Source organism: Amycolatopsis sp., assembly GCF_036008905.1.
GTDB lineage: Bacteria > Actinomycetota > Actinomycetes > Mycobacteriales > Pseudonocardiaceae > Amycolatopsis.
Map to the genome: position 1 here is coordinate 1 of NZ_DASYMU010000219.1, position 56360 is coordinate 56360.

Genomic DNA, 56360 nt, shown 5'->3' on the forward strand with positions numbered 1-56360 from the left:
AACAGTGTTAGAACACTGTTACGCACTCACGACCATGCCCCCACACCCAGCCACGCGGTCTCTAGTCCGTAAAGCCGTCACCACGACTCACGTCCGCCCAACGGGCGGGAGTCTTCACCGCGCGCGCTCGCCGAAGGCCGAGTTGCGGGAGCAGGGCGCCCCCGAACAGATCGCAAGCGACCTACCCATGCCACGCCCTGGTCACGCAAACTCGATGGCGCGCCTGCCAATAAACACAGGCTTCTAACCGTGCCTCACGACCCAACCACTGCTAATCCACAGCTACGTGCGCGACCAAGCAGTCCGCATCCACTGCACGGCGAGAAAAACAGTCGCGATCCACGCGATAATCAGCCCAATCCCAGGCCCGCCACCCACAGCGCCGTTCGCATGCGAGGACTGCTGCGACCAAATGGCCAGCACCCCGTCAACACTCGCGAACCACCCCCCAATGGCACACGCCCAAGCAAAAAACCACCGCCGCGTAGCCAGCGTCAACGCCGACCCAAGCACCCCGATGACAGTCGAAGTCACCGCGAACAACTGCGGAATCGCCCCGCCCTGCCCAACCAGCACCTGCCAGCCGACATGCTCACCGACCCAAGGCAGCAGCTGCCCGACGATCAGCGCGAAAGTACACAACGCGATCGTGAACCCACGACGCCCGAGTTCGACGACCCTGGCGGCCTTCTGCCCGACCTCGTCGATCTCCGCGGCCAGCTCGTCCAGCTGCCTGGAGTCGTTGTTGACGGCTTCGGCATCACTCATAGCGCACACCCACTCGTGGTCACGGGCTGGACGGCCGGCGCGCCGAACGACGGCAGCCCGAGGCCGACACCGTTCGTCTTGGGCCGCAACCCCGCTTCGACGTTGTCACCGGCTCGGGTCCGCCGGTGGGAGATCAGTTCGCCGTCGGCCACCAGGTGGTGCGGCGCGCCGTAGGTGACCACGGTTTCGACGATGTCGCCGGGGCGCACCGAGCGGTCGACGACGGCGCCTTCCGGGGCGAAGTGCACGAGCCTGCCGTCGCGCGCGCGGCCGCTCATCCGGTGCGTCGCGGCGTCTTTACGGCCTTCGTTGGAAGCGACCAGCAGTTCGACCTTGTGACCGACCAGGTTCTTGTTCTCCAGCCACGCCATTTCGTCCTGCAGCGCGATGAGCCGTTCGAACCGCTCCTGCACGACTTCCTTGGGCAGCTGCCCGTCCATCTCCGCGGCGGGCGTGCCCGGGCGCTTGGAGTACTGGAAGGTGTAGGCGTTGGAGAACCGCGCCTGCCGGACGATGTCCAGCGTGGCTTGGAAGTCTTCTTCGGTCTCGCCGGGGAAGCCCACGATGATGTCGGTGGTGATCGCCGCGTCGGGCATCGCTTCACGGACGCGGTCGAGGATTCCCAGGTACTTCGCGGACCGGTAGGAGCGTTTCATCTCCTTGAGCAGTCTGTCCGAACCGGACTGCAGCGGCATGTGCAGCTGGTGGCAGACGTTCGGCGTCTCGGCCATCGCGTCGATGACGTCCTCGGTGAACGCGGCCGGATGCGGCGAAGTGAAGCGGACCCGCTCCAGTCCCTCGACCGTGCCGCAGGCACGCAGCAGTTTGCCGAACGCCAGCCGGTCACCGAATTCGACGCCATAAGAATTGACGTTCTGCCCCAGCAAGGTCACTTCGAGCACGCCCTCGGCGACGAGCGCTTCGACTTCGGCGAGCACGTCTCCCGGGCGCCGGTCGCGTTCCTTGCCGCGCAACGCCGGCACGATGCAGAACGTGCAGGTGTTGTTGCAGCCCACCGAAATCGACACCCAGCCGGCGTACGCGGACTCGCGGCGCGCGGGCAGCGTGGACGGGAACGTCTCGAGCGACTCGAGGATTTCCACCTGCGCCTCGGCGTTGTGCCGCGAACGCTCCAGCAGCGTCGGCAGGGAACCGATGTTGTGCGTGCCGAACACGACGTCGACCCAGGGCGCGCGCTTCACGATCTCGCCGCGGTCCTTCTGCGCCAGGCAGCCGCCGACGGCTATCTGCAGATCGGGGTTGGCCTTCTTCAGCGGCCGGATCGAGCCGAGGGTGCCGTACAGCTTGTTGTCGGCGTTCTCCCGGACCGCGCAGGTGTTGAACACGATCAGGTCGGGCTTGCCGTCGGCTTCGGACCGGACGTAGCCGGCGCCTTCCAGCTGACCGGCGAGCCGTTCGGAGTCGTGCACATTCATCTGGCAGCCGAAGGTGCGGATCTCGTAAGTACGCGCGTTCATCAGCATCCGAGCCTACGCGTCTCATCAGGCCTCCATCCGGCCGGGCACGACCATCCGGCGGCGATGTCTGGCACCATCTGCCCATGGTCAGACTGCGCGGGATCAAAAGCAGGGGCGCGGCGCTTTCGATGGTGGTGCTCGTCCTGTGCGGCCTGCTCAGCTCCTGCGGCCCCGACTTCAACGGCCTGCGCGTGCGTATCGCGGCGGGCACCGAGGGCGGCGTCTACTACCAGCTCGCCACCCCGCTCGCCTCGGCGTGGGCGACCCAGATGGGCATCCAGCCGCCGGAAGTGCAGATGACCGCCGGGTCGCCGGACAACGTCCAGCGCCTCAAGACCGGCCAGGCGGACGTCGGGTTCAGCGCCGCCGACGTCGCCGCGAACGCGAACCAGCCCGGTACCGGACCGAAGTTCGTCGCGCTCGCCCGGATCTACGACGACTACCTGCACGTGGTCGTGCGCGACGACTCCCCGATCACCTCCATCGCGATGCTGCGCGGCCGCCGGGTCGCGGTCGGCTCGCCGGACTCCGGGGTCGAGGTGATCGCGAGGAAGCTCGTCACGACCGGGCTCGGCTCGTACGACGACGTCGACCACGTCAATCTCGGGCTGACCGACGCGCTCAACCAGCTGGAGCTCAACCAGGTCGACGCCGTCTTCTGGTCCGGCGGCCTGCCGACGAAGGCGATCGTCGACAAGAACGCGACGACCAAACTGCGGCTGGTCGACATCGGCGACGTCCTCCCGCAGCTGCTGCGGGAGAACGAGGTCTACCGCACCGCGACCATCCCGGCGTCGACCTACCAGCTCGAAAACAGCAAGCCGGTCACGACGCTGATCGTGTCCAACTTCCTGCTGGTCTCCTCGGCGATGTCCGACGACGAGGCGGAGGCACTGGTGCGCGGGCTGTTCGACGCCCGCCCCAGGCTGGTCGCGGCGAACCGGGCCGCGCTGTCGATCGACGTGCGCCCGGCCATCGAAACCGCGCCGCTGGAGCTGCATCCGGGCGCGCTGCGGTACTACCGGAGTATCAAGCCTTGAGGGGCAGCTCGACGGTCACCCGCAGGCCGCCACCGTCGGGCAGGTCCAGCCGCGCTTCGCCACCGGCCCTTGCCGCGACCTGGGTGACGATCGCCAGTCCGAGGCCGGAGCCGGTCACGTTCTGATGCGCGGAGCTGCGCCAGAACCGGTCCGCGGCCCGCTCCAGTTCGTCGGGACGCAGGCCGGGGCCGTGGTCCCGGACGGCGAGGGTGACCCGGGAATCATCGGTCTTGAGCGAAACCTCGACGACACTGCCCGGCCCGCTGAACTTGAGCGCGTTGTCGAGCAAGGCGTCCAGGACGACCTCTACTCCCCGCGGCGGGGCGAGCGCCTGGATGCCCTCGCCGAGCCCGCTGGTTTCGAGGCCGACGTCGCGGGCACTGGCTACCACCCGCCAGTCGGCGACCCGGTCGGCCACCGAGGTGTCGACGTCCACCGTCACGAGTTCCCCCTCGGAGGCCTCCGCCCTGGCCATCGACAGCAAGCCGTCGAGGATCTGGTTGAGCCGGTCGGCCTCCGCCACCGCCGCCTCGCGGTGTTCGTCGGCCTCGGCGTCGACATGCCCGTCGAGGATGCCGAGCCGCAGCTTCAACGCCGTCAACGGATTGCGCAGCTGATGTGAGGCGTCCGCGACGAAAGCCCGTTGCGCGGCAAGCGCTTCGCCGACGCTGGCCGCCATCCGGTCGAAGGAAAGGCCCAGCTGTCTCAGCTCGGGTGGTCCGCTGCCGTCGCCGACCCGCTCGGCTTCCCGCCCCGCGACCACCGCGGCGACGAGGGAGTCCGTCGCCTCGTCGAGCCGGTGGACCGGCCGCAGGATCCACCGCACCACCGGAAGCGCGACCAGCAGCGCCAGCCCGAAGGCGAGCGCACCGCCCGCCGTGAGCAGCAGCCACCACAACAGCAGCTCCGTCCGCGCGCCGGTGGTGGGCGAGACCGTGACGACCGCGCCGCGGACCTCACCGTCGATCAGGACCGGTTCGGCCAGCACCATCGACTGGGAGTCCCACGGCGTCAGCAACGCGCCGGGTTCGGAGCGGCGTCCGGCGAGCGCGGCACGGACCGACGAGGCGATCTTCGGGTCGGCCAGATCGAACGGCGGCCGGGCACCCTCCTCCGCCGACGTCGACGACGGCTCGCCGTCCTGGTTGAGCACCATGGCGGAAGCGCCGTACACCTCGGCATAGCGCCGCAATTCGCTGTCGAGCTGCGACTGCTGGTTGTTCACGAGCTGCCGCTGCGCGAGCGAGGCGAACCTGGAGGTGTCGGTCAGCCTGTCGAGGAAGAGCGTCTGGTTCAGCCCGGCCGCGACGGTGAGCGCGAGCGGCACGCCGAGGCCGAACACGAGCAGCGCGACCAGCGACAGGACGATTCCCTGCAGTCGGACCCGCATCGGCTAGAGCTCGTCCGGCGCGGCGGCGAGCCGGTAACCGACGCCGCGCACGGTCTCCACGAGTGCCGGCCGGGCGATCTTGGTCCGCAGCGTGGCGACATGGACATCGAGCGAACGGCTCTCCGCCGGACCCGACCGCCCCCACACCTCGTTGAGCACGTGGTCGCGGGTGCAGACCGACCCGCGCGCCATGACGATGAGCGCGAGCACCTGGAACTCCTTGCGGGACAGCGCCACGACTCGATCACTCACCGTGACCTCGTGCCGGTCCAAGTCAACCCGTACGTCCCCGAGATTCACCACTCCCGCCGACGCCGGCGTGGCCGCCGCGATGCGTTCGACCCGCCTTCGGCGCACTGCCTCGACCCTGGCGACCAATTCGTCGACGTCATAGGGCTTGACCAGGTAATCGTCCGCTCCGGCCCGCAATCCCATGATGCGATCGTCCACCTCGCCCCGCGCGGACACGACGATCACCGCGACGTCGCTGACGGCCCGGATCTGACGGCACAGCACCATCCCGTCGATATCGGGAAGGCCCAGGTCAAGCAGTACGACGTCGACCTCGTGCACTCGATCGAGCACACCGGCCCCCGACGCCAATCGCTTGATCGCCAGGCCGCGGCGCGCCAATGCCGGTGTGAGCGCACCTGCGACCCGGTCGTCGTCCTCCACGAGCAGTACCCGCACGTTTGCCCCTCCGCCCCGTGCACGCGTGTCCGATCGTGCACCAGGTGATCGTGTGACACAGTTGAAACCCTAAGTATTGCTCAAGCGGGCTGTACAACGTGTTCGGCGGGAGTAGGTTTCCGCCAACGTGCTCGCTACTTTGACACAAAACCGGTTAGAAAACGCTCGTGGAGGCTAGATGACCGCCGCGCCGACGGCCCCGCCGATGATCAAGGCGGCCGCCGTGAACAAGTACTTCGGCGATCTGCATGTGCTCAAGGAGATCAACCTCGAGGTGCCTCGAGGCCAGGTGGTCGTCGTACTCGGGCCTTCTGGTTCCGGCAAGTCGACGTTGTGCCGGGCGATCAACCGGCTCGAACCCATCAATTCGGGTGAGATCCACGTGGACGGCCAGACGCTGCCTTCGGAAGGCAAGGCCCTCGCGGCCCTGCGCGCCGACGTCGGCATGGTCTTCCAGTCGTTCAACCTGTTCGCACACAAGACCATCGTCGAAAACGTGATGCTCGCGCCGCAGAAGGTCCGCAAGGTCAGCGGGGCCGAAGCCCGCAAGACGGCGATGGAGCTGCTCGAAAGGGTCGGCATCGCCAGCCAGGCCGACAAGTACCCCGCCCAGCTTTCGGGCGGGCAGCAGCAACGTGTCGCGATCGCCAGGGCATTGGCCATGCGCCCCAAGGTGATGCTGTTCGACGAGCCGACGTCCGCATTGGACCCCGAAATGGTCCAGGAAGTGCTGGACGTGATGACCGGCCTGGCCAAGGACGGCATGACCATGCTCGTCGTCACCCACGAAATGGGCTTCGCCCGCCGCGCCGCGCACCGAGTGGTGTTCATGGCGGACGGGGAAATCGTCGAGGACACCACTCCGGACGAGTTCTTCACGAAGCCGAAGTCCGATCGCGCCAAGGACTTCCTCGGCAAGATCCTGACCCACTGACATTATTTTTACCCGGTGGAAACATACCCACAACGGGTGAGGACAAATTGGAAGGAACCAGAAGTTATGCGGTTTAGCCGAGTTCTGCGCGTCAGCGCGGTCGTCGCGGCGGCGGGCCTGGCCCTGGCCGCTTGTGGCGGGGGCAGCAATTCCTCGAGCAGCGGCAGTAGCGCGACGAACCTCGTCGCGAAGGCGAAGGACAGCAAGAAGCTGACCATCGGCATCAAGTTCGACCAGCCTGGCCTCGGACTGAAGACCCCTGACGGCAAGTACGCCGGTTTCGACGTCGACGTGGCGACGTACATCGCCAAGGAGCTCGGCGTCGACGCGGCGGGCATCACCTGGAAGGAAGCGCAGTCGGCGCAGCGTGAGGACCTGATCAAGAAGGGCGAGGTCGACCTCATCGTCGCCACCTACTCGATCACCGACAAGCGCAAGAACGACGTCTCCTTCGCGGGCCCGTACTTCGTGGCGAAGCAGGACCTGCTCGTCCGCGCGGACAACACCGACATCACCGGCCCCGAGTCGCTGACCGGCAACAAGAAGCTCTGCTCGGTCAAGGGTTCCACCCCGGCGCAGAACATCAAGGACAAGTACGCCAAGGATGTCCAGCTCCAGGAACGCGGCAAGTACACCGACTGCGTGACCTCGCTGCTCAACGGTGAAGTGGACGCGATGACGACGGACGACGTGATCCTCGCCGGTTACGCCGCCCAGCAGCCCGGCAAGCTGAAGCTCGTCGGCAAGGGTTTCACCACCGAGAACTACGGCGTCGGCCTGAAGAAGGACGACAACGAGAGCCGCACCGCGATCAACGCGGCCATCACGAAGATGCAGCAGGACGGCAGCTGGAAGGCGGCCCTCGAGAAGAACGTCGGCCCGTCGGGCTACAAGATCCCCGAGGTTCCGGCCCTGCAGCCGTAACAACCAGTCAGACGTAAACCAGAGAACGGTGTGCCGTGCGCTGCGCGGCGCACCGTTCCCATACCGAGGCTAGGGTTGAACAAAGTGTTCGATTTCCTCAACAACCCGGACTACAACTTAGTCGAATCGTTCTGGATGACGATCAAGCTCACGTTCTTTTCCGCGATCGGCGCCATGATCTGGGGCACCATCCTGGCCGGGATGCGGGTCAGCCCGGTCCCGATCATGCGCGGGTTCGGCACGGTCTACGTGAACGTCTTCCGGAACACGCCGTTGACGGTGATCATCCTGTTCACCTCGCTGGGCCTGTCCTCGACGCTGGGTATCCAGCTCGCCTCGTCGGAGTCCTCGACTTCGTTGGCGGACAACTCGTTCCGGCTGGCCATCCTCGGCTTCATCGCCTACACGGCGACGTTCGTCTGCGAGTCGATCCGTTCGGGTATCAACACGGTGCCGGTGGGCCAAGCCGAAGCGGCTCGCGCGCTCGGCCTGACCTTCTTCCAGGTGCTGCGCATCATCGTTCTACCGCAGGCGTTCCGCTCGGTGATAGCCCCGCTGGCCAACGTGCTCATCGCGTTGCTCAAGAACACCACGGTGGCCGCCATCATCGGTGTCGCGGAGGCGTCGCTGCTGATGTCCACCATGGTCGAAAACGAGTCGGACTCCCTGTTCCTGGTGTTCCTCGTGTTCGCGGCCGTCTTTGTCGCCCTGGTCCTCCCGCTGGGCCTGCTCATGGGCTGGATCGCCAAGAAGGTCGAGGTCAAGCGATGAGTGCCCAGAACGTTCTCTATGACGCTCCCGGGCCGAAGGCCAGGGTGCGGAACATGCTCCTGAGCGTGCTCTTCGCGCTGGTGCTGCTCCTGGTGGCATGGTTCATCTACACCGGTTTCGACGGCAAGGGCCAGTGGGCGGGCGCGCTCTGGAAGCCCTTCATCGAGGGTTCCACCTGGACCCAGTTCCTGCTTCCTGGTCTGGTCAACACGCTCAAGGCCGCGGCACTGTCCATTGTGATCGCCTTGCCGATCGGGGCTCTGCTGGGTATCGGCCGGATGTCCGAGCATCGGTGGATCCGGATTCCGGCCGGCGCCATCGTCGAGTTCTTCCGGGCGATCCCGGTACTGCTGCTGATGGTGTTTGCGGCTTCGCTCTACGCCTACTACACCGACATCGCGGCGGACATCCGGCCGCTGTTCGCGGCGGTCACCGGCTTGGTGCTGTACAACGGTTCCGTACTGGCCGAGGTGTTCCGCGCGGGTATCTCGTCGCTCCCGCGTGGCCAGGCCGAGGCGTCGTCGGCGCTGGGTCTGCGCAAGACCCAGACCATGGTGAACGTCCTGCTCCCGCAGGCCATCACCCTGATGCTGCCGGCACTGGTCAGCCAGCTCGTGGTCATCCTCAAGGACACCGCGCTGGCAGGGCAGCTGACCATCGGCTACGACGAGTTGATCCGCGGCTCCGGCCCGATCACGGCCAACTTCGGGAACACGATCCCGACGCTGATCGTGGTCGCGATCATCTACATCGTGCTGAACCTGATTCTCACGACGTTCGCCTCGTACCTGGAACGCAAGCTCTCGCGGCGCAAGAAGGCCCCGCGAGGTGCCAAGCCCCTGGGCGACGCGCCCGATCCGATCGCCGTGGCGGCCGGTGCGGACTCGGTCACCGGCCGGGCCGTTTAGCTGTTTCGAACCGGCTAGGCAGAGGGGCGTCACCGCGATAGACCGCGATGACGCCCCTCTTTTCGTTTCACCCCAAGGTGATTGTCAGAATCCGACGCAGTTGGGTTCGCCGTGGCGGACCCAACCACCCCCGCTCGGCATCCAGAAATCCACGCACCACAGGTGATTTCCGCCGGTCACCTGATTCACGTCGTACCGGTATTGCTCGCCCGAACTCCAGAACTTATCCGGGCTGGTGGCGATGGGGCCGAACGGGCCGAAGAACTGGAAATGCCCCTGCGCCTCGCTACCCAGGTTCAGCTTCGCGATGAGCCGCAGAACGGTACACGTGGAACTGTTGGTGGACACCAGGATCAGCTGTGTTTCCTGACCGGCGCTTGGTCCCGGTGGCGTACAGGGAACGGGCACACTCGCCGAACCTGTTGCCGGGAGCGCGATCGAAAGAACGGCGGCGAGCACCGCGGAAACCGTCAAGCGTGCTATCCGCATCGTTACCACCTGATCGCCATCTTGACGGCTTCGTTGTCACGCTTCCGCACGTTCAACTGCAACGTGCCCGCATTCACCCGCTCACACCACCAGGTCCAGTTAGGCGCTCCGGCTTTGAACTGCGCCCTGCAGAGACCGATTTGACCGGGTGCGGTGAGATCGAAATGGTTCTCGAAATCCTCTCCCCCTGGCGAAGGAATGACGTCGACGTCGACCATCACGGTGCCGCCGGGAAAGCCCGGCGCTTCGATGTAACAGTTGTCGGACACCGGCAGAACGCCGCACTCCCCGTAATTCCCGCCCGCGACACCGGCCGGTGAAGCTTGTGCCACTCCGGTCGTCGCGACCATGGCGGCCACGGCCAATCCCGCACCGACTTTTTTGATTCCTCACGTCACAAATTGCCCCTCATTCCTGTCCCTCGTACATCCCCCACAGGATGTGGATAAATTTCCAACAGTTTCGACGTTAAGTCGATCATGATCCGATGTCAAGCAGGTCACACTTATTGATGAGAAGGGCAAATGTGGCGTGTCACTCAGCGACTCCCGGTCGGACTCGCCGAGCAGGCCACGCTCTTCCGGAACGCCGGCGCGCGACGGGTCGCCGGTGTCGACTCGTCGTCGGAGATGGTCGCGTACGCGCAACGGGTTGAAGAGCGGGATCCGCTGGGGATCTCCTACGAGCTCTACGACGCCGTGCGGCTGCCGAGGATGGGCTCGTTCGACGTCGTCACCGCTGTCTGGCTGCTGGGCTACGCGGCCGGGGAAACCGCGCTGGACGAGATGCTGGCCGGTCTCGCCGCGAACCTGACCGCGGCACACTCGTCGTGCTCGTCCCCAACCCGGATGTCGACAGGGAAGTCCTGGCGCGCTATGCGCCCTACGGCATGACACTCGCGCGGACCGGCGAGTCCGAGGGGCGCGAGAGCTGGCAGGTCCACGCCCTGGCCGACCCGCCGTTGGCACGCGGCGGGTTCACCGACCTCCGGCGGCACCCGGTTGAGGTTCCTGGTGCGGCGCTTGAGGAACGCGGCGAAGAGTTCTGGTGACCTGCTGACCTCGCCCACTTTCGCCGTCTACAGCACGAAACTGGGGGCACTTTAGCGAGAAAGTGCCCCCGTCACATCAGCCTCGCCGGAAGAGTTTGTTGCCCAGCCAGACGATCGGGTCGTACCGCCGGTCGGCGACGCGCTCCTTCATCGGGATCAGCGCGTTGTCGGTGATGTGGATGCCTTCCGGGCACACGTCGGTGCAGCACTTGGTGATGTTGCACAGCCCGAGTCCGTGCTCGTCCTGCGCCACGTCACGCCGGTCCGCCTGGTCCAGCGGGTGCATCTCCAGTTCGGCGATCCGCATCAGATAGCGCGGCCCGGAGAAGGACTCCTTGTTCTCCTCGTGGTCGCGCACCACGTGACAGGTGTTCTGGCACAGGAAGCATTCGATGCACTTGCGGAACTCCTGCGAGCGCTCGACGTCGACCTGCTGCATCCGGTACTCGCCGGGCTTGAGCTCCGCGGGCGGCGTGAACGACTGGACCTCGCGCGCCTTGGTGTAGTTGAAGGACACGTCGGTGACCAGGTCGCGGATCACCGGGAAGGTCCGCATCGGCGTCACCGTGACGACCTCGTCCTCGGCGAAGGTCGACATGCGGGTCATGCACAGCAGCCGCGGCTTGCCGTTGATCTCGGCCGAGCACGAACCGCATTTGCCAGCCTTGCAGTTCCAGCGCACCGCGAGATCGGACGCCTGGGTGGCCTGCAGGCGGTGGATGATGTCGAGGACGACCTCGCCCTCGTTCACCTCGACCTTGTAGTCCCGCAGATCGCCGCCGTCGACGTCGCCGCGCCAGACTCGGAAGCTCGCCTTGTACGTCATGACTTCCTCCCGGGGTGGCCGGCCAGTTCGGTCTCGGTGTAGTACTTCTCCACCTCGGGAAGGTCGAACAGCGCCATCAGGTCGCCCCGCATGGGCTCCTGGGGCTTCACTTCGATCGTCACCTCGGGCACCACCGGGTTGTCCCCGCCGCCGACACTGCAGACGAGCAACCTGTTGCGCCACTGGGCATCCATGCCCGGATGGTCGTCACGCGTGTGCCCGCCGCGGCTTTCGGTGCGTTTCAGCGCGGCCTGGGCGACACACTCGCTGACCAGCAGCATGTTCCGGAGGTCGACAGCGAGATGCCAGCCGGGGTTGAACTGCCGGTGACCCTCGACGGTGACCTGCAGGATCCGCTTCTTGATCTCCTCGAGCTTCGCCAGCGCCTTTTCGATCTCCTCGGCCTTGCGGATGATGCCGACGAGGTCGTTCATCGACTGCTGCAGCTCGGTGTGCAGAGTGTACGGGTTTTCCTCGACGCCGGAAGCGGGCGGGTCGAACGGCGCGAGCGCCATCTTGCCGGCGGCGTCCACATCGGACTGTGAGACCACGGGCCGATCGGTCAGGTCGCCCACGTACTTCGCCGCGCCGAGACCCGCGCGGCGGCCGAACACCAGCAGGTCCGACAGCGAGTTCCCGCCGAGGCGGTTGGAACCGTGCATCCCGCCGGAGCACTCACCGGCGGCGAACAGTCCCGGCACGCTCGCGGCGGCGGTGTCCGGGTCGACCTCGATGCCGCCCATCACGTAATGACACGTCGGGCCGACTTCCATCGGCTCGGCGGTGATGTCGACGTCGGCCAGTTCCTTGAACTGGTGGTACATCGACGGCAGCCGCTTCTTGATCTCCTCGACCGGCAGCCGGCTCGCGATGTCCAGGAACACCCCGCCGTGCGGGGAACCACGGCCTGCCTTGACTTCGGAGTTGATCGCGCGGGCGACCTCGTCGCGCGGCAGGAGGTCCGGGGTGCGCCGGTTGTTCTCCTGGTCCTCGTACCAGCGGTCGGCTTCTTCCTCGCTTTCCGCGTACTGGCCCTTGAAGACGTCAGGCACGTACTCGAACATGAAGCGCTTGCCCTCGTTGTTCTTGAGCACGCCACCGTCACCGCGAACGCCTTCGGTGACCAGGATGCCCTTCACACTCGGCGGCCAGACCATGCCCGTCGGGTGGAACTGCACGAACTCCATGTTGATCAGGTTCGCCCCGGCCCGCAGCGCGAGCGCGTGGCCGTCGCCGGTGTACTCCCACGAGTTCGAGGTGACCTTGAACGACTTGCCGATCCCGCCGGTCGCCAGCACCACAGCCGGCGACTCGAACAGGATGAACCGGCCGGTCTCGCGCCAGTAGCCGAAGGCACCGGAGATCCGGCCGTCGGTGGTGAGCAGCTCGGTGACCGTGCACTCGGCGAAGACCTTGATCCGGGCTTCGTAGTCGCCGGTGGCGGCGAAATCTTCTTGCTGCAGCGAAACGATCTTCTGCTGCATGGTGCGGATCAGTTCGAGACCGGTGCGGTCACCGACATGCGCGAGCCGCGGGTAGGTGTGGCCACCGAAGTTGCGCTGGCTGATCCGGCCGTCCTTGGTGCGGTCGAACAACGCGCCGTAGGTCTCCAGTTCCCAGACGCGGTCCGGCGCCTCCTTGGCGTGCAGTTCCGCCATGCGCCAGTTGTTCAGGAACTTGCCACCGCGCATGGTGTCCTTGAAATGGACCATCCAGTTGTCGTTCTCGTTGGCATTGCCCATCGACGCCGCACAGCCGCCTTCGGCCATGACCGTATGCGCCTTGCCGAACAACGATTTGCACACCACTGCGACGCTGAAGCCCTGTTCCCTGGCTTCGATGACCGCACGCAGGCCGGCACCACCGGCACCGATCACCACCACGTCGTAGTTGTGCCGTTCGACCTCGGTCATGAAATAGCCACCTCTGTTGACGCCCTTGTCAAGATATTCGATCCTTAATTAATAAAACGGAGGTCCGTGATCGCCCCACTGGCCACGAGCATCACGTAAAGATCCGTGAGTGTCAGGGTGGCGAGCGTGGTCCACGCGAGTCCCATGTGCCGGGTGTTGAGTTTCGTCACCTGCGTCCAGATCCAATAGCGGACAGGATGCTTCGAGAAATGTTTCAGCCGGCCACCCGTGACATGACGGCACGAATGACAGGAAAGGGTGTACGCCCAGAGCAGCACCACGTTGACGAGCAACACGACGTTGCCAAGCCCGAACCCGAACCCGCCACCGGAACCATGGAACGCCATGATCGCGTCGTAGGTGTTGATGAGCGAAACCACCAGCGCCACATAGAAGAAGTACCGGTGCACGTTCTGGATGATCAGCGGGAGCCGCGTCTCACCGGTGTACTTCGCGTGCGGCTCGGCCACCGCGCAGGCCGGTGGCGACATCCACACCGAGCGGTAATACGCCTTGCGGTAGTAGTAACAGGTCAGCCGGAAACCGAGTAGGAAAGGCAATACGACGAAGCCGAGCGGAATGATTCCGGGCAGTTCACCGAACGGCGTCCCGAAATGCGACGAGCCGGCAACACAGGAATCACTGAGACACGGGGAATAGAACGGCGTCAGATAGTGGTATTCCGGCACCCAGTACGCCGTGCGCACAAAGGAGCGGATCGTCGCGTAAACGACGAAAGTGGCCAATCCCAACGTGGTCAGGAGTGGCGACAACCACCAGCGATCGGTGCGCAGCGTGCGCTGCGAGATGCTGGCCCTCGACGGTGCGTGTACTCCGGTGCTCGCCTGGCCGGCTTCGTTGCCGGCAGGCGCGCTCACCGTTGGTCGCGCTTGTAGCCGCCGACACCCTCATCGTCGGCCCCGTGCCAGAGCGCGGGGTCGTACGGGGTGTCCGGGACGACGACTCTGTCCGCGGCTTTCGCCTGGGCGGGCACGGGAGGGACGGCCGCGTCGAGCTCGGCGGCGTCGATGTCGAGTCGCTCGACGTCGTTCGCGAGCCTGCGGACCGCGGACGCGTCGCCGTACCGGGCGCGCAACGCGCCCACGCATTGCCTGAGCTGCCCGATAGTTCGACGAAGCTCCGTGATTTCGGTGGTGGACATCGCTAACCTCCGAGTCGTTCGTCGGCAGAGCCGGATGGTGGGTTCCGGGTGCACTACCGACTCTGCCGTGCCGTGTGCACTGTGACAAGTAGCACACCCAGCGTTTCGGGCGTGATCGGGGTCACGTTCGAAGATCTTCTGAATCGATTTTGATACTGGTCGGTTCTCCGGGTACCGTGTCGAGTGTCACGACCCAGCGACGCCAGTGTTGCCGTCCGCCGGACCACCACTCACCAGTGATCCGAGCCGGAGACACCAAATGAGCTCTACCCGTACTGACCACCACGCCAAGATCCACCCCGCGGTCGCCGCGGTGACCGCCCGTATCGCCGAGCGCAGTGCCGCCACCCGGGCCGCGTATCTCGACCGGACCGCCGCCGCGCACGCCGAGGGCCCGGTCCGCCGCGGCCTCGCCTGCAGCAACCTCGCCCACGGTTTCGCCGCTTTCGAAGGCACCGACAGGGAAGCCCTGCGTGCCATGCGGATGCCGGGCGTCGCGATCGTCTCGTCGTACAACGACATGCTTTCCGCGCACCAGCCGCTGAAGGAGTACCCGGACTGGCTCAAGGTCTCGGTCCGCGGCGCGGGCGGGGTCGCGCAGTTCGCCGGCGGCGTGCCCGCCATGTGCGACGGCGTCACGCAGGGCCGCCCCGGCATGGAGCTGTCCCTCTTCAGCCGCGAGGTGATCGCGATGGCCACCGCCGTCGCGCTCTCGCACGACATGTTCGACGGCACGCTGCTGCTCGGCGTCTGCGACAAGATCGTCCCGGGCATGCTGATCGGCGCGTTGTCGTTCGGCCACCTCCCGGCGATCCTCGTGCCCGCCGGGCCGATGAACTCCGGGCTGCCGAACAAGGAAAAGGCCCGTATCCGCCAGCTGTACGCGGAGGGCCTCGCCACCCGCGAGGACCTGCTCGAGGCGGAATCGGCGTCGTACCACTCGGCCGGGACGTGCACCTTCTACGGCACGGCCAACTCGAACCAGATGGTCGTCGAGGTGATGGGCCTGCACCTGCCGGGCGCCAGCTTCGTGCACCCGAACACCCCGCTGCGGCGCGCGCTCACCGAAGAGGCGGGCCGCCGGATCGTCGAGATCTCGCGGGGCGAGCCGTACACCCCGCTGGCCGAGGTCATCGACGAGAAGGCCGTGGTCAACGGCGTGGTCGCGCTGCTCGCCACCGGCGGTTCGACCAACCACACACTGCACCTGGTCGCCATCGCCGCGGCCGCGGGCATCCAGCTGACCTGGGACGACTTCTCCGAGCTCTCGGCCGTGGTCCCGCTGCTCGCGCAGGTGTACCCGAACGGCAGCGCGGACATCAACCACTTCCACGCCGCGGGCGGGCTCCAGTTCCTGATCGGCACCCTGCTCGACGCCGGTTACCTCCACGAGGACGTCCGCACGGTCGCCGGAGACGGGCTGCACCGCTACCGGCAGGAGCCGATCCTCGACGGCGACGGCTTGGTCTGGCGCGAAGTGCCGACCAAGAGCCTAGACGAGGACGTGCTGCGTCCGGCGGACCGGCCGTTCGCCGCGGACGGCGGTCTCCGCATGGTCGCGGGCAATCTCGGCCGCGCGGTGATCAAGGTCTCCGCGGTGGCTCCCGAGCATCGGGTGGTCCAGGCCCCGGCCCGGGTCTTCACCACGCAGGACGGTTTCGCGAAGGCCTTCGCCGCCGGCGAGCTGGAGCGCGACGTCGTCGTCGTGATCCGGCAGCAGGGCCCGCAGGCCAACGGCATGCCGGAACTGCACGGCCTCACGCCGGCGCTCGGCGTGCTGATGGACCGAGGTTTCCAGGTCGCGCTGCTCACCGACGGCCGGATGTCCGGCGCCTCGGGCAAGATCCCGGCCGCCATCCAGCTCACCCCGGAAGCCGCCACCGGTGGCCCGCTCGCGCGGATCGCCGACGGCGACATCGTCCGCCTCGACGCCAACGCCGGGACGCTCGACGTCCTGGTCGAAGAGACCGAACTCTCGGCCCGCGAATTGGTGGACAGTCCCCCCGACGAGGCATCCTGGACGGGCACCGGCCGGGAGCTCTTCGGCGCGCTGCGCCGCTCGGTCGGCCCCGCCGACCACGGGGCCAGCGTGTTCGGCCCGCTCACGCCGGAGCATTTCGGCACCCCGACGCACTCTTTTTCGACCAATGCCCGTTAACCAGGAGGTAGGCAAGTGACCACCGGCGAGGACCTGCTCGACCTGTCCCCCGTCATACCCGTCGTGGTCATCTCGGACGCGGCGGACGCCGTGCCCACCGCGCGGGCCCTGCTCGCCGGCGGGATCAAGGTGATCGAGCTGACGCTGCGCACCCCGGCCGCGCTCGAGGCGATCGAACGGATCGCCAACGAGGTCCCGGACATCGTCCTCGGCGCGGGCACGGTCACCGCGCCCGAACACGCCAAGCAGGCCGCGGACGCCGGTGCGGCGTTCCTGGTGACACCCGGCACGACCGATCAGGTGCTGGACGCGGTGTTCGCCACCGGACTGCCGTTCCTGCCCGGCGCGAGCACGGTGTCCGAGGCGATGCGGCTGGCCGAGCGTGGCCTGACGGCGCTCAAGTTCTTCCCCGCGGAAGCCAGCGGCGGCATCCCCTATCTGAGCTCCGTCGGCGGTCCGCTGCCCGGGCTGCGGTTCTGCCCGACCGGTGGCATCAGCCTCAAGACCGCGCCGGACTACCTGGCGCTGCCGAACGTCGGCTGCATCGGCGGGACGTGGCTGACCCCGAAGGACGCCTTGGCCGCCAAGGACTTCGGCCGGATCGAAGCACTGGCCAGGGAAGCCGCCGCCCTGCGCTGAGCTCTTCACCGCCGGTCGTCCGAGTAGCTCGTTTACCCGGACGACCGGCTTTTTCATGAACGCCGTCGTGCCTTGATAGCGGCCATTCGCTTTTTCCGGTATTAATAGGACGGGGCCGCGGTGACGCGGGCACAGGTACTGGGGAAGCACTATTTCGAGAACGGAGACAGAAGCACCCTTTTGGGCGACGCTTCTCTGGGGGTTTCTTCTTTCGCGCGGTGACGATTCCTTTCGTCGACCGCTTCTTTCGCGCACCACAAAACATTCAGGGGAATGTGAGCATGCGAATACTGACCAAAATCACGATGACGTTGACAGCCGCTGTCATGCTGACCGGCGCTGTGGCGGGCACCGCGTCGGCAAGCACAGCCACGGCCGACGAGACGGCGCTGCCGCCGTACGTCGCGCTCATCCGCTCGGTGAGCGCGGCTGAGCTGGGCAAAAGCTGGCACGAGGGTTGCCCGCTCGGCCCCGATCAGCTGAAGATGATCAAGCTCAGATACTTCGGCTTCGACGGCAGGGCCCACAACGGCGAGGTGGTCGTCAGCAAGGATGTGGCCGTCGAGGTCGCGCAGACCTTCGGTGAGCTCTACCAGCAGCGCTTCGCCATCGAGCGAATGGAAAACGTCGCCAACTACGACGCCGACGACGACCGGTCGATGGAGGCGAACAATACCTCCGCTTTCAACTGCCGGGAAATCACCGGGGGCGGCGGCTGGTCCAATCATTCCTACGGCCGGGCCATTGACATCAATCCGCAGATCAACCCGTACATCTCGGCCGGTGGCACGGTCTATCCGCCCAATGGCGCGCCGTACGTGGATCGCACCCCCGGGCAGAAGGGCATGATCTACGCCCAGGACAACACCGTGAAGGCCTTCGAGCAGCGCGGCTGGGACTGGGGCGGCTACTGGGACAGCCCCATCGACTACCAGCACTTCGAGAAGCCGCTGACCTGAGGTCAGGGCGGTTCTGTGGCCCGCCCGGTCACAGAACCGCCTGCCGGTCGACGTCCAGCCGGGTGATCAACTCCGCCACGACGTCGGGCGGCTCGCAGGTCAGAAGCGCACGCAGCAGGTACTCCGGCCCGGTGTGCCGGGTTTTCGCGGTGGTGGCCTTGACGGCCTGGTCGAGGACGGCTCGCGCGCCGGAAGTGAGCGCGCTCAGTTTCAGGGGTGGATGCCTGCGCAGGGCCGTGCTTTGCGGCTCGCCGAGGTCCAGCCCGATCGCCTTCAGCGCCTCGTGGTCGAGGATGTCCAAAGCCGCGCGGGCGGACTCGAGTTCGACGCCGAGCGCCTTGGCCGAATCAGGATCGTGCAGGAGGCCGAGGAACAGGTGCTCGGTGCCCAGCCGGCGGTCACCGCGTCGCCGGGCTTCCTCCAGCGCGGCGGTGACCACGGCGGCGAACGGGCCACGTGCCGCCATTTTCTCGAACATCAGCTCATTTTCCGTACTTCGCGTGCACGGACTGCCGGGACATGCCGAGCGCGTCGCCGATCTGTTCCCAGGTCCAGCCGTGTTCCCTCGCTCGGGCGACGGAGACCTCTTCGACCTGTTCAGCCAGGCGGCGCAAGGCGCCGACAGCCCGCAGCGACACCGCGGGGTCGGCTGAGGCGATGGGTTCGGCGAGGTCTCCGGGATCCATAGCTGTCAGTCTAGCTTGACAATCCGGGCTGTCAGGCTAGCCTGACAAGCATGACTGTTGACGTGGTAGTAGCCGGGGCCGGACCGGTCGGACTGATGCTGGCGTGCGAGCTCCGCCTGGCCGGGGCACGCCCGGTGATCCTGGAACGACGGGCAGCGGCGGGCACACTGCCGAAAGCCAACGGGCTCGCGGGCCGGATCGTGGAGACGCTGGACTACCGCGGCCTCCTTGAACGCTTCAAAGCCGAGGCCGCCTTCGCCGGGCCTTTCCCGAGTTTCCCGTTCGGTTCGGTGCCGCTGAACTTCTCGCAACTGGACACCAGCCCGCTGCGGGGAATGGCCATCCAGCAACCACGGATGGAGCTCCTCCTCGCCGGACGCGCGGAGGAGCTCGACGTCGACATCCGGCGTGGGCACGAGATCCGCGGCCTTTCCCAGGACGAAGACGTCGTGACCCTCGACGTCGTGGGCCCCGGCGGTGAGTACCGGTTGAGCGCTCCTTACCTCGTGGGCTGCGACGGCGGGCACAGCTTCGTACGGGAGCGGGCCGGGATCGGTTTCCCCGGCACGACCGACGAAGACGTACTGCGGCTGGGTCATTTCAAAGCCGCGGACTCCGTGGCTTCGTTCAACGACCCGGAGTTCGGGAACCTGAAGCCGGGGTGGAACCGCACCTCGAACGGCCGGATCATGGTCATGTCCCTGCAGCCCGGGGTCCTGATCGTCGGTGTCCGCGAACGGCAGCACCAGGAGATCGACCTCACGAGCCCGCTGGAGCCGGCGGAGTTCCAAGCAAGCATTCACCGCGTGCTCGGCAAGGAACTGCCGCTGGACGAGCCTATTTGGCTTTCCCGGACAGTCAGCCAAGCCCGCCAGGCCGAGAAGTACCGCACCGGCCGGATCCTGCTCGCCGGGGACGCCGCGCACCTGTTCCCCGCAGGCGGCTCCGCGCTCAACGTCGGCCTGCTGGACACGGTCAATCTCGGCTGGAAACTGGCCGCGCAGGTCCAGGGCCGGGCCCCGGCCGGGCTGCTCGACACCTACCATTCCGAGCGGCACCCCGTCGGTGCCCGGACCCTGATGCAGACCCGCGCGCAAGCCGCGCTGGAGCGCGCCGAGGACGAAGAGGGCGAGGCCCTGCGCGGGCTGCTCACCAAGATCTTCGCCTTCGACGAGCCACTGAAGCATCTCGGCGAAATTCTGCACGGTTCCAACGTCCGTTACGACACCCCCGGCGCCGGAACACATCCACTGCTCGGCCGGTTCGCCCCCGACCTCATCCTGGAAACCGCCGACGGCGTCACGCGGGTCGCGGAACTGTTACGTGCCGCCAAACCCGTCCTGCTCGACCTCGCCGACCGCCAGGATCTCCGCGACGCCGCGACCAGCTGGGCGGACCGGATCACCGTCGTCACCGCCCGCTGCGGCAAGCCGCCCGCCGACGCCCTCCTGATCCGCCCCGACGGTTACATCGCCTGGGCGGGTGAAGGCTCACCGACCGGCCTGCGCACCGCACTCGCCCACTGGTTCGGCTCCGCGCGGTCACAACTTGCCCCCGAGCGCGCATAACTTGCACTCGGGCGTGCACAGACTGCACTCGGGCGTGGGTGGCTGGGCTCAGTCGTTGAGGGCGTCGTCGAGGATGGTCGACTCGGCGCCGAACTCCTGGAGTTCCTCGCGGATCACCATGTAGGACAGGCCTTGCGGGTAGCCCTTGCGGCCCAGCATGCCGAGCAGGCGACGGATGGCCGTCTGCTCGTCGACGTCGGCGCCCAGGCTGCGCAGCTTCTTTTGCACCAGCTCGCGGGCCCGGGCCTCTTCGGATTCCTGGTCCAGCTCGCTCACGGCTTGCACCGCTATCTCGCTGTCGACACCCTTACGCTTGAGCTCCATGACGAGGGCGGCTTTCGACAAACCCTTGTGGGTATGCCGGGCGTTCACCCATTCTTCGGCAAACGTCGCGTCGTTCACGAGTTCGGCCTTGACCAGTTTCCCCAGCAGGGTTTCCGTGGTCTCGTCGTCGAACCCCTTACGCAGCAACGTTTGCCGAAGCTCGTCCTGGGAGCGTGAGCGAACGGCGAGCTGGTCGTAGCAGATCTCCTTGGCCTTCTTCCACCGTTCCTCCGGGGAAAGCTCCATGGGATCGAACTTCGGTTTGCGCCCCTCTGCCATGCGCTAGTCCCTAGAAGTCGACCGGGGCGGGCGCGACCTCGGCATCCAGCTGGGCACCGATTCCGAGCTTTTCCTTGATCTTCTTCTCGATCTCGTTCGCGACATCGGGGTTGTCCAGCAGGAACTTGCGGGCGTTTTCCTTACCCTGTCCCAGCTGGTCGCCTTCGTAGGTGTACCAGGCGCCGGACTTCCGCACGATGCTCTGGTCGACACCCATGTCGATGAGCGAGCCCTCGCGGGAGATTCCCTTGCCGTACAGGATGTCGAACTCGGCCTGCTTGAAGGGCGGCGCGACCTTGTTCTTCACGACCTTGACGCGGGTGCGGTTACCGACCGCCTCGCCGCTGTCCTTCAGCGTCTCGATCCGGCGGACATCCAGCCTGACCGACGCGTAGAACTTCAGCGCCTTACCACCGGTCGTCGTCTCCGGGGAGCCGAACATGACGCCGATCTTCTCGCGCAGCTGGTTGATGAAGATCGCGGTGGTGCCCGTGTTGCTCATCGCACCGGTCATCTTCCGCAGCGCCTGGCTCATCAGCCGGGCCTGCAGGCCGACGTGACTGTCACCCATCTCGCCCTCGATCTCGGCGCGCGGCACGAGCGCGGCCACCGAGTCGATGACCAGGATGTCGAGCGCGCCGGAGCGGATCAGCATGTCCGCGATCTCGAGGGCCTGCTCACCGGTGTCCGGCTGCGAGACGAGCAGCGCGTCGGTGTCCACGCCGAGGTTCTTGGCGTATTCCGGGTCGAGCGCGTGCTCCGCGTCGATGAACGCGGCGATACCGCCGGCCTTCTGCGCGTTGGCGACCGCGTGCAGGGCGACCGTGGTCTTACCGGAGGATTCCGGACCGTAGATCTCCACCACGCGGCCACGCGGCAGGCCCCCGATGCCCAGTGCGATGTCCAGCGCGATGGCGCCGGTCGGGATCACGGCGATCGGCACGTGACCCTTGTCGCCGAGGCGCATGAGCGAGCCCTTGCCGTACTGCTTGTCGATCTGTGCAAGGGCCAGTTCGAGCGCCTTGTCCTTGTCGGGTGCTGCTGGTGCCATGGAGTCCACCTCGTTGCCGGGAGCCTGTGCGGCTCTGTTCAGAGATTCGAGTCTTGAGAGTCGAGCAAAGTTTTCGGCTGTCGGACCAGACGCTACGGGTGAGGACCGACAATTCCGGGCCTCGGCGGCAATCTGTGGATAGCTGGCCCCGCTGTGGACAACACCATAGACGAACACCTGTTCGACCGCGAAACCGACACACCCTTGCGGTAGGATTTTCTGCCCGTGTGTCAGCGACGCTCGGACGGGACGTCGAAAGACTCGCAGACGACCTGCCAAATCTCCTTGACCGGCACGCCCGCTTCGACGGCTTCTTCGACCGTCCGCCCGTCGAGCCCGCTGAACACATGGTCCCTGGCCAGCGTCGAAGCCCTGCTCGAGCCGAACTCGCCGGCCATCATCCGCTGGAAATCCGTGATACGCATCGGTTACAGCCTAGGTCGTGTCTGGTGGTTCTGTTCGATGGGATTCGTGATCCAGGTGGTTCCTGGTTGTGCCGGGGATTCGCCCTCGTACTGGCCGTACTTGGGTGAATCCCCGGTGCGACCAGGGGCCGCCTGGGCGCGGATACCGCGAACAAGACCCACCAGACACGACCTCGGCTCGGGACCTCGGCTACTCCCCCGGCTGGACGCTCTGTTCGAAGTAGTCCGCGAGCGCGCCCGTAGTCGTCGCGGCGGCCTGATCACTCGAATTCACCTGATAGATGAAGCCGGCCAAGGGGCGGTCGGTGACGGTGAAGACGAGCACGGCCGAGTTCTTGCCCGCGGCGGACGAATACTCGCCTTGGAGGCCGTTGCCCTTCCACTGGGAATTCGTGCGATCCCCGCCCGCGGACTGCAGCAGCTGGTCGGTATAGGGCTTGATCGCCTCGGCCGAGGTGCCCTGCAGATAGGTCACCTGGGTGCCGGCGCGGCCGGGCGCGGAGCACGTCGAGGTCACGCCGAGTTTTTCCGTGGTGGCGGCGGGCCCGTTGCCCATGCCGGGGGTGCAGCTGCCGGTGTCGGCGATCGTCCCGGCGAGCTGGCGCAGGCAGCCGGTGAGGCCCTTGTCGTCGCCCTGCGCCTGCTGCTTGCACTCGTCGGCGGTGTACGTGGTGACCGAAGAAGACGAGGTGAGGAAGATCGCGCCGCCGACACCGAGCACGACGACCACCGCGGCCGCGAGCGCGATCAGCAGTTTCTTCTTGCCGCCGCTCTTCGGTACTTCGCGCGCCGGCGAGTACGCCGGGAAGTTCGAGGGCGCGGGCCGCTGCTGCACCGGCTGCGGCCCGCCCTGGGGGAACGAAGGCTGCTGGTACTGCCCTGGCCGCTGGTAACCGGCGGGGATCGGCTGCCGCTGACCGGGGAAGCCGTAGGGACCGGACGCGCTCGCGGCGACCTGGCCTTCCAGGTTCTGCGTACGCATGGTGATGCCGTCCGGCGCGACGTGGTGCGCGCCGAGCGCGACGGCCGTCTCCGGCTGGTCGAGGCTCGCGGGAACGACCCCGAGTTTCTCCGAGATCATGGCCCCGACCAGCGGCAACCGGCTGGACCCGCCGACGAGGTAGATCCCCGCCAGCCGATCCGGCGACATCCCCGCCGCGCGGACCGTCTTGGCCAGCAGCTCGACACTGCGGAGCAGGGCCGGGCGGACCAGCGCTTCGAGCTCGGCGCGGGTGACCAGCACGTCGGTGAACGGTTCCGGCATCGGCACGTCGGTCTGCGGGTGCCGGGAAAGTGCCTCTTTGGCGGCCTTCACGTCCTCCTGCAGGGCACGCCGGGTGCGCCTGTCCGGCGTCGACTCCGGGCGCAGCAGCCGTTGCCAGCGCGCCGGGTCCCGGTGTGAGACCTCACGGCCGACGTGCACCAGCAACGCCTGGTCGACGTCGAGCCCGCCCAGGTCGGCCAAGCCGTCTTCGGCGAGCACCGCGAACCCGGTCTGGGTCGCGCCGACCACGGCGACGTCGAAGGTGCCCGCGCCGAGGTCGTAGACGGCGAGCGCCTGGCCGGGGGCCAGTGACCTGCCGGGGAAGGACGCGAAGTGCGCGGCGGCGGCGACCGGCTCGGGCACCAGCGAAACCGCGTTGCCCATCCCGGCGAGTCTCGCGGCGGAGAGCAGGACGTTGCGCCGGACCGGGCCCCACTGCGCGGGGTGGGTCAGGCGGACCTCGTCGGGCTGTTCACCACCGAGCTGGCGGACCGTCTCGTCGAGCACGCGGCGCAGGATCGCGGCGAGGGCTTCGTTCACCGGCACGATGTCGGTGCCGAGCAGCAGCGTCTGCTCGTCGACGCGGCGCTTGGGGTTGGGCTCGAACCGGGTCGGGTCGAGCCGGGCGCGGCGCTCGGCGTCGCGGCCGATCATGAGCGTGCCGTCCTCGGCGGCGAACACCGCGGACGGCATGTTCGCCGAGCCGTCCACTTCGACGACCCGCGGCGGCCGGCCGTGCGCCGACAACACCGCCACGGTGTTGGACGTCCCGAGATCCACCGACAGGATCCGCACAGCTCTCCCCTTGTTCAATGCCCTGATCTTCAACGCCCTGATCAGGCCCTGGTTCGCCTGCCGGTGCATGCTCCCACGCCGGTGGGCCGCGCGTGTGCCGGACCGCCAAAGTCACGCTCGGCGCAAAAACTGTCGGTGCCGAGGCGCAAGATGGGGGTATGGCCACGGCCGACGTGCTCGATCTGTTCTCCCCCGCCACCCGCGAGTGGTTCAAGGGGGCGTTCGTCGCGCCCACCGACGCCCAGGCCGGCGCCTGGCGGGCGGCGCACGCGGGCGAGCACGCGCTGGTCGTCGCGCCGACGGGGTCCGGCAAGACGCTGGCCGCGTTCCTGTGGGCGCTGGACAGGCTGGCTTCCGAGCCCCCGCCCGCGGATCCGAAGAAGCGCTGCCGTGTCCTCTATGTCTCGCCGCTCAAGGCCCTGGCTGTCGACGTCCAGCGCAACCTGCGGGCACCGCTGGCCGGGATCTCGCAGGCCTCGCGCCGGCTCGGGCTCGCGCCGCCCGATATCGAGGTCGGCATGCGGACGGGCGACACCACGGCCGCCGAGCGCCGGTCGTTCGGCCGCACCCCGCCCGATGTGCTGGTCACCACCCCCGAGTCGCTGTTCCTGATCCTGACCTCGTCGGCGCGCGAGTCACTGCGCGGGATCGAGACGGTGATCGTCGACGAGGTGCACGCCGTCGCGGGCGGCAAACGCGGCGTCCACCTGGCCGTGTCGCTGGAGCGGCTGGACGCGCTGCTGTCCAAGCCCGCCCAGCGGATCGGCCTGTCCGCGACGGTCCGCCCGGTCGACGAGGTGAGCTCGTTCCTCGGCGGGCAGCGGCCGGTGCGCGTGGTCCAGCCGAAGCTCGCCAAGACCATCGAGGTGCGGGTCGAGGTCCCGGTCGAGGACATGGGGAACCTGGACGCTCCCGCCGCGCCGGTGGATCCGGTCGACGGGCCGCTCGGGTTCGAAGAAGAGGTCGGCCCGGCCAAGCGTCCCTCGATCTGGCCCGCGGTGGAGGAGCGTGTCCTCGAGCTGATCAAGTCGCATCGCTCGACGATCGTGTTCGCCAACTCGCGGCGGCTCACCGAACGCCTGACCTCGAAGCTGAACGAACTCGCCGCGGAACAGTCGGAACTCCGGGTGGGGCAACAGTTCCCGGCGGAAGCCGTCGGGCAGTCGGGCCTGACCACGGGCGCCGAGGCGACGATAGCCAAGGCACACCACGGCTCGATGTCGCGTGAACAGCGCACCCACGTCGAGGAAGAACTCAAGTCCGGACAACTCGCGTGTGTGGTCGCCACCTCCTCACTGGAGCTGGGCATCGACATGGGCGCGGTCGACCTGGTCGTGCAGATCGAGGCACCGCCGACGGTGGCGTCCGGGCTGCAGCGCGTCGGCCGGGCCGGGCACCAGGTCGGCGCGGTGTCGCGCGGGGTCATGTTCCCCAAGTTCCGGGGTGACCTGGTTTCCTGCGCGGTGGTCGCCGAGCGGATGGCGACCGGCAAGATCGAAGCGGTCCACTACCCGCGCAACCCGCTGGACGTGCTGGCGCAGCACATCGTGGCGATGGTCGCGCTGGAGTCGTGGACGGTCGACGAGCTGGCCGAGCTCATCCGCCGCGCCGCCCCCTTCGCCGCGCTGCCGGACGACGCGCTGCACGCGGTGCTCGACATGCTGGCCGGGCGGTACCCGAGCGAGGAGTTCGGCGAACTACGCGCCCGGATCACCTGGGACAGGGTGACGGGCGAGCTGACCGGACGTCCCGGCGCGCAGCGGCTCGCGGTGACCTCGGGCGGCACGATCCCGGATCGCGGGCTGTTCACCGTGATGACCCCGGGCTCCGACGACAGGCCGGGTTCGCGCGTCGGCGAGCTCGACGAGGAAATGGTCTACGAGTCCCGCGTGGGCGACACCGTTCTCCTGGGCACTTCTTCCTGGCGCGTCACGGAGATCACGCACGACAGGGTGATCGTGGTGCCCGCGCCGGGCGAGCCGGCCAGGATGCCGTTCTGGAAGGGCGACGCCCAGGGCCGCCCGCTGGAACTGGGCCGGGCACTCGGCGCGTTCGTCCGCGAACTGTCTACTTTGGACTCTGCGGACGCACGCACCCGCGCGGAAGTGGCCGGGCTGGACGAACGAGCCTGCGACAACCTGCTGGGCTACCTCGAAGAACAGCGCTCCGCGACAAGGCATATCCCCAACGACCGCACGATCCTGCTGGAGCGTTTCCGCGACGAGCTCGGTGACTGGCGGATAGTGCTGCACTCGCCGTTCGGCGCGCAGGTCAACGCGCCGTGGGCGCTGGCCATCGCCGCGCGGCTGCGGGAGAACCGCGGGGTCGACGCGCAGGTCGCCCACTCCGACGACGGGATCGTGCTGCGCCTGCCGGACGCGCTGGACGCCGACGGCGCGGAAGTCACCGTCGGCGTCGAAGACATCCTGCTCGATCCGGAGGAGGTCGAGCAGTTGATCGTCGCCGAGGTCGGCGGCTCGGCGCTGTTCGCCGCGCGGTTCCGGGAGTGTGCCGCGCGCTCGCTGCTGCTGCCGCGCCGGGACCCGCGGCGCCGGACTCCCCTTTGGCAGCAACGGCAACGCGCGTCACAGCTGCTGTCGGTCGCGGCGAAGTACGAACGGTTCCCGGTCGTCCTCGAAGCGATGCGGGAGTGCCTGCAGGACGTGTACGACGTCGGCGGCCTGCGCGAACTGATGACCGATGTCCGGGCCCGCCGGATCAAGGTGGTCGACGTCGAGACGCCCAGTCCGTCGCCGTTCGCCCGCAGCCTGCTGTTCGGTTACGTCGGCATGTTCCTGTACGAGACGGACGCGCCGCTGGCCGAGCGCCGGGCCGCGGCACTCTCACTGGATTCCACGCTGCTCGCGGAACTGCTGGGCACCGAGGCGATCCGGGAACTGCTCGACGCCGAGGTCATCACCGAGATCGAGCGGTCACTGCAGCGGCTCGACGAAGACAGGCACGCCCGGCACGCCGAAGACGCGGCGGACCTGCTCCGGTTCCTCGGGGACATGACGGTCGAAGAAGCGGCCGCCCGCGGGATCCAGCCCGAGTGGCTGAAAGAACTGGAAGCCGCCCGGCGGGCGATCCGGGTGCGGATCGGCGGCGAAGAGCGGTACCTCGCCATCGAAGACGCGGGCCGGGTGCGGGACGCGCTGGGCACGGCGCTTCCGGTCGGTGTGCCGGAGGCGTTCACCGAGCCCGTGGCCGACCCGCTCGGTGATCTCCTGTCCCGGTACGCCCGCAGCCGAGGACCGTTCGGCGCGCGCCAGGTCGCGGACCGGTTCGGGCTGGGCACGGCTGTCGTCACCGGCGTGCTCGACAGGCTGACGTCCGAGGGCAGGCTCGCGCGCGGGGAACTCAGTCCGCTGGGGCACGCGGAGCTGCATCCGGCGGGCATGGAGTACTGCGACGCTGCCGTGCTTCGCAGACTGCGAAGGGCGTCGCTGGCGCGGCTGCGCGCCGAGGTCGAGCCGGTGGAACCCGCGGCACTGGGACGTTTCCTCCCGTCCTGGCACGGAGTCGGCGCGCGACTTCGCTCGGCACCGACGGCCGACGACGTGCTGTCCGTGGTCGAACAGCTTGCGGGGACCCCGCTTCCGGCGAGCGCGGTGGAATCGCTGATCCTGCCTAGCCGGTTGCCCGGCTACTCCCCCGCGTTGCTGGACGAGCTCACCACCGCGGGCGAGGTCACCTGGTGCGGCTGCGGTTCACTCGCCGGGGGCGACGGCTGGCTCGCGCTGGCACCGACGGACGTCGCGGATCTGCTGCTGCCCGAGATCGAGGATTCGGTACCGGAAGGGCCGTTGCACCAAGCCCTGCTGTCCTCTTTGGACGGTGGCGCACTGTTCTTCCGGCAGCTCGTGGACAGGATCACCCCGCTCGTCGAGGCCGCGCCGAGTGACGGCGAAGTCGTTGCCGCGCTGTGGGATCTCGTCTGGGCCGGTCTGGTCACCGGCGACACGCTCGGCCCGCTCCGCGCCCAAGTGGCCGGTAAAGGCGCGGCGCACAAACCACGTCGAACCGCTCCTCGTGGACGCTACGCCCGGATGCGCGCGAGCCGTCCGGCGATGCCTTCGCGCTCCGGCCCGCCGACGGTCGCCGGGAGATGGGCGCTGACGCCGGTCCGCGAGCCCGACCCGACCCGGCGTGCCCACGCCCGCACCGAAGCCTTCCTCGAACGCCACGGCGTACTCACCCGCGGTGCGCTGGAAACAGAACGAGTCACCGGTGGTTTTTCGGGGATCTACAAGGTTTTGCGCGGCATGGAAGACTCCGGACAGGTCGTGCGTGGTTACGTCGTCGAAGGACTCGGTGCGGCCCAGTTCGCCGCGAAGGGCGCGGTGGACAGGCTGCGCGCGCTGTCCGACACCGGCTCAGTCCAATTCAAGAGCTCACGCGATGCGACCAGTGCCGTGGTACTGGCGGCGGCCGACCCGGCCCAGCCGTACGGCGCCGCGCTACCGTGGCCCGCGGCGACGGGCGACACCAAACACCGCCCGGCCCGCAAGGCCGGCGCGCTCGCCGTCCTGGTCGACGGCGTGCCCGCGCTGTACGTCGAACGCGGGGGCCGGTCGCTGCTGACGTTCACCGAATCCCAGGAGCCGCTGCGCGCCGCGGCACGCGCGTTGTCGACCGCCGTGCGCGAAGGCTGGCTGGGTCACCTGGCGGTGCAGCGGGCCGACGGCGAGCACGCACTGGGCACCGACCTGTCCGGCATCCTGCAGGAGGCCGGTTTCCGCGCGACCCCGAAGGGCCTGCGGCTGCGCGCCTGACCAGCGCCTCAAAGTGAGACCCGGCGCAAGGCGAAGATCGGGTAAACCGAGTACGTGCCTCCGCGACAACCCTAGGCACGTTTCCGGTTGCCTCCGAAAGGGAGCCCCATGACCGCCATCGACGCCGGTTCCGAAAGCACGCACCGAGTACCCGCCCAGCACGCCGCCGAAGTCGCTCCACCACCCGCCCCGGTCGGCGACCCCATGATGATCGGCCTGCCCGCGTTCATCGTCGGCTCGGTCGCCCTCGGTCTCGTCCTCGTCGGCTACGTCCCGGCCGCGGCCGTCGGCGCGTCGCTGGCCATCATCGTCGCGGCCACCGGCCTGGGCCTGGTGATCGCGGCCATCTGGGCGGCTGCCGTCGGCCAGAGCGCCGTCGCCGGGGTGTTCGGCATCTTCGCCGGATTCTGGCTCAGCTACGCCCTCCTCGTACTGGGCCTGACCCACGGCTGGTTCGGGGTCGACGCCGGTGCCGCGGTCGCGACGCAGGAACTGTTCCTCATCGCCTGGCTGGTGGTCGTCGGCATGCTGACCCTGGGCTCGCTGCGGCTGCCGGTCGCCTACACGGTCCTGTTCGCGTTGATCGAAGTCGCGCTGGTCCTGGTGCTGGCGGGCACTTCGCAAGGATCCGCGGGCGTGCTGCGCCTCGCGGGCATCGTGGTCTTCCTCTTCGCCGCGGTGGGTGTCTACCTGTTCTTCAGTTCGGCTTCGCAGGCGACAGGCGGTTCAGCGCTGCCCCTTGGCCCGGCACTGGTCCACTGACGCCGCTGCGACAAACCCTGGCGGCCTTGTCGCGACAAGGCCGCCAGGGTGCGCTGACGCTTGAGTGAGATCTTGAGCTGGCAGACCCTCGGCGATGAAAGCGCTGAGAGCTTCGGCCAATTCGGCGACACAAGGGTGGTCGGTGCCCTCGACTTCTCGGATTACGGAAGATAGGGCGGCGTGCTGCCGGTCCGTGAAGGAGGCCTTCACGGGCCGCTCAATCGGGTGGGTCGTGCCTCACAGTGAAGCGTGGACACCGGTGAAACGGTGGGAAAGTGCCACACGGCCTCTTACGAGCCAAGTTGAGTCAGACCCCGAGGGGTCGACAAGTGGTCGCCTTTCCCACCAACTACAGACTACCCAGGGAACTGAAACTTGGAAAGTGGCGGCACGGCTGGCCGACCTGGCCGGACATGTCGCGACCCGTTTCGAGGTAGACGGATCCGTGTACGGTCCGCCTGCCACTGGGAACAATCCCGTGGCGCCCCGGCGCTCGGCGCTAAAGAATGCGCGTATGGCACAGATCGAACTCGTTGTCGGCGACATCACCGCGCAGGACGTCGACGTCGTGGTGAACGCCGCGAACTCGTCACTGCTGGGCGGTGGCGGGGTCGACGGTGCCATCCACCGCAAGGGCGGCCCGGAGATCCTCGCCGACTGCCGCAAACTCCGCGCCGGGCATTACGGCCGCGGGCTCAAGACCGGACAGGCGGTGGCGACGACCGCTGGGCGGCTGCCCGCGAACTGGGTCGTGCACACGGTCGGGCCGGTCTGGTCGGCCGAGGAGGATCGCTCGGCACTGTTGGCCGACTGCCATCGCACCTCGCTGCGCGTCGCGGCCGATCTCGGTGCGCGCACCGTCGCGTTCCCGGCGATCTCGACCGGTATTTACCGCTGGCCCGTCGAGTCCGCCGCGAAAATCGCGTTGGCCGCCGTCGCCGAAACCCTGGACGGGACACCGGGAATCACCTCGGTGCGGTTCGTGCTGTTCGACAAGCGCGCCCACGACGTCTTCGCGGAAGCCGCTTCCCTGCTCGACCGGTAGCGGCACCGATCCTCTAGAGTTCGCACGGCGAAAAGGGAAAGGAAATTCCACGATGGCCGTGCGGGAGCTGCGTTACTTCGGGGACCCGGTGCTCAAAACCGTCTGCGATCCGGTGACCCGGTTCGACAAGTCCATCGACCTCCTGGTGACCGATCTGCTCGACGGGGTGCAACTGCCGGGGCGGGCCGGGTTGGCGGCGAACCAGATCGGCGTCAGCCTGCGGGTGTTCAGCTACAACGTCGAAGGCCTCACGGGCTACGTGATCAACCCGCAGATCGTGGAACTTTCCGAGGAGACCCACGAGATCACCGAGGGCTGCCTTTCCGTTCCCGAGCTCCGATTCCCGGTCGTACGCGCCAAGCGGGCCTTGGTCCGCGGCGTCGACAAGCACAACAATCCGATCGAGGTGGAGGGATTCGACGTGCTGGCGCAGGCGCTGCAGCACGAAACGGATCATCTCGACGGCAAGCTCTACCTCGACCGCCTCACGCCCGATCTGAAGAAGCAGGCGATGCGCGAAACGCGGGAGAAGGACTGGTTCTGGAAGCGGGACAAGGGTTAGCCCAGCGGAATCTTGACCACGCCGTCGACCGGCTTCTCTGGCTTGAGCCCGGCGTTCACCGCTGTCCGGAAGATCGTGTCCTGGCTCGGCAGGCAAACCGCGGTCAGTTCCTGGTGCCCGCGCGCGCTCGCGAGCACGCCGAGTCTCGCCAGCAACGCGGCGCCGACCCCCTTGCGCTGCCAGGAATCCTCCACCAGCAACGAAACTTCGGCGCTCTCGCCGGTCGCGGCCGGGATGAGCTGGCCGAGCCCGACGACGTCACGCCCGCAGACGGCCAGCAGGCTGACCCCGCGCGGCGGGACGAGCAGCCGGTGCAGCCAGCGACGCGGCACCGTCCGCATCCCGGTGTGGTAGCGCTGGAACAGCGTCGCCTTGGAGCATCGGCCGTGCAGCGCGAAGACGGCGTCCGCGTCGCCGGGCGCGCCTTGCCGGAGCACGAGGTTGGCGCCGTCGGTGCACGTCATCACCGCCGGCCCGGCCGCGTTCGCGCGCACCGCGCCGAGCAGCCCGAGCAGCGCCTGGCCGCGTGCCAGTTCGAGTTGGACGAAGGGCGCCCATCCGCGCCGCGCGACCAGCGCGCTTTCGCCGTCGATCGGGAACACCGCGCGGTGGCCGCCCTCGGTCCGCGACGGGTTCGTCTCGGCCGTGGGCACCACGGTGACGATATCGGCGGCGAGCACGTCCCGGAGGACTTCGGAGAACTTGGCGGGATCGCTCACCGCGCGGCTCGCCGAGGAAAGCGTGGCCGCCGACGCGTCGACGAGCTCACGGACGTCCGCGTCGACGATGCCGGAGCACTCGCAGCCCTCCTCCCGGATCGCGTTGACCAGATGCGGCCGGGTCAACCCGGTCGCCGGCCGGACGACGATCTCGTCGAGCACCCCGCCGGGGACCGGCAGCACCGTCAGCCCGAGGATGTTGCACTCGAGGTCGGCGAGCCGGATGGCGATCCTGGCGAGCGTGCCGGGCCGGTCGTCCATGCGGATCCGGAGCCGCCAGGTGAGGGACGTGTCACCTTCGTCCACCGCCTCCGGTGACCACGGCTCGGCGGCCTGGGCGTCCTGCGCTGTTCGAACGTGACGGATCTCCATTCCTCCACCGTCCCGTCCGGTTGTTGCCTGCCGGGGACACCGGTGTTTCGCTCGTGTCAGGCTTCGGCGCCGCCCGGCAACGCGCGAGAAACACTCAAAGTGACTAGCGAGCGGAAAGTACGCAGAATTCGTTGCCTTCGGGATCGGTGAGGACTTGCCAAGGCAGGGTGCCACTTTCGAGAGTGGTCGCGCCCAAATCGGCCAGCCGCGTTACGGAGTCGGATATTTCCTCACCGATTTGCGGCGCGACATCGAGGTGAATCCGGTTCTTCACCGTTTTCACGTCCTCTGTGCGCAGGAATTCCAGCCACGGCCCGCGCCCGTCCGGCGCACGGAGTCCGACGATGTCCTCTTCCCGGTCCCCGATCGCCCACCCCGTCGCCTCGGCCCAGAAGGCCGCCAGCGTGTGCGGGTCGTGCGCGTCGACGACGATCGCGGCGACCGCGCCCATCGCGAGGTACTTCGGGCGCGGCTCCAGCACGCAGAACTCGTTGCCCTCCGGATCCGCCAGCACCACCCACGCGGTGTCCGACTGGCCGATGTCGGCCGGCCGGGCGCCGAGGGCGAGCGCCTTGTCCACCATGGCTTTCTGCGCCTCGGCCGACGCGCTGGCCAAGTCCAGATGGATCCGGTTCTTCCCCTTTTTCGCTTCGGGCACCGGCACGAACGTCAGGTCGAGTGCCCAGCCGTCCGACGCCGGTGCCCGCACGTCCACTTCGTCCGGAAGGTCGATCGCGACCTCCCAGCCCAGCAGCCCGGCCCAGAAAGCCGCGACCTCCCGGGGCCGCGCCGAATCGATCACCACGTTGACGAGCTGGGTTCCCATGGCCGAAACCTAGACCGTGACCCCGGCAAAACCAGCGTTGCTTCCCCGCAAAACCGATTCACCGTGTCGCCAGCCTGAGCAACGCCCAGAGTTGCGCCGCCGCGTCGTGCTGTCCGCGGACCTTCACCGACAGCAAGGACGCGCGGCCCCACAGCCAGAGGTAGACCTGCATCGGCGTGGCCGTCACCACCGCGTCCGCCTGCGAAGCCTCCCGCGCCGAACAACGCCACGCGGTGGTCTCGCCCGGCCCGGCCCTGGCTATCCAGTGGTGACCGCCGGTCTTGATGCCCACCGAACCCGCCTTCGTCCCGGAAAGCCCCAGCAGCGGCAGCTTCTGGGCGAACCACAACGCGAGTACCTCGTCCACGCCGTCCAGTGCCACGTCTTCCGCGACCTCGGCGATCTCCGCCCCGGACGCGGCTTGGACGTCGATCCGGTGGATCGTCGTCTCGTGTGCCATCCGGCGGCCCCAGAAACCGTAGGTGCGGTCCGCGGGCCACCACGTCGCGGCGTGGTCCTCCGGGTCGTGGGCCCTCAGCTGTCCGAGCAGATCCTGGTGGCCTTCCAGGAAGTACTCGACGGTGGACTGGCCAGGCGGCGGATCGCGGTCCCACTGGGTCGGGCGGTGGCCTTCGATCAGCCAGCCCCTTGCCATGCGGTACACGCTGCCCACGTGCCGGGCCGTCTCACCGATGGTCAGTCCGGGGCAGGTCGGCACCGGCGCCTCGGCCGACGCGCCGCGCACCACCTCCGCCAGCGCCGCACCCTCAACGGCGAGCACTTCGAGCAGCGTGCCGTTGTCGATCATCGACTGTCCCATCAATCACCTCCGTGCACCACTCGCCGGGCCAGCTCCAGGAACTGGTCGCTCTGGCGGAGCAGGTCGTCGGCCATCCCCGGGGTCAGCCGCCCGGTGATACCGGCCTGCACGGCGGCTTGGGTCGCGGAGTTCGCGGCGAAGAAGATCGCCCACTCCCGCAGCTCCGGGGCGGCGGTTTCGAGCAGCACCCAGACGCTGGCCGGCTTGGCGCGGCCCCGGTGCGGCCTGCCCCGCGCCGCGAGCACGGCGGCCGCCGCGCGCAGTGCGGACAGGTACGAACCGGTGAACCGTTCGGCCGGATCGGTTTCACTTCCGGCTTCGGCCAGACCACGCCTGGCCTGCGCGAGCAACGCCACCGCCGCCGGTGCCGCCGGTGGGCGGAACGGCATCGGCAACGCCGGTTGCCCGGCGTCTTCTCGGGACACGACTGCTACAGACATAGCCCCTCCTTCGGCTTGGAGCCCGTACTCAGGCGGCATCCGGTGGCGGGACGCTTCCCCCGCTCCCGCCACCGGACGTCGATCGGTGCGATACCCCACCGAACGTCGAACGTGTGTTCGAACATCTCCAATGTAGCCCGAAACTGTTGACTCTTTCAACCTCGTGACGTATTCGACATCCGGCGACCAGGGGATACTCCGTCGCCGGGCAAGAGGTGCCCGTGGTCTCATGTCTGAATGAGCACGCTCGACCACCCCGCGATCGCCAAGGTCGCCGCCGCCCTCGCCGAAGCCGGCCAGCACGCCGCCGCCGACGGGATCCGCATCCTGCCCGCCGAGGTCCGCACCGCCGTCCACGCGGCCGAAGCGCTCGACGTCGTCCCCGGCGCCATCGCGAACAGCCTGATCTTCGAAGCCGTCTTCCCCGATCGGGTGGAAGCCATCCTCGCGCTGACCTCCGGCGCGCACCGGGCGGACACCGAGCACCTCGCGACGCTGGTCGGCGCGACCGAAGTCGGCAAAGCGGACCCGGCGTTCGTGAAGGAGAACACCGGCCAGGTGATCGGCGGGGTCGCCCCGATCGGCCACCCCAAGCGGCTCATCACGCTGGTCGACACCGCCTTGCGGGACTACGACGTGGTGTGGGCCGCGGCCGGGCACGCGAAGTCCGTCTTCCCTACCACCTTCGACGAGCTGCTCGTGCTCACCGGGGGCACCGCCGCGGACGTCGCGGCGGACGGGCAAGATACTCAGCCGTGACCGCGACGTCTTCAACCCGCTTCGTACAGCTCTCGCCGGAGGACTTCCGGGCGAGGCTGCCGGAAGCGCTCAAGCTCTACGTGAGTGCGATGCGCTACCCCGAAGGCACCGCGGAACAGCGTGCGCCGATGTGGCTGACGCACGCGCTGCGCGAGGGCTGGCGCTGCATGGCGGCCTTCGACGAGGACAACACGATGCTGGGTCTCGGCTACGGCTACCGCGGCAAGGCCGGGCAGTGGTGGCACGAGCAGGTCCGCCGCGGCCTGACGCGCCAGGACGGCGACGAGGTCGCCCACCACTGGCTCACCGACTACTTCGAGCTGACCGAGATCCACGTGCGCCCGGAGAACCAGGGCAAGCGCATCGGGGAAGACCTGCTGAAGATGCTCCTCGACGGCGTGCCGAGCGCGAACGTGCTGCTCTCCACCCCCGAGGGCCCGAGCCGGGCGTGGAAGCTGTACCGCCGGGTCGGCTTCGTCGACGTGCTGCGCAACTACCACTTCGCCGGGGACCCGCGCCCCTTCGCCATCCTCGGCCGCCCTCTCCCCCTCGACTCCTGAAGCTCCTGAAGCTCCTGAAGCTCCTGAAGCGGGAGCAAGGGACCTTTACTACCGCCAAACGGCAGTAAAGGTCCCTTGATGCCCTCCTTTAGCGGGGCTCGGGGCGCCAGTAGCTCACGGCGAGCGCGCCGACGAGCAGGGCGGCGCCACACCAGCCGACCACACCGAGCCGCTCGTGCAGCACCAGCGCCGAGAGCATCGCGGCCGTCAGCGGCTCGAGCAACGCCGAGAGCGCGGCCAGTACGGGATGCGCGCTGACCAGCCCGCGGAAGTACGCCGCATAAGCCAGCGCGGTCGGCACCAACCCGAGGTAGACGGCCAAGCCCAGGACGTCGGCATGGAACGGCATCGCCAGCCCGAGCGACCCCGCGACGGGCAGCAGCACAAGACCGCCGATCAGGCAGCCGAACGCCGTGGTGCGCAGGGGCTCCAGGCCGTCGACCTGGTTCGCCGTCACCAGGGTCAGGGTGGCGAACCCGGCTCCGGCGAGCAGCGCGAACACGACCCCGCCGATGAGCCGCCAGTCCACGGAGGCACCGTCGGGTGACCACCTGAGCAACACCAGGCCGACCAGCGCGACCCCGATCGAAACCAGCGTCGCCGCGCCGGGCACGCGGCGTTCGCGAACCGCCGTGACGACGGCGACGAACACCGGCGCGCCCCCGATCGTCGTCATCGTCGCGATGCTCACCGAACTCAGCGAGACCGCGAGGAAGTAGCTCGCCTGGAACAGCCCGAGCAGCCCGCCTGCCACGAGTAGACGTCGAAATGCGGCGCGGGTCCGCGGGAACTCCCGCAGCCCGCCGGTCAGCCACAGGAAGAGCACGGCGAACGCGCCGCCGAGCAACAACCTATAGGTGGCAACGGAAAGCGGGTGAAGGCCCGCTTTCGCGGAGAGCAGGGAACCGGACAGACCACCGGTCCCCCAAAGAATCCCGGCGAGGATCAGCGCCAATCCGGATCGATTGCGCGTGGCTGGGACAACAGCGACTGAAGACATGAAGGAACGCTCCTGCGTCGAGGGAGTGGGAAAGACGACGACGCGGGGCGTGGGTTCAGGTGAGAACCGAGAAGCCGGACGCCCCGCTCAGGGACGCGGAGGCGGAGTGGCGAGAAAGATCCGGTGCATGGCGGGAACCTAACACGAAGCCGAAGGGACTTTGCCTGCTTTATCGGGGGTGAAAGGGACTTTCACGGCCCAGAAGGCCGCGAAAGTCCCTTTCAGCCCGCTAGTCGAGCTGGGCGAGCTGTTCGCGGAGGGTGTCGAGACCCATACCGCCGAGCTTGAGCGCGCGGGTGTGGAAGTCCTTGATGTCGAAGGCGTCGCCCTGCCGCAGCTTGGCGTCCTCGCGGGCGGCCAGCCACAGCCGTTCGCCGATCTTGTACGCCGGTGCCTGCCCCGGCCAGCCGAGGTAGCGGTCGATCTCGTCGCGGACGTGGTCGGCGTCGGTGATCGTGCGCGTCAGCATGAACTCCAGCCCGAGTTCGGGCGTCCAGCGCTCGCCCTCGTGGAACCCGGTCCCGGCGGGGATCTCGAGTTCCAGGTGCATCCCGAGGTCCACGACCACCCGCGCCGCGCGGAACAGCTGGTCGGACAGCATGCCGAGCAGGTCGCCGTCGTCGGTGAGGTAACCGAGGTCTTGCATGAGCCGCTCGGCGTAGAGCGCCCAGCCCTCGCCGTGGCCCGAGGTGAACCCCATCAGCCGCTGGAACTTGTTCAGCGAAGCGGCCTGGTACACCGCCGTCGCGATCTGGAGGTGGTGGCCAGGGACACCCTCGTGATAGACGGTGCTGACCTCGCGCCAGGTCGGGAACTCGGTCTTGTCGGGGTTCACCGACCACCACATGCGGCCCGGACGGGTGAAGTCCTCGTTCGGGCCGGTGTAGTACGCGCCGACCCCGCCGCCGGGCGGCGCGATCTTGCACTCGAGCGCCATGAGCGCGTCGGGGATCTCGAAGTTCTTGCCGCGCAACGACTTCAGCGCGTTGTCGGACAGGCTCTGCATCCACTCCTCGAAGGCGCCCTGGCCCTGGACGAGATACTTCGGGTCGGCGTCGAGGACGGCGGCGGCTTCGGCGAGGGTCGCGCCCGGCTTGATCCGCTCGGCGACGGCGAACATCTCGGCCTCGATCCGGGAGAACTCGGCCCAGCCCCACTCGTAGGCCTCGCCGAGGTCGAGCGCGGTGCCGGTGAAGTAGCGCGACCACAGGCGGTAGGCATCCTCGCCGACGGCGTCCTTCGTCGGGGCGAGGGGCGCGAGCTCGGCACGGAGGAATCCGGCCAGTTCGGCGTACGCCTCCTGCGCGACGCGGGCGTTGTGGGCGAGCTCCTCGCGGAGTTCGTCGGAGACGTCCTTGGCGCCCTCGACGAACGCGGTGAAGAAGCCCTCTTCGCCGCCCAGCCCGGCCCAGGTTTCGGCCTGCTCGGCCACCTTGCCGACCTGGCGGAGCGCGGACACGTGGCCCTTTTCGGCGGCGGCGAGCAGCGAGCTGCGGAGGCCGTCGAGCGCCTTCGGCAGCTTGCTCAGCCGGGTGGAGATGGTGGCCCACTGCCCGGGGGTTTCGGTCGGCATGAGGTCGAAGACCATGCGCAGGTCCTGCACCGGGCTCGAGATCACGTTGAGCGAAGCCAGATCGAGACCGGCGTCGTGGATCTCGAGCTCCAGGCCGATCCGCTCGAGGAACATCGCCTTGGCGGCGCGCTCGCTGTCGTCGGCGGGCTCGGCGGCTTCGACCGCTTCGACCGCGCGGCGACTGATCGCGGCCCGCGCTTCGTACCCCTGCGGGGAGTAGTCGGTCAGCTGGTCGTCGTATCCGTCGATGCCCACCGAGGTCGCCGTGACGGGATCGGCCGCCGCGTACTCGTCGACGAAACGATCACAGATCTGGTGCACACCGTGCGTGATAGAAGCCATAGCCGCACGCTACCGGGCCCCGCTCAAACCGCCGATAGCCGATTAAGCGCGAGCGGGGACGAGGCCCAGCCTGCCGATGAGTTCGCTCGTCGCCTTGGACCGGTTGAAGGTGTAGAAGTGCAGGTTGGGCACGCCTTCGGCGATCAGCCGCTCGCAGAGTTCGGTGACGACGTCCATGCCTTCGGCGCGGAACGCCTTCGGATCTTCGGACAGCGGTTCGAGTCTGTCCAGCAGTGTCTGCGGCGCGGGCGCGCCGGACAGCCGGATGGTCGTGTGCAGCGTCCGCAGCGTGGTCAGCGGCATGATGCCGGGGAGCATCAGCGCGTCACAGCCGGCCGCGGCGACCCGATCCCGCAGCCGCAGGAAGATCTCGGGCTCGAAGAACAGCTGCGCGATGGCGAAGTCGGCGCCCGCGCGGAGCTTGCGGACGAGGTACTTGGTGTCGCTCTCCAGGTCCGGCGAGCGCGGATGCCCGTACGGGGAAGCGGACACGCCGACGCAGAAGTCGCCGAGGGAACGGACCAGCTCGACGAGCTCCTCGGCGTAGTTGAGGCCGTCCGGATGCGGGATCCACTCGCCGTACGGGTCACCCGGCGGGTCCCCGCGCAGCGCGAGGACGTTGCGCACGCCGACGGCGGCGTACCACCCGATGACGTTGCGGAGCTCGGCGACGGAGTGGTTGACGGCGGTGAGATGCGCCATCGGCACGAGCGTGGTCTCGGTGGCGACGCGGGCGATGCTGCGGATCGTGCCGTCGCGGCTGGACCCGCCGGCGCCGTAGGTGATCGACATGTACGCCGGGTCGTAGGACTCGAGCTCGCGGATCGAGCGCCACAAAGTGGCCTCGTCGGCCTCGTCCCGCGGGGGGAAGAACTCGATGGAGAACTGCGGGCCATCGCCCTGCAACCGCTCGACCACAGACGTCATGCAAGTCATCATATCGGGCGTTCGCCCGCGATCTGGGAATCGTCTCCCGAGGAATGGAACGCGGATACTGGTAGACGTGAGCGACACAGACGAGGACGTCCGGCTGGCCGTGTACCACTCGTTCGCCACCCGGGGAGTGCCGCCGGCCGCGGCCGAGCTCGCCGCCGTGGCCGGAGGGTCCCTAGCTGTGGCGAAGCACGCTTTGCACCGCCTGGCCGACGCGCACCACGTCGTGCTGAACGAGTCCGAGCACATCGTGATGGCCCATCCGTTCGCCTCGATCCCGCTCGGATTTTCGGCAATGGGGAAGAACACGCTGTGGTGGGGCGGCTGCGCGTGGGACTCGTTCGCCATCCCCCACCTGGTCCCGGACGAGCCGGAGGTGCTCGTCGCCACCCGCTGCCCCGGCTGCGCCGAACCGCACGCCTGGGTCGTCGGCCGCGAAGCCCCGCCGCCCGGCTCTCAGGTGGCGCACTTCCTCGTTCCCGTGCGACGGATCTGGGACGACGTCGTGCACACCTGCGGGCACCAGCGCGTCTTCTGCGGGGAGTCCTGTGTGGACGGCTGGCTGGCCGCGTCGGGGAACACCAAGGGCTACGTGATGGACCTGCCGACGCTGTGGAACCTCGCGTCACGCTGGTACGAAGGCCGCCTCGACCACGGCTACCGCCGTCGCTCCCCGCAGACGTCGGCCGCCTACTTCGCCTCCGTAGGCCTGACCGGCCCCTTCTGGGCACCCTGAGCCTTTCGCCATCTGTCGACAGATGGCGATGGTTGCGGACGCGGGGTATGTCGGGAGGGGCGGGCGGGGCGTGAGATCGTGGGGTATGCAGAAGCCGAAGCTGACGCCACTCCAGTTCCGCAATCTCCTGACGGCGGCGTTGATGGCGGCCGCGTTCGTCTGGAGTCTCACCATGGGCGTGTGGTGGCTGTCGGCCATCCTGGGGTTCGGCTGCGCGTTGTCCCTCGCTTCGGCCTACCTCAACCGGCCGCGGATCACGCCTTAACCCATACCGAGTCGACTCCGCCACATCTAGGGCACCCCGCGATGACGGGAGGCCGGGGTTCGCGGACGATAGAGCCATGAGCGAGCTCGGCTACGACGCAGACCTGCCGGCCCATGTCGAGCGGGCGCTCGGCGCGTTCCTCGGCCGCGCGGGCGAGGAGATCTGCCGGACCGAGCCGAGCGTGCACACCGGGATCGACGCGCTCAGCGAGTTCGTGCTCGGTGGAGGCAAGCGCTTGCGTCCCACGTTCGCCTGGTGGGCGTGGCGCGGCGCGGGCGGCGACCCGGCCGGTGCGGACGCCGAAGGGGTCGTGCAGGCGGCGGCCAGCTTGGAGCTCATCCAGGCCTGCGCGCTGATCCACGACGACCTCATCGACTCCTCCGACTCCCGCCGCGGCTCCCCGACGGTCCACATCGCCTTCGCGAAGCACCACGCGGACAACGGCTGGCTCGGTTCGCCCGCCACCTTCGGCCTCGCCGCGGCGGTGCTGATCGGCGACCTCGCGCTCGCGTGGGCCGACGACATGTTCGCCGACGCCCCGCTCCCGCCCGCCACCATGGCCCGCGCCCGGCCCGCGTGGCGCGCCATGCGGACGGAGGTCCTCGCCGGGCAGTACCTCGACATGCGCACGCAGGCCACCGGGGACACCTCCGTCGAGGCCGCGCTGCGCATCGACATGCTCAAGACCGCCGCGTACACCGTCCAGCGGCCCCTGCACCTTGGCGCCTCACTCGCCGGTGCCGACGACGAACTGATCGGCACGCTGCTCCAGTTCGGCGGTGACGTCGGCGTCGCCTTCCAGCTGCGCGACGACCTGCTCGGCGTGTTCGGCGACCCGTCGGTCACCGGCAAGCCCGCCGGGGACGACCTGCGCGAGGGCAAGCGGACGCTGCTCGTCGCGCTCGGCTTGGAGCGCGCCGCGCAGCAAGGCCGCACCGGCGCGGTCACGGTCATCACCGATGCCATCGGCAACGCGGACCTCGCCGACACCGATGTCGACAATGTGCGGCAGACGCTGGTGGAGGTCGGCGCGGTGGACGCCGTCGAGCAGCGCATCGACGAGCTCACCGGCACCGCGATGGCCGCGCTGGACCGCGCGCACCTGGCCGGCCCCGCGCCCGCCGAGCTGACCGAACTGGTGGTCAAGGCCACCAAACGGGCTTATTGACATGGCAGGGCGCGAAGCGTCTCCGTTGAGGGTGGTGGTGGGCGACGGGAGGGCGCGGACGGTCACGGGGGCGACCGATCACGTCGTCGTCATCGGCGCCGGGCTGGCCGGGCTGTCGGCGACCCTGCACCTGCTCGGCGCGGGCCGGAAGGTCACGCTGCTGGAACAGGATCCGCGTCCCGGCGGCCGCGTCGGGCGGCGCAGCGAGGGCGGCTACTCCGTCGACACCGGCGCCAGCGTGCTCACCATGCCCGAGCTGCTGGACGAAGCGTTCGCGGCTGTCGGCGAGACGCTGTCGGACAACCTCGCGCTCACCCGGCTCGATCCGGCCTACCGCGCGCATTTCGCCGACGGCAGCACGATCGCCGTGCACACCGGAGCCGCCGCGATGGAGGCCGAGATCCGGGCTGTGGCCGGGCCGCGCGAAGCCGAGGGCTACCGGCAGCTCCGACGCTGGCTCACCGAGCTTTACGCGGCGCAGAAGGACCATTTCATCGGCGCCAACTTCGATTCTCCGCTCGATCTCGTCCGACCGGAGCTGGCGAAGCTCCTCGCGCTGGGCGGTTTCGGCAGGCTGGGCCCCAAAATCGGCCGGTTCCTGCACGACGACCGCGTCCGGCGGCTGTTCTCGTTCCAGTCGCTCTACGCCGGCCTCGACCCGATGCGCGCGATCGGCGCGTACGGCGTCATCTCGTACATGGACACCGTCGGCGGGGTGTTCTACCCGGCGGGCGGGATGGGCCGGATCGCCGAAACGATGGCCGCCGCGGCCGAACGCGCGGGCGCCGAGCTCCACTTCAAGACCGAAGCCGCTTGGCTGGAACGGGTTTCGTCGCGCGTCCGCGCGGTCCGCACGCGGTCGGGCGAGCGCATCGAGTGCGACGCCGTCGTGCTGGCGACCGAACTGACCGGCGCGTACCGGCTGCTCGGGACACGGCCTCGACGCCCGGTGCCGTTGCGCTTCTCCCCCTCGGCGGTCGTCGTGCACGGGCACACCGGCCACAGCTGGCCGGAACTGGACCACCACACGATCTTCTTCGGCGACGCCTGGGCGAAGACGTTCTCGGAGATCATCCGCGAGGGCTCGCTGATGAGTGATCCGTCGCTGCTCGTCACCCGCCCCACCGCGACCGACCCGGCGCTCGCCCCCGACGGCAGGCAGGTGGTCTCAGTGCTGGCGCCCGCGCCGAACCTGCACCGCGGCCGCGTCGACTGGGCACGCGTCGGCCCCGCGTACCGCGACGAGCTGCTCAAGACGTTGACCTCCCGCGGGCTCACCGGGTTCGACGGCGAATTCGAGGTCACCGAACTGGTCACGCCACAGGACTGGGCGGCACGCGGACTCGCCGCGGGCACGCCGTTCTCGCTGGCGCACACGTTCGCGCAGACCGGCCCGTTCCGGCCGGGAAACCTGGTGCGGGGCGTGGAAAACGTCGTCCTCGCCGGCTGCGGCACCACCCCGGGCGTGGGCATCCCGCCGGTGCTGATCTCCGGCAGGCTGGCGGCGGCGAGGATCACGGGCCGGTGAGCGAGCTCAGTGCCGCGGGAATCTCGGACCCGGTCCTGCGCGCGGCGTACCGCGAATCCCGCCGCATCAACGCCCATCACGGCCGCACGTTCTTCCTGGCGACGAAACTGCTGCCCGCGCGGGCCCGCCCGGCGGCGCACGCACTGTACGGATTCGCCCGCGCCGCCGACGAAATCGTCGACAACCCGCCCCCCGGCAGCGATCCGGCCGCCGGGCTGGCGAAGATTTCCGCGCAGCTGGACGCCGTGTTCAGCGGCGAACGCCCGGTTGACCCCGTCCTCGCCGCGCTGACCGACACCGTCGGCCGTTACGACCTCGACAGGGATCTCTTCGACGCGTTCCTCCACTCGATGCGGATGGACCTGACGATCACCGGATACGCGACATATCCGGCGCTGGCCGAGTATGTCTACGGTTCGGCGGGTGTCATCGGGCTGCAGATGCTGCCGGTGCTCGGTACCGTCGGCGCCCCGGCGGAAGCCGCCCCCGCGGCGGCCGCGCTCGGCGAAGCCTTCCAGCTGACCAATTTCCTGCGCGATGTCGGCGAAGATCTTGACCGCGGGCGACTTTATTTGCCGATCGATGAACTTTCGGCGTACGACGTGGACCGCGAGCTGCTCGTCTGGTCGCGCCGCCACGGCAGGACCGACCGGCGGATCCGGCGCGCGCTGGCGTGCGCCGTGTCTCGCACACGCGCGATCTACCGGCGTGCGGAGGTCGGTATTCCGTTGCTGCGCAAGGAATCCCGGCCGTGTGTCCAAACAGCACTGACGCTTTACGAAGGCATCCTGGACAAGATCGTCGCGGCCGATTACGACGTGCTGAACCGGCGCGCGGCCGTCTCGCGGGGACGCCGTCTCGCTGTCGCCGCCCCGAACCTCCTCCGTGCTTGGACGAGCGGAACCGGGTCGATCGGCCGTAGGCTTCGATCATGACTTCAGCGACAACCAGGCCGGTCCGGATCGGCCTGCAGATCCAACCCCAGCACGCCGACTACGCCAAGATCCGTCAGGTCGCGGCGGAAGCCGAGGAACTCGGCGCCGACATCCTGTTCAACTGGGACCACTTCTACCCGCTGTTCGGCGAGCCCGAGGGCAAGCACTTCGAGTGCTGGACCATGCTGGGCGCCTGGGCGGAGGCCACCTCCCGGGTCGAGATCGGCGCATTGGTGACCTGCAACAGCTACCGCAACCCGGAGCTGCTCGCCGACATGGCCCGCACGGTCGACAACATCAGCGACGGCAGGCTCATCCTCGGCATCGGCTCCGGCTGGTTCGAAAAGGACTACGACGAGTACGGCTACGAGTTCGGCACCGCGGGCGGCAGGCTCGACAACCTCGCCGAGTCCCTGCCCCGGATCGAAAGCCGCCTCGCCAAGCTGAACCCGCAGCCCGTGCGCAAGATCCCGGTGCTCATCGGTGGCGGCGGCGAGAAGAAGACCCTCAAGCTGGTCGCGAAGCACGCCGACATCTGGCACGGCTTCGGCGACCCGGAGGTCGTCTCGCGCAAGGTGAAGATCCTCGACCAGCACTGCGCGGACGTCGGCCGCGACCCGTCGGAGATCGAGCGCTCCGTGGGCGTCGGCGACGGCGATCCCGAGGTGCTCGGCACCCAGCTGCGCGAACTCGGCGTCTCGTTGTTCACCGCCAACGCGGGCGGCCCGGACTTCGACCTCGGCCCGCTCCGCCGCTGGATCGAGTGGCGCGACAAGCAGAACGCCTAGGGTACCGGCCCAAAAGTGGCATGAAGGGACCTTTCATCTCACTCTGTGGAAGACACAGCCTGAGATGAAAGGTCCCTTCATGCCACGGGAACGTCGGTGAAGCGAAACCCGCTAGAAGGCCATCGCCTGCGCGCGCCGCTTGACCTCGGTGTGGTGACTGGTGCGCAGCGCGTTGATGGGGTTGCCGCCGGGCAGGGACTCGTCGTCGGCGAACAGCCAGCGCAGCATCTCGGTCTGGGTGAACCCGGAGTCCAGCAGGACGGTGATGGTCCCCTTGAGGCCCTTCGCGATCCCGTCCTTCACGAGGAACGCCGACGGGACGAACAGGTCGCCCTTCCGCCGGACCGCGATCAGGTCCCCGTCCCGCAGCATCTGGCGCACCTTGTTGGCCGACACCCCGAGAGCGTTGGCCGTCTCCTGGACGGAGAGCACGTCGACATCGGCATCTAGCACATCATCAGCAATCGGAAGCCCACTCACAGGTGACACTCTGCCACATTGGCCGTGACGGCCCGCAATATCACACTGTTGGAGCAGGAATTCGCGAACTCGGTCACCACCGAGTCACCGGGGCGAGTCCCATTCGCCCCGGCTGAACCGTACGATCGGTAGCTGTGACACGAACCGACACCACCCTGGTCGGCACGCTCCTGGAGCGCCGCTACCGGGTAGACAGGTTGCTGGCGCGCGGCGGGATGTCCTCGGTGTACCGGGGATTGGACACCCGACTCGACCGCCAGGTCGCCATAAAGATCATGGACCCGCGCTTCGCCGATGACCGCTCTTTCGTGGAGCGTTTCGAGCGTGAGGCCAGGTCAGCGGCCGGTCTGCACCACCCACACGTCGTCGCGGTGCACGACCAGGGAGTCGACACGACCGGTGGTGAAGAGTCCACGCGCGCGTTCCTGATCATGGAGCTCGTCGACGGCGGGACCCTGCGCGACCTGATGAACGAGCAGGGCCCCCTCGACATCGCGCTGGCACTGAGCGTGGCCGAGCCGATGCTGTCCGCGCTCGCCGCGGCGCACAACGCCGGCCTGGTGCACCGGGACGTCAAGCCCGAGAACGTGCTCATCGGCCGCGGCGGCACGCTCGGTGCCGGCGGAGTCGTGAAGGTCGGCGACTTCGGCCTCGTGCGCGCCATCTCCGAGTCGGGCACCACCGAGGCGAGCACCATCCTCGGCACGGTCGCCTACGTCGCGCCCGAGCAGGTCACCACCGGGATGACCACCTCACGCGGTGACGTCTACGCCGCCGGGATCCTGCTCTACGAAATGCTCACCGGCCAGGTGCCCTACAGCGGCGACACGCCGATCTCGGTGGCCTACCAGCACGTGAACGACAACGTCCGCCGCCCGAGCGAGCTCCGCCCCGGCATCCCGCCCGCACTGGACGACCTGATCCTGCGCGCGACCGGCCGCGAGCCCGACGCGCGGCCCGCCGACGCCGGTGTCCTCCTGACCGAGCTGAACACGCTGCGCGCCTCGCTCGGCATTCCCGCCGTGATGATCCCGGTCCCGCCGCCGCCGGACGGCGACCGCGTGTCCGATGTGGAACGCACGTTGCCGGGACTGGCCTCGACGACGATCATCGCGCCCATCACGGCGTCGACCCCGCCGCCGATGCCGCAGCAGCCGCAGACCGGGCCGCGGCCCACCATGGCGCTGAACCGGAACATGGCACCGCCGCCGCCGTCACCGCCGGTCGGGATGCCGAGGCAGAGCAGGCCGCCGTCCGGCCGGCCACCCACGGACAGAACGGACAGGACGGACAAGGCCGAGGCCGAGAGCCGCCGGAAGAAGCTGATCGCGCTCGCCGTCGCCGTGGTCGTGCTCGGCGCGCTGATCGGCACCGGCGCCTGGCTGCTCGGCGGGAACGACGGCGGGCCCACCGCGGTCGCCGTCCCCTCGCTCGACGGGCAGACCCAGGCCCAGGCCGGGGAGTCCCTGCGCAAGCTCAAGCTCACGCCCAAGTACCCCAACCGGGAACGGGACAACAACGTGCCGAGCGGGCAGGTCATCCGTACCGACCCGGCCGCGGGCACCTCCGTGCAGCCGGGCGCCGAGATCTCCGTGGTCCTGTCCTCCGGCCGCCCGATCGTGCCGGACGTCCGGCCGGGGGCGAAGGTCGAAGAGGTCGAGGCCGCGCTCAAGGAGCAGCAGCTCGTGCCCGTGCGCGGCACCGAGCCGGCGTTCAGCGCGGACGTGCCGAAGAACGCTGTCGTCGACGTCAACCCGGCGCCGGGCAGCACGGTGGACATCAACAGCCAGGTCACCATCATCATCTCGAAGGGCCCTGAACCGAAGCCGATGCCGAACGTCGTCGGCAAGCAGAAGGACGAGGCCTTCCAGCTGCTCCGCGAGGCCGGGTTCGAGCCGGTCGCGGCGGGCGAGGACCAGGAAGGCACCGTCACCAAGACGGATCCGCCCGCCGGGACCACCGTCACCAGCGGCAGCAAGAAGGTCAACGTCTTCATGTCCAGCACCGTCGAAGTGCCGGACGTGAAGTTCAAGTCGTTCGACGACGCCGAAAAGATCCTGCGCGATGCCGGGCTGAACCCGGATCGCAAGGGCGGCCGCGGCGGTGGCGGCGGCGGGTTCAACTTCGTCTTCGAGCAGAGCCCGGACCCGGGCACCAAGGTCAAGAAGGGCAGCAAAGTCGAGATCAGGGGCTTCGGTTGATCGGCAGTCGTGGCAGGGTCACCGGCACCATCGGGCCCGGGCTGATCGGCGAGGTGCTGCTCAGCATCCGCGGCGGGACGGAGGCGTTCTACGCGTACCCGCTCAACCCGGAGGAGAGCTTCGAATCCGGGACGCAGGTGCTCGTCGTCGACTTCGAGCCGCCGCGCACGGTTTATGTGGAACGGTGGCAACCCATCGGACGATGACGGCGTCGTAGGGTCACTACGGCATTTTCATCTCGAGGTGGGGGTTGAGACTCGATGGAACCATTGGTCCTCGTCGGCGTGATCGTCGGCGCAATCATCGTCCTGTTCGTCATCCTGCGACTGCTCTACAAGGTCGCCGAGCCCAACGAAGCGTTGATCATCTCCGGTCTCGGCGTGCGCGTGGAGCGCACCGAGACGGCGGACAGTCTCGGCTTCAAGATCATCACCGGCAAGGGCGTGCTCGTCATGCCCGGTTTCCAGACCGCCCGCCGGCTTTCGCTCGACACACGCGGGGTGAACCTGCAGGTTTCGTGTGTCACCAAGCAAGGCCTGCCGGTGACCGTGCGCGCCGTGGTCATCTACAAGGTCGGTGACGACTTCGCCTCCATCGCGAACTCCGCCCGCCGGTTCCTCGACCAGCAAAAGGGCATGAACGACACCATTCACGAGCTGTTCTCCGGGCACCTGCGGTCCATCGTCGGCGGGCTCACCATCGAGCAGATGATCCACAACCGCGACGCGCTGACCGGTGAGGTCCGCCAGTCGTCGGCGACCGAGATGATCAAGCTCGGGCTGATCGTGGACTCGCTGCAGATCCAGGAGATCGAGGACGAGTCCGGCTACATCCTGAACCTCGGCAAGCCGCACGCCGCGGCCATCGCGGCCTCGGCGCGTATCGCCGAAGCGCAGCGGGACCAGGAGGCCACCACGGCCGAGCAGGAGTCCGCCGCGCTGAAGGCCGCCGCGGTCCGGGAGAGCCAGATCCAGCAGGCCGGCTACCAGGCCGAGGTCGACCAGGCCAAGGCCAAGGCGAGCCAGTCCGGCCCACTGGCCGAGGCGACCGCACGGCAGGAAGTCGTCGTGCAGGAGACCAGGGCCGCGGAGCTCGAAGCGGACCTGGCCGAGCAGAAGCTGCAGTCGCAGGTCCGCAAGCCCGCCGACGCGCGCGCGTACGAAACGCGCACCACGGCCGACGCGGACCGTGACGCGCAGATCGCCAAGGCCCAGGCCGAGGCGAAGGAGACCGAGCTGCGGGCGGGCGCGGACGCGACCAGGGTCAAGACGGCCGCGGAGGCCGAAGCCCAGTCGACGAAGGCCCGTGCCGAGGCGACGGCCAGCGCGACCAGGGCGACCGGTGAAGCGGAAGCGGCGGCTTGGAAGGCGAAGGGGCTCGCCGAGGCCGACGCGGCCAGGGCGAAGGGCCTGGCCGACGCGGACGCCGCGAAGGCCAAGGGTCTCGCCGAGGCGGAGTCGATCAAAGCACGTGCCGCGGCGCTCGCGGAGAACACCGAGGCGGTCGTCGCGCAGCAACTCGCCGAAAAGTGGCCGGAAATCGTCGAGGCAGGAGCCAAGGCGTTCAGTAACATCGACCACATGGTGGTTCTCAACGGCGCCGACGGGATGTCGGACATGTTCGCCAAGGCGTTGTCCCTGGGTGGCACGGGCCTCGGCCTGGCCAAGCAGCTCATGGACGCCATGGGTTCGAACGGCGTGGGCACGAGCGGCCCGGGCACCGGCGAACTGGCCAAGCAGAACGGCGATCTGACCACACGCGACTGACCATGATGAACTTCTTCGAGGACGAGCCACGGCCGCGCCCGGTGTTCCCATTGCCGGACAAAGAACTGTTCGCGTACAGCGGGCGGCCGTGGCTCGCCGCCCCGGACGAGTACATCGTGCCCGCGGTGCTGCCGTGGTCGCTTCCGCTGGGCCGCTCCGAACGCACGATCGTGGCGTTGCGGAACATCGAGGTCTGGCCGGAAGCGATCACGCTCCGCATCTCGGTCTACGCGCTGGACAACCTCATCGAAGAGGGCCGGATCGGGCTGGTCGACCACAGCCGGGTCCCCGACAGGGACGCCCTGCTCATCGGCGTGCTGTTCGCCGACGGGAAGCGGGCCAGCTCGGACACCATTTCCATGCCGTCGCCAACCCGCCCGGACCATCCGGTCCTGCGGGCCGACAGCGGTGGCGGCAGCTCGTTCCACTTCCGGCACAACGTCTTCATCTGGCCCCTTCCGCCCAAGGGCCCGCTCAACGTCGTCGTCCAATGGCTCAAGCGGGACATCAGCGAGACGTTCACCGAACTCGACGGCGCCGCGATCCGCGCGGCCGCCCTCGAAGCCCGCGAAATCTGGCCCGGCCTCAAACGCCGCGGCCCCGACGGCCTGCCCGTCCGCCGCGTCCTCCGGAAGTCCGCCGACGCCTCCGACACCTGGACAGCCTTCGGCGCCGCCCCCGAGCCCGAAACCCCCTGACGCGCACCCGAGCGCGGTCTGTGCACACGTGAGCGCGATCTGTGCACGCCCAAACGTGGTCTAGACCTTGACAGACCTCTAGTGGTCTAGTCCAATTCAGGAACGTGAACGCCGCGGTCCCGAAGTTGGGCTCCACTGGAGGTCTTCCATGACGCGCAGACGGTTTTCGGTTCTCGCCGGGCTGGCCCTCGCGGCCTTGCCGGTGCTGGCCCTGACAACGGTGACACCGAGCGCGGGCGCCGCGGCGAACCTGGTGGCCAATCCCGGGTTCGAACTCGGCGAAACCAGCGGCTGGACCTGTACCTCGGGCCGCGCGGTGACCACGCCGGTACACAGCGGCAGCCGCGCGCTTTCGGCGACGCCGAGCTCCTCGGACACCGGCCAGTGCTCGCAGGTGGTGAGTGTCCAGCCGAACTCGGCGTACACGCTTTCCTCCTGGGTGCAGGGAAGTTACGTCTACCTCGGCGCGACCGGCACCGCCGCGGGCGACGTCAGCACGTGGACCCCGGCGGCGTCGACGTGGACCCAGCTCTCGACGGCGTTCAACACCGGCCCGTCGACCACGAGCGTGACCGTGTACCTGCACGGCTGGTACGGCCAGCCCGGCTACTTCGCCGACGACGTCACCCTGTCCGGCCCCGGCGGCCCGCCGCCGACCAGCACGACCCCGCCGCCGACGACCACCCCGCCACCCACGACCACCACGCCACCCCCGACGACCACCACCCCGCCGCCCGCGGGCTCACTGCCGAAGCACGTGCTCGTCGGCTACCTGCACTCCAGCTTCGCCAACGGCTCCGGCTACATCCGCATGAACGACGTGCCGGCGGAGTGGGACATCATCAACCTCGCCTTCGCCGAGCCGACATCGGTGACCTCGGGGCAGTTGCAGTACAAGCTCTGCCCGGTCGCGGAGTGCCCGAACGTCGAGAGCGAAGCCGAGTTCATCGCGGGCGTCAAGGCCAAGCAGGCCGCGGGCAAGAAGGTGCTGATCTCGATCGGCGGCCAGAACGGCCAGGTCCAGCTCGCCACCACCGCCGCACGCGACGCGTTCGTCAGCTCGGTCAGCGCGATCATCGACAAGTACGGCCTGAACGGACTGGACATCGACTTCGAGGGTCATTCGCTCTCGCTCAACGCCGGTGACCGCGACTTCAAGAACCCGACCACGCCCGTCGTGGTGAACCTGATCTCCGCGTTGAAGTCGCTCAAGGCGAGGTACGGCGCGAACTTCGTGCTCACGATGGCGCCGGAGACGTTCTTCGTGCAGCTGGGCTACCAGTTCTACGGCAGCGGCGCCAACGGCACGGCCGACGCGCGGGCCGCGTCCTACCTGCCCGTCATCCACGCCATGCGGGACGCGCTGACGCTGCTGCACGTCCAGGACTACAACTCGGGCCCGATCATGGGCCTCGACAACCAATATCACACGATGGGCGTCGCCGACTTCCACACCGCGATGACCGACATGCTGCTGTCGGGCTTCCCGATCGAGGGCAAGGCGGCGAACACCTTCCCGGCGCTGCGCCAGGACCAGGTGGCCATCGGCCTGCCCGCGAGTCCCAACGCCGGGAACGGATTCACGTCCGTGGCCGAGGTGAAGGCGTCCTATGACTGCCTGACGAAGGCCCAGAGCTGCGGCAGCTACAAGCCACGCGGGGTGTACCCGAACCTGCGCGGCGTGATGGCGTGGTCCATCAACTGGGACAAGTTCAACAACTTCGAGTTCTCGAAGGGGCACCGCGCCTACCTCCCGCGGTAACCCCGTGAGCCGAAGGGGACTTTCACTTCCTTTTGGGGAGCGAAAGTCCCCGGCAGAGGGGTACTTTCTCGCCAAAGTGGCGGGTCGAGCTCCTCGACCGAAATGCCTCGCTTCGAATGTGAGGTAGGTCCCCTTTCTCACGTAGCGGGCCGCCGCTTGGGGGAGCCGGACCCGCCGGATGCGCCAGAAGTCGTTGCATCATCGGCGTTTGGTAAAACATTGCCGGTAACCACGACACAGTGTGGGTGGGTTTCTCATTCGGGTGAAAGGGGCGCTCGTTAGCGTCGATGAAACACGGCGACCACCCACTCGTCATGTGTTGCTGGTGCAGTAGGTGAACCAGCCCAGCTACCGGAAAGGTCGACGATGGCCGGCACCCAGCTCAGCGGACTCGATGTCGCTTTCCTTAGTATGGAAGGAGATTCCACCCCCATGCACATGGGCGCGGTGGTCACCTTCCGCCCGCGCGGACAGGTCGAGCCCCACCGGTTGGCCGCTCTTCTCGCCGAGCGTGCGTGGAAAATCCCGAAACTCCGCCAGGTGGCGATGCCGTCCCTTTTCCCGCCCGGCTCGGCTACCTGGGCCGAAGATCCCGAATTCGACCCGCAAGAGCATATTCACGTTCACCGCGCGAGCGGGCTTTACGAACCGGACCCGTTGGCCGCTTATGCCTCGCGGTGGATAGCGCAGCCCTTGGACACCCGCAAACCGTTGTGGGACCTGCATTTGGTCACTGGCCTCCACGACGGCAGGTTCGCGCTGCTGCTGAAACTGCACCACGCGCTGACGGACGGCGCCGGGGCGTTCGCCGTCGCCGCCGGGCTGCTGGACCGCCTGCCGGTCACCTCGCGTTCGGTGGCCACCCCGGCCGCGGCCCCGATCCGGTCCACTTTGGACACGGTCCTCGGCACCATCGGCGCGACGCTCTCCCAAGCCGGCGAAGCCGCCACCATCGCCTCGTCCGTGCTGCGCGCGACGCGGCCGTATCCGATCTCGCCGATCACCGCGCCCAGCGCGAAGGACCGCAGCCTCGGGTTCGTGCGGCTGGACATGGGCGATGTGCGCCAGATCCGCAAGGCCCACGGCGGCACCGCGAACGACGTCATCCTCGCCGTGCTCGCGGGCGCGCTGCGCGAGTGGCTGGTCAACCGCGGCCACCGGGCCGACGGCCGCAGCCTGCGCGCGCTCATCCCGGTCAGCCTGCGCGGCCGCCAGGCGGCGCAGACCGGTGGCAACAAGCTCTCGGGGTACCTGTGCGAACTGCCCATCGGCGTCGACGACCCGATCGAGCGGCTGCGCGTCGTCCAGCACGCGATGGCGCGGAACAAGGCCGCGGGCCCGAGCCGCGGCGCCGGGGCGTTCCCGCTGCTCGCCGACAGGGTGCCGCCCGCACTGCACCGCCTCACCGGGCGGATGACCGGCCAGGCCGCACCGCTGCTGTTCGACACCGTGGTGACGAACGTCCCGCTCCCCAGTCTGAAGCTCAGCCTCGACGGAGCGCCGCTCGACGAGGTTTACCCGTTCGTGCCGCTCGCGCCGCGTCAGGCGCTGGGCATGGCCGTCGCGGTGTACCGGGATTCGGCCCACATCGGCCTCCAGGCCAACGGAACGGCCGTGCCGGACATCGGGTCCCTCCAGGACGCCGTCGCGAAGTCCACGGCCGTCCTGTACCAGCTCAGCCACTGAAGGCACTTTCTCGCCTAAGTGCCCTCGGTGAACCTGGGGCACTTAGGCGAGAAAGTGCTGGACTAGCTGCGCAGCATCTCCGCGACGAGGAAAGCCAGCTCCAGCGACTGCTGCGTGTTCAGCCGCGGGTCGCAGGCCGTCTCGTAGCGGCCGGCCAGGTCGAGGTCGGAGATCTCCTGAGCACCGCCGAGGCACTCGGTGACGTCCTCGCCGGTCAGCTCGACGTGGATCCCACCGGGGTAGCTGCCGATCTTGCGGTGGACCTCGAAGAAGCCCTGCACCTCGTCGACGATCCGGTCGAACGAGCGGGTCTTGTAGCCGGTGGACGACTCGTGCGTGTTGCCGTGCATCGGGTCGCACTGCCAGACGACCTTGTGCCCGGACGCCTCGACCTTCTCGACGATCGCGGGCAGCACCTCGCGGACCTTGCCGTTGCCCATCCGGGAGATCAGCGTCAGCCTGCCGGGCTCGTTGCGCGGGTCGAGCCGGTTGACGTACTCGAGGGCCTGCTCCGGCGTGGTCGTCGGGCCGATCTTCAGCCCGATCGGGTTGGCGAGCATCTCGGCGAACGCGATATGCGCGCCGTCGAGCTGGCGGGTGCGCTCACCCACCCAGAGGAAGTGCGAGGACAGGTTGTACAGCTTCGGGTTCGACGAGTGCGCGTTGTCCATCCGCAGCATGGCGCGCTCGTAGTCGAGCAGCAGCGCCTCGTGGCTGGCGAAGATCTCGGTGGACTGCAGCGAGGCGTCGGTGACCCCGCAGGCGGACATGAACCGCAGGCCACGGTCGATTTCGGCGGCCAGCGCCTCGTAGCGCTCGCTCGCCGGCGAGCTGCTGACGAAGTCCTTGTTCCACTCGTGCACCTGGTGGAGGTCGGCCATGCCGGCGCCGGTGAGCGCGCGGACGAGGTTCATCGCCGCGCCCGCGTTGGCATACGCGCGGATCATGCGGCCAGGGTCGGGCACGCGCAGCTCGGGCTTGGCGACCAGCGAGTTGATGATGTCGCCGCGGTACACCGGCAGGCCGAGCGCGTCGGTGGTGCCCGAGCGCGGCTTGGCGTACTGCCCGGCGATCCGGGCGACCTTGACCACCGGCAGGCTCGCGCCGTAGGTCAGCACGACCGCCATCTGCAGCAGGGTGCGCAGGTTGGCGCGGATATGCGGCTCGGTGTTGGACTCGAACGTCTCGGCGCAGTCGCCGCCCTGCAGCAGGAACGCCTCACCGCGCGCGACCTCGGCCAGGCGCTCGCGCAGCCTGTCGATCTCGGCGGGCACGGTGACCGGCGGCACGCTTTCGAGCAGGCTGCGGACACGGCTCGCGAGCGCGGGGTCCGGCCATTCCGGCTGCTGCGCGGCGGGACGCGAAAGGGCGTCATCCAGCTGAGCGCGCAGCTCCGGGGGAAGGGGCGGCAATTCGGGAAGAGTGTCGACTGGGACGTCTACTGTCCAATTCACACCCCCAGCATACGAACCCGGCCAGCCACCCGACTAATGGGACACTCCTCCCATCAGCTGGACTCCCCTAGACGACCGCGAGGGGCAGCAGGGTCGGGTGGACGGGGGCGGGCAGGTCCGAAGCGCCGGTCAGGTAGGCGTCGACGGCGTGGGCCACGGAACGGCCCTCCGCGATCGCCCACACCACCAGCGACGCGCCGCGGTGGGCGTCACCACAGACGAACACCCCGGGCGACGACGTCTGCCAGTCCGCGCCACAAGAAACGGTGCCGCGTTTGGTCAGCGAGATGCCGAGCTCGTCGAGCAGCGCCATCTCCTCGACGCCTTCGAAACCGATCGCCAGCAGGACCAGGTCCGCCGGGAGCTCCTCGACCTCGTCGCTGAGCGGGACCACTTCGCGCCGCCCGGTTTCGGGGTCCTTCGACACCCGCACCTTCTGCAGCTCGACGGCCCGCACGTGCCCGTTTTCGTCTCCGATGAACCGCTTCACCGCGACCGCGAACCGGCGCTCGCCCGCTTCTTCGTGCGCGGGGTAGGTGCGCAGGATGTACGGCCAGGTCGGCCACGGCGAACGCTCGTCGTCGCGCTCGGCCGGGGCCATCGGGTACTGGTCGAGCTGCGTGACGGACAGCGCGCCCTGGCGGGTCGCGGTGCCGTACGAGTCGGCGCCGGTGTCGCCGCCGCCGATGATGAACACGTGCTTACCCGCGGCGTCGACCGGTGACGGCCCGTCGCCCTCGACGAACTTGTTGGCGGGCACCAGGTGCTCCATCGCCAAGTGCACGCCGGCCAGCTCACGGCCCGGCGTGGTGGTGTCGTCGCGGCCCCGCAGGGCACCGACGGCCAATACGACGGCGTCGTAGCGCTCGTTCAGGTCGTCGACGGTCAGGTCGACGCCGACCTCGCAGCCGGT

Annotated in this window: 55 protein-coding genes (1 of these 55 running past the window's edge); 29 read left to right on the top strand and 26 right to left on the bottom strand. The window is 68.4% G+C overall.

What is annotated here, in order from left to right:
* Window positions 1-282 precede the first annotated feature (282 nt).
* Both VGP60_RS35085 and miaB read right to left on the bottom strand, forming a co-directional pair.
* On the bottom strand, window positions 283-768 hold the full coding sequence (locus tag VGP60_RS35085) for a hypothetical protein (RefSeq protein WP_327552488.1): 486 nt from the start codon (window positions 766-768) through the stop codon (window positions 283-285).
* Window positions 765-2246 (bottom strand): tRNA (N6-isopentenyl adenosine(37)-C2)-methylthiotransferase MiaB, encoded by a 1482-nt coding sequence (gene miaB, locus VGP60_RS35090; protein WP_327552489.1) that lies wholly within the window; start codon window positions 2244-2246, stop codon window positions 765-767. The genes VGP60_RS35085 and miaB overlap by 4 nt, the downstream gene beginning before the upstream one ends.
* 83 nt (window positions 2247-2329) lie before the next feature.
* On the opposite strand from miaB, the gene VGP60_RS35095 reads away from it, so the two are divergent.
* Window positions 2330-3286: a TAXI family TRAP transporter solute-binding subunit gene (locus tag VGP60_RS35095; protein WP_327552490.1), complete on the top strand. Its 957-nt coding sequence runs from the start codon at window positions 2330-2332 to the stop codon at window positions 3284-3286.
* Here the strand turns inward: VGP60_RS35095 and VGP60_RS35100 are convergent.
* Window positions 3276-4676 (bottom strand): HAMP domain-containing sensor histidine kinase, encoded by a 1401-nt coding sequence (locus VGP60_RS35100; RefSeq protein WP_327552491.1) that lies wholly within the window; start codon window positions 4674-4676, stop codon window positions 3276-3278. The genes VGP60_RS35095 and VGP60_RS35100 overlap by 11 nt on opposite strands.
* A gap of 3 nt (window positions 4677-4679) precedes the next feature.
* Window positions 4680-5366 carry a response regulator transcription factor gene (locus VGP60_RS35105; RefSeq protein ID WP_327552492.1) on the bottom strand — a complete coding sequence of 229 codons (687 nt, stop codon included), beginning with the start codon at window positions 5364-5366 and terminating at the stop codon, window positions 4680-4682.
* A 205-nt stretch (window positions 5367-5571) separates the two neighbouring features.
* Between VGP60_RS35105 and VGP60_RS35110 the strand changes: the two genes are divergently transcribed.
* From VGP60_RS35110 to VGP60_RS35125, 4 genes are all read left to right on the top strand, one after another.
* Window positions 5572-6300, top strand: coding sequence for an amino acid ABC transporter ATP-binding protein (locus VGP60_RS35110; protein WP_327552573.1), 729 nt, complete (start codon window positions 5572-5574; stop codon window positions 6298-6300).
* A gap of 66 nt (window positions 6301-6366) precedes the next feature.
* Window positions 6367-7224 (top strand): glutamate ABC transporter substrate-binding protein, encoded by an 858-nt coding sequence (locus VGP60_RS35115; RefSeq protein WP_327552493.1) that lies wholly within the window; start codon window positions 6367-6369, stop codon window positions 7222-7224.
* Window positions 7225-7299: 75 nt separating this feature from the next.
* Window positions 7300-7995: an amino acid ABC transporter permease gene (locus VGP60_RS35120; protein ID WP_414640455.1), complete on the top strand. Its 696-nt coding sequence runs from the start codon at window positions 7300-7302 to the stop codon at window positions 7993-7995.
* The gene (locus tag VGP60_RS35125; RefSeq protein ID WP_327552495.1) at window positions 7992-8903 is read left to right on the top strand and encodes an amino acid ABC transporter permease; all 912 of its coding nucleotides are present in this window, start codon (window positions 7992-7994) and stop codon (window positions 8901-8903) included. Before VGP60_RS35120 ends, VGP60_RS35125 begins: the two co-directional genes overlap by 4 nt.
* Before the next feature lie 84 nt (window positions 8904-8987).
* Here the strand turns inward: VGP60_RS35125 and VGP60_RS35130 are convergent, their stop codons facing one another.
* Together VGP60_RS35130 and VGP60_RS35135 are read right to left on the bottom strand one after the other, a co-directional pair.
* On the bottom strand, window positions 8988-9377 hold the full coding sequence (locus VGP60_RS35130) for a hypothetical protein (protein WP_327552496.1): 390 nt from the start codon (window positions 9375-9377) through the stop codon (window positions 8988-8990).
* A gap of 17 nt (window positions 9378-9394) precedes the next feature.
* Window positions 9395-9751, bottom strand: a complete 357-nt coding sequence (locus tag VGP60_RS35135; RefSeq protein ID WP_327552497.1) for a hypothetical protein — start codon at window positions 9749-9751, stop codon at window positions 9395-9397.
* Between the two features lie 165 nt (window positions 9752-9916).
* Between VGP60_RS35135 and VGP60_RS35140 the strand changes: the two genes are divergently transcribed.
* Window positions 9917-10285 (top strand): class I SAM-dependent methyltransferase, encoded by a 369-nt coding sequence (locus VGP60_RS35140; protein WP_327552498.1) that lies wholly within the window; start codon window positions 9917-9919, stop codon window positions 10283-10285.
* On the top strand, window positions 10282-10443 hold the full coding sequence (locus tag VGP60_RS35145; protein ID WP_327552499.1) for a hypothetical protein: 162 nt from the start codon (window positions 10282-10284) through the stop codon (window positions 10441-10443). Before VGP60_RS35140 ends, VGP60_RS35145 begins: the two co-directional genes overlap by 4 nt.
* Before the next feature lie 76 nt (window positions 10444-10519).
* On the opposite strand, the gene VGP60_RS35150 is transcribed toward VGP60_RS35145, so the two are convergent.
* Genes VGP60_RS35150 through VGP60_RS35165 form a run of 4 tightly spaced genes read right to left on the bottom strand, consistent with a single transcriptional unit; the run spans window position 10520 to window position 14344 of the window.
* Window positions 10520-11269, bottom strand: coding sequence for a succinate dehydrogenase/fumarate reductase iron-sulfur subunit (locus tag VGP60_RS35150; RefSeq protein ID WP_327552500.1), 750 nt, complete (start codon window positions 11267-11269; stop codon window positions 10520-10522).
* Complete coding sequence (locus VGP60_RS35155; RefSeq protein WP_327552501.1) at window positions 11266-13182, bottom strand: fumarate reductase/succinate dehydrogenase flavoprotein subunit; 1917 nt, start codon at window positions 13180-13182, stop codon at window positions 11266-11268. Before VGP60_RS35155 ends, VGP60_RS35150 begins: the two co-directional genes overlap by 4 nt.
* A gap of 44 nt (window positions 13183-13226) precedes the next feature.
* A complete protein-coding gene (locus VGP60_RS35160; protein WP_327552502.1) occupies window positions 13227-14060 on the bottom strand; it encodes a hypothetical protein in 834 nt (277 codons plus the stop codon).
* Window positions 14057-14344, bottom strand: a complete 288-nt coding sequence (locus VGP60_RS35165) for a hypothetical protein (protein WP_327552503.1) — start codon at window positions 14342-14344, stop codon at window positions 14057-14059. The genes VGP60_RS35160 and VGP60_RS35165 overlap by 4 nt, the downstream gene beginning before the upstream one ends.
* Before the next feature lie 259 nt (window positions 14345-14603).
* Here VGP60_RS35165 and edd point away from each other — a divergent pair, with 259 nt between their 5' ends.
* From edd to VGP60_RS35180, 3 genes are all read left to right on the top strand, one after another.
* Entirely contained in the window at window positions 14604-16502 is a 1899-nt protein-coding gene (edd, locus tag VGP60_RS35170) for a phosphogluconate dehydratase (protein WP_327552504.1), read from the top strand.
* 15 nt (window positions 16503-16517) lie between these two features.
* Window positions 16518-17141 carry a bifunctional 4-hydroxy-2-oxoglutarate aldolase/2-dehydro-3-deoxy-phosphogluconate aldolase gene (gene eda, locus VGP60_RS35175; RefSeq protein ID WP_327552505.1) on the top strand — a complete coding sequence of 208 codons (624 nt, stop codon included), beginning with the start codon at window positions 16518-16520 and terminating at the stop codon, window positions 17139-17141.
* A 281-nt stretch (window positions 17142-17422) separates the two neighbouring features.
* A complete protein-coding gene (locus VGP60_RS35180) occupies window positions 17423-18100 on the top strand; it encodes a M15 family metallopeptidase (RefSeq protein ID WP_327552506.1) in 678 nt (225 codons plus the stop codon).
* Between the two features lie 28 nt (window positions 18101-18128).
* Here VGP60_RS35180 and VGP60_RS35185 read toward each other — a convergent pair whose 3' ends face one another.
* Both VGP60_RS35185 and VGP60_RS35190 read right to left on the bottom strand, forming a co-directional pair.
* The gene (locus tag VGP60_RS35185; RefSeq protein ID WP_327552507.1) at window positions 18129-18578 is read right to left on the bottom strand and encodes a Clp protease N-terminal domain-containing protein; all 450 of its coding nucleotides are present in this window, start codon (window positions 18576-18578) and stop codon (window positions 18129-18131) included.
* Window positions 18579-18582: 4 nt separating this feature from the next.
* Complete coding sequence (locus tag VGP60_RS35190) at window positions 18583-18786, bottom strand: hypothetical protein (protein WP_327552508.1); 204 nt, start codon at window positions 18784-18786, stop codon at window positions 18583-18585.
* A 50-nt stretch (window positions 18787-18836) separates the two neighbouring features.
* On the opposite strand from VGP60_RS35190, the gene VGP60_RS35195 reads away from it, so the two are divergent.
* Window positions 18837-20354 carry an FAD-dependent monooxygenase gene (locus VGP60_RS35195; protein WP_327552509.1) on the top strand — a complete coding sequence of 506 codons (1518 nt, stop codon included), beginning with the start codon at window positions 18837-18839 and terminating at the stop codon, window positions 20352-20354.
* A 48-nt stretch (window positions 20355-20402) separates the two neighbouring features.
* Here VGP60_RS35195 and VGP60_RS35200 read toward each other — a convergent pair whose 3' ends face one another.
* From VGP60_RS35200 to VGP60_RS35215, 4 genes are all read right to left on the bottom strand, one after another.
* Window positions 20403-20957, bottom strand: coding sequence for a regulatory protein RecX (locus VGP60_RS35200; RefSeq protein WP_327552510.1), 555 nt, complete (start codon window positions 20955-20957; stop codon window positions 20403-20405).
* Between the two features lie 10 nt (window positions 20958-20967).
* A complete protein-coding gene (gene recA / locus VGP60_RS35205; protein WP_327552511.1) occupies window positions 20968-22008 on the bottom strand; it encodes a recombinase RecA in 1041 nt (346 codons plus the stop codon).
* Window positions 22009-22238: 230 nt separating this feature from the next.
* Window positions 22239-22433 carry a DUF3046 domain-containing protein gene (locus VGP60_RS35210; RefSeq protein ID WP_327552512.1) on the bottom strand — a complete coding sequence of 65 codons (195 nt, stop codon included), beginning with the start codon at window positions 22431-22433 and terminating at the stop codon, window positions 22239-22241.
* 190 nt (window positions 22434-22623) lie between these two features.
* Window positions 22624-24492, bottom strand: coding sequence for an Hsp70 family protein (locus tag VGP60_RS35215; protein WP_327552574.1), 1869 nt, complete (start codon window positions 24490-24492; stop codon window positions 22624-22626).
* A gap of 158 nt (window positions 24493-24650) precedes the next feature.
* Between VGP60_RS35215 and VGP60_RS35220 the strand changes: the two genes are divergently transcribed.
* From VGP60_RS35220 to def, 4 genes are all read left to right on the top strand, one after another.
* Window positions 24651-29267, top strand: coding sequence for an ATP-dependent helicase (locus tag VGP60_RS35220; protein ID WP_327552513.1), 4617 nt, complete (start codon window positions 24651-24653; stop codon window positions 29265-29267).
* A 108-nt stretch (window positions 29268-29375) separates the two neighbouring features.
* The gene (locus tag VGP60_RS35225) at window positions 29376-30029 is read left to right on the top strand and encodes a GPR1/FUN34/YaaH family transporter (RefSeq protein WP_327552514.1); all 654 of its coding nucleotides are present in this window, start codon (window positions 29376-29378) and stop codon (window positions 30027-30029) included.
* A gap of 514 nt (window positions 30030-30543) precedes the next feature.
* On the top strand, window positions 30544-31074 hold the full coding sequence (locus tag VGP60_RS35230) for an O-acetyl-ADP-ribose deacetylase (protein WP_327552515.1): 531 nt from the start codon (window positions 30544-30546) through the stop codon (window positions 31072-31074).
* Between the two features lie 52 nt (window positions 31075-31126).
* A complete protein-coding gene (gene def / locus VGP60_RS35235; RefSeq protein ID WP_327552516.1) occupies window positions 31127-31636 on the top strand; it encodes a peptide deformylase in 510 nt (169 codons plus the stop codon).
* Here the strand turns inward: def and VGP60_RS35240 are convergent.
* The 4 genes from VGP60_RS35240 to VGP60_RS35255 all read right to left on the bottom strand — a co-directional run bounded on the left by VGP60_RS35240 (window position 31633) and on the right by VGP60_RS35255 (window position 34813).
* Window positions 31633-32727 (bottom strand): GNAT family N-acetyltransferase, encoded by a 1095-nt coding sequence (locus tag VGP60_RS35240; RefSeq protein ID WP_414640456.1) that lies wholly within the window; start codon window positions 32725-32727, stop codon window positions 31633-31635. The genes def and VGP60_RS35240 overlap by 4 nt on opposite strands.
* 103 nt (window positions 32728-32830) lie before the next feature.
* Window positions 32831-33553, bottom strand: a complete 723-nt coding sequence (locus VGP60_RS35245) for a VOC family protein (RefSeq protein WP_327552517.1) — start codon at window positions 33551-33553, stop codon at window positions 32831-32833.
* 58 nt (window positions 33554-33611) lie between these two features.
* Window positions 33612-34376, bottom strand: coding sequence for a maleylpyruvate isomerase family mycothiol-dependent enzyme (locus VGP60_RS35250; protein WP_414640457.1), 765 nt, complete (start codon window positions 34374-34376; stop codon window positions 33612-33614).
* Window positions 34373-34813 (bottom strand): SAV_6107 family HEPN domain-containing protein, encoded by a 441-nt coding sequence (locus tag VGP60_RS35255; protein ID WP_327552519.1) that lies wholly within the window; start codon window positions 34811-34813, stop codon window positions 34373-34375. The genes VGP60_RS35250 and VGP60_RS35255 overlap by 4 nt, the downstream gene beginning before the upstream one ends.
* A gap of 237 nt (window positions 34814-35050) precedes the next feature.
* Here VGP60_RS35255 and VGP60_RS35260 point away from each other — a divergent pair, with 237 nt between their 5' ends.
* The gene (locus VGP60_RS35260; RefSeq protein WP_327552520.1) at window positions 35051-35572 is read left to right on the top strand and encodes a YbaK/EbsC family protein; all 522 of its coding nucleotides are present in this window, start codon (window positions 35051-35053) and stop codon (window positions 35570-35572) included.
* Complete coding sequence (locus VGP60_RS35265) at window positions 35569-36132, top strand: GNAT family N-acetyltransferase (RefSeq protein WP_327552521.1); 564 nt, start codon at window positions 35569-35571, stop codon at window positions 36130-36132. The genes VGP60_RS35260 and VGP60_RS35265 overlap by 4 nt, the downstream gene beginning before the upstream one ends.
* Before the next feature lie 88 nt (window positions 36133-36220).
* Here the strand turns inward: VGP60_RS35265 and VGP60_RS35270 are convergent, their stop codons facing one another.
* The 3 genes from VGP60_RS35270 to VGP60_RS35280 form a co-directional block, all read right to left on the bottom strand.
* Entirely contained in the window at window positions 36221-37132 is a 912-nt protein-coding gene (locus VGP60_RS35270; protein ID WP_327552522.1) for a DMT family transporter, read from the bottom strand.
* A gap of 229 nt (window positions 37133-37361) precedes the next feature.
* Complete coding sequence (locus VGP60_RS35275) at window positions 37362-39047, bottom strand: DUF885 domain-containing protein (protein WP_327552523.1); 1686 nt, start codon at window positions 39045-39047, stop codon at window positions 37362-37364.
* Between the two features lie 42 nt (window positions 39048-39089).
* Window positions 39090-39974 (bottom strand): methylenetetrahydrofolate reductase, encoded by an 885-nt coding sequence (locus tag VGP60_RS35280; RefSeq protein WP_327552524.1) that lies wholly within the window; start codon window positions 39972-39974, stop codon window positions 39090-39092.
* Window positions 39975-40041: 67 nt separating this feature from the next.
* Here VGP60_RS35280 and merB point away from each other — a divergent pair, with 67 nt between their 5' ends.
* From merB to VGP60_RS35310, 6 genes are all read left to right on the top strand, one after another.
* Window positions 40042-40716 (top strand): organomercurial lyase, encoded by a 675-nt coding sequence (gene merB / locus VGP60_RS35285; RefSeq protein ID WP_327552576.1) that lies wholly within the window; start codon window positions 40042-40044, stop codon window positions 40714-40716.
* A gap of 85 nt (window positions 40717-40801) precedes the next feature.
* Complete coding sequence (locus VGP60_RS35290; RefSeq protein ID WP_327552525.1) at window positions 40802-40981, top strand: hypothetical protein; 180 nt, start codon at window positions 40802-40804, stop codon at window positions 40979-40981.
* Between the two features lie 76 nt (window positions 40982-41057).
* Entirely contained in the window at window positions 41058-42149 is a 1092-nt protein-coding gene (locus VGP60_RS35295; RefSeq protein WP_327552526.1) for a polyprenyl synthetase family protein, read from the top strand.
* 37 nt (window positions 42150-42186) lie between these two features.
* Window positions 42187-43677: a phytoene desaturase family protein gene (gene crtI / locus VGP60_RS35300; protein ID WP_327552527.1), complete on the top strand. Its 1491-nt coding sequence runs from the start codon at window positions 42187-42189 to the stop codon at window positions 43675-43677.
* Window positions 43674-44612 (top strand): phytoene/squalene synthase family protein, encoded by a 939-nt coding sequence (locus tag VGP60_RS35305; protein ID WP_327552528.1) that lies wholly within the window; start codon window positions 43674-43676, stop codon window positions 44610-44612. Before crtI ends, VGP60_RS35305 begins: the two co-directional genes overlap by 4 nt.
* A complete protein-coding gene (locus VGP60_RS35310; RefSeq protein ID WP_327552529.1) occupies window positions 44609-45400 on the top strand; it encodes an LLM class F420-dependent oxidoreductase in 792 nt (263 codons plus the stop codon). Before VGP60_RS35305 ends, VGP60_RS35310 begins: the two co-directional genes overlap by 4 nt.
* Window positions 45401-45511: 111 nt before the next feature.
* Here VGP60_RS35310 and VGP60_RS35315 read toward each other — a convergent pair whose 3' ends face one another.
* Window positions 45512-45880, bottom strand: a complete 369-nt coding sequence (locus tag VGP60_RS35315; RefSeq protein ID WP_327552530.1) for an Rv2175c family DNA-binding protein — start codon at window positions 45878-45880, stop codon at window positions 45512-45514.
* Window positions 45881-46014: 134 nt separating this feature from the next.
* On the opposite strand from VGP60_RS35315, the gene pknB reads away from it, so the two are divergent.
* The 6 genes from pknB to VGP60_RS35345 all read left to right on the top strand — a co-directional run bounded on the left by pknB (window position 46015) and on the right by VGP60_RS35345 (window position 53993).
* The gene (gene pknB / locus VGP60_RS35320) at window positions 46015-48081 is read left to right on the top strand and encodes a Stk1 family PASTA domain-containing Ser/Thr kinase (RefSeq protein WP_327552531.1); all 2067 of its coding nucleotides are present in this window, start codon (window positions 46015-46017) and stop codon (window positions 48079-48081) included.
* Window positions 48078-48287: a hypothetical protein gene (locus VGP60_RS35325; RefSeq protein ID WP_327552532.1), complete on the top strand. Its 210-nt coding sequence runs from the start codon at window positions 48078-48080 to the stop codon at window positions 48285-48287. Before pknB ends, VGP60_RS35325 begins: the two co-directional genes overlap by 4 nt.
* A 54-nt stretch (window positions 48288-48341) precedes the next feature.
* Window positions 48342-49847 carry a flotillin family protein gene (locus VGP60_RS35330; RefSeq protein WP_327552533.1) on the top strand — a complete coding sequence of 502 codons (1506 nt, stop codon included), beginning with the start codon at window positions 48342-48344 and terminating at the stop codon, window positions 49845-49847.
* Window positions 49848-49849: 2 nt separating this feature from the next.
* Window positions 49850-50545 (top strand): hypothetical protein, encoded by a 696-nt coding sequence (locus VGP60_RS35335; protein ID WP_327552534.1) that lies wholly within the window; start codon window positions 49850-49852, stop codon window positions 50543-50545.
* A 148-nt stretch (window positions 50546-50693) separates the two neighbouring features.
* A complete protein-coding gene (locus tag VGP60_RS35340; protein ID WP_327552535.1) occupies window positions 50694-52307 on the top strand; it encodes a chitinase in 1614 nt (537 codons plus the stop codon).
* A gap of 366 nt (window positions 52308-52673) precedes the next feature.
* A complete protein-coding gene (locus VGP60_RS35345; RefSeq protein WP_327552536.1) occupies window positions 52674-53993 on the top strand; it encodes a wax ester/triacylglycerol synthase family O-acyltransferase in 1320 nt (439 codons plus the stop codon).
* Window positions 53994-54055: 62 nt separating this feature from the next.
* On the opposite strand, the gene VGP60_RS35350 is transcribed toward VGP60_RS35345, so the two are convergent.
* Together VGP60_RS35350 and VGP60_RS35355 are read right to left on the bottom strand one after the other, a co-directional pair.
* Window positions 54056-55447 carry a class II 3-deoxy-7-phosphoheptulonate synthase gene (locus tag VGP60_RS35350; RefSeq protein ID WP_327552537.1) on the bottom strand — a complete coding sequence of 464 codons (1392 nt, stop codon included), beginning with the start codon at window positions 55445-55447 and terminating at the stop codon, window positions 54056-54058.
* Between the two features lie 67 nt (window positions 55448-55514).
* Window positions 55515-56360 carry the 3' portion of a glutamate synthase subunit beta gene (locus tag VGP60_RS35355; protein WP_327552538.1) on the bottom strand. 663 nt of this gene lie beyond the right edge of the window, so only the last 846 of its 1509 coding nucleotides appear in the window; its start codon lies beyond the right edge, outside the window; it ends in the stop codon at window positions 55515-55517.

Bases quoted from the DNA above. Each gene is read 5' to 3' on its own strand.
- VGP60_RS35085 (WP_327552488.1), bottom strand. From the start codon at position 768: ATGAGTGATGCCGAAGCCGTCAACAACGACTCCAGGCAGCTGGACGAG.
- miaB (WP_327552489.1), bottom strand. From the start codon at position 2,246: ATGAACGCGCGTACTTACGAGATCCGCACCTTCGGCTGCCAGATGAAT.
- VGP60_RS35095 (WP_327552490.1), top strand. From the start codon at position 2,330: ATGGTCAGACTGCGCGGGATCAAAAGCAGGGGCGCGGCGCTTTCGATG.
- VGP60_RS35100 (WP_327552491.1), bottom strand. From the start codon at position 4,676: ATGCGGGTCCGACTGCAGGGAATCGTCCTGTCGCTGGTCGCGCTGCTC.
- VGP60_RS35110 (WP_327552573.1), top strand. From the start codon at position 5,572: ATGATCAAGGCGGCCGCCGTGAACAAGTACTTCGGCGATCTGCATGTG.
- VGP60_RS35115 (WP_327552493.1), top strand. From the start codon at position 6,367: ATGCGGTTTAGCCGAGTTCTGCGCGTCAGCGCGGTCGTCGCGGCGGCG.
- VGP60_RS35125 (WP_327552495.1), top strand. From the start codon at position 7,992: ATGAGTGCCCAGAACGTTCTCTATGACGCTCCCGGGCCGAAGGCCAGG.
- VGP60_RS35140 (WP_327552498.1), top strand. From the start codon at position 9,917: ATGTGGCGTGTCACTCAGCGACTCCCGGTCGGACTCGCCGAGCAGGCC.
- VGP60_RS35145 (WP_327552499.1), top strand. From the start codon at position 10,282: ATGACACTCGCGCGGACCGGCGAGTCCGAGGGGCGCGAGAGCTGGCAG.
- VGP60_RS35150 (WP_327552500.1), bottom strand. From the start codon at position 11,269: ATGACGTACAAGGCGAGCTTCCGAGTCTGGCGCGGCGACGTCGACGGC.
- VGP60_RS35155 (WP_327552501.1), bottom strand. From the start codon at position 13,182: ATGACCGAGGTCGAACGGCACAACTACGACGTGGTGGTGATCGGTGCC.
- VGP60_RS35165 (WP_327552503.1), bottom strand. From the start codon at position 14,344: ATGTCCACCACCGAAATCACGGAGCTTCGTCGAACTATCGGGCAGCTC.
- edd (WP_327552504.1), top strand. From the start codon at position 14,604: ATGAGCTCTACCCGTACTGACCACCACGCCAAGATCCACCCCGCGGTC.
- VGP60_RS35180 (WP_327552506.1), top strand. From the start codon at position 17,423: ATGCGAATACTGACCAAAATCACGATGACGTTGACAGCCGCTGTCATG.
- VGP60_RS35185 (WP_327552507.1), bottom strand. From the start codon at position 18,578: ATGTTCGAGAAAATGGCGGCACGTGGCCCGTTCGCCGCCGTGGTCACC.
- VGP60_RS35190 (WP_327552508.1), bottom strand. From the start codon at position 18,786: ATGGATCCCGGAGACCTCGCCGAACCCATCGCCTCAGCCGACCCCGCG.
- VGP60_RS35195 (WP_327552509.1), top strand. From the start codon at position 18,837: ATGACTGTTGACGTGGTAGTAGCCGGGGCCGGACCGGTCGGACTGATG.
- VGP60_RS35200 (WP_327552510.1), bottom strand. From the start codon at position 20,957: ATGGCAGAGGGGCGCAAACCGAAGTTCGATCCCATGGAGCTTTCCCCG.
- recA (WP_327552511.1), bottom strand. From the start codon at position 22,008: ATGGCACCAGCAGCACCCGACAAGGACAAGGCGCTCGAACTGGCCCTT.
- VGP60_RS35210 (WP_327552512.1), bottom strand. From the start codon at position 22,433: ATGCGTATCACGGATTTCCAGCGGATGATGGCCGGCGAGTTCGGCTCG.
- VGP60_RS35220 (WP_327552513.1), top strand. From the start codon at position 24,651: ATGGCCACGGCCGACGTGCTCGATCTGTTCTCCCCCGCCACCCGCGAG.
- VGP60_RS35225 (WP_327552514.1), top strand. From the start codon at position 29,376: ATGACCGCCATCGACGCCGGTTCCGAAAGCACGCACCGAGTACCCGCC.
- VGP60_RS35230 (WP_327552515.1), top strand. From the start codon at position 30,544: ATGGCACAGATCGAACTCGTTGTCGGCGACATCACCGCGCAGGACGTC.
- def (WP_327552516.1), top strand. From the start codon at position 31,127: ATGGCCGTGCGGGAGCTGCGTTACTTCGGGGACCCGGTGCTCAAAACC.
- VGP60_RS35240 (WP_414640456.1), bottom strand. From the start codon at position 32,727: ATGGAGATCCGTCACGTTCGAACAGCGCAGGACGCCCAGGCCGCCGAG.
- VGP60_RS35245 (WP_327552517.1), bottom strand. From the start codon at position 33,553: ATGGGAACCCAGCTCGTCAACGTGGTGATCGATTCGGCGCGGCCCCGG.
- VGP60_RS35255 (WP_327552519.1), bottom strand. From the start codon at position 34,813: ATGTCTGTAGCAGTCGTGTCCCGAGAAGACGCCGGGCAACCGGCGTTG.
- VGP60_RS35260 (WP_327552520.1), top strand. From the start codon at position 35,051: ATGAGCACGCTCGACCACCCCGCGATCGCCAAGGTCGCCGCCGCCCTC.
- VGP60_RS35270 (WP_327552522.1), bottom strand. From the start codon at position 37,132: ATGTCTTCAGTCGCTGTTGTCCCAGCCACGCGCAATCGATCCGGATTG.
- VGP60_RS35275 (WP_327552523.1), bottom strand. From the start codon at position 39,047: ATGGCTTCTATCACGCACGGTGTGCACCAGATCTGTGATCGTTTCGTC.
- VGP60_RS35280 (WP_327552524.1), bottom strand. From the start codon at position 39,974: ATGACGTCTGTGGTCGAGCGGTTGCAGGGCGATGGCCCGCAGTTCTCC.
- VGP60_RS35290 (WP_327552525.1), top strand. From the start codon at position 40,802: ATGCAGAAGCCGAAGCTGACGCCACTCCAGTTCCGCAATCTCCTGACG.
- VGP60_RS35295 (WP_327552526.1), top strand. From the start codon at position 41,058: ATGAGCGAGCTCGGCTACGACGCAGACCTGCCGGCCCATGTCGAGCGG.
- VGP60_RS35310 (WP_327552529.1), top strand. From the start codon at position 44,609: ATGACTTCAGCGACAACCAGGCCGGTCCGGATCGGCCTGCAGATCCAA.
- VGP60_RS35330 (WP_327552533.1), top strand. From the start codon at position 48,342: ATGGAACCATTGGTCCTCGTCGGCGTGATCGTCGGCGCAATCATCGTC.
- VGP60_RS35335 (WP_327552534.1), top strand. From the start codon at position 49,850: ATGATGAACTTCTTCGAGGACGAGCCACGGCCGCGCCCGGTGTTCCCA.
- VGP60_RS35340 (WP_327552535.1), top strand. From the start codon at position 50,694: ATGACGCGCAGACGGTTTTCGGTTCTCGCCGGGCTGGCCCTCGCGGCC.
- VGP60_RS35345 (WP_327552536.1), top strand. From the start codon at position 52,674: ATGGCCGGCACCCAGCTCAGCGGACTCGATGTCGCTTTCCTTAGTATG.